Raw genomic sequence first — 57671 nt, 5'->3', positions numbered from 1 at the left:
AAGTAGCGGCGATACGATACGTGCACCAAAGGCGCCACCACCGATTGGGTCGGCGGGGTATCCTGCATTTCGCCTACGTAGTTGATTCCGCTCGTGCTGCTTTGCGTGGTGATGTTTAAAACGAATGGACGATACACCCCATTTTTGCCTACTGGGTACAGCATGCTGAGGGGAGCGCCGGCCACCACGGTGGCCGGGGTTTGGCGCGCCATGTAGCCGCTCACGTGGCTGGCGTTGCTGCCTCCGGTCACGGTGGCATTGGCGGCCAGGGTGAGCAGATTGCCCGAGGCGCGGTCGGTATACAGCAGGCCGGAAGTCAGCAACAGGCCACGCCGCACGGTGAAGGAACGACCAACGGTTACACCAGCCGGGTTGTTGATTTCGAAGGAGGTGTTGGCACCGAAAGCTGTCGAAGACGCCCCGCCAATGACCTGGGCTGAGGTGCCTTGGAATGATACCGTACTATTGGAGCCCTGTGCAAAATTGGCAAGACCGTCGTTGTTGAAGTTGCTGCCCAGAAATCTCACGTTCGCAACGGCGCCATTGAAAGTGAGGCTGCCCCCAGACGTCACCGCCACACTGCCGTTCAGCGTCACGTTGCCCGAAACCGTGGGGGTGTAGGAAATGGTGCTGGTTACGAGCGTAATACCGTCTACGTTCAATTCGCTAGCAGTAGCGGGGACGAAGTTGAGCGTCCCGCCCAGCGTCTGCATATTGCCGCCGATGAATACGCCGCCCGTGGCACCTGTGCCGGTTACGTTGATGTTGGTGGTGCCTGCCGAAGCCGTGAGGTCGTTGGCCACCGTAAGGCGCTGACTGCCCGCTACCGTAGTCGTTAGGTTGCCGGCAAATTCCAGATAACCATACGTTTGCCCCACGTCTGAGAACGTGCCGGCGACGTACTTGTACTTGCTGCCCGGTGCGAACGACACCACCGGCGTCGTGCCCGTGCCGAAGGGATTGGTCCCGCCTCTCTGCTCGAAAGTGGTGCCGCTGGAGAAGGTCACGGCGTTTGCCGGCACTACGTCGGAAAAGTTGGCCAGCGGGCTGTTGTTGGAACCCACCACGGTGTTGGCGCCTGTGGTGCCAAACGGGCTGCCAGTGATGCTGTACACGGTGACGTTGCTACTACCCGTGAACACCAACCCATTCGCGTCGGTGGCCAGCAGTCGAGTGAGGTTGCCCGAGTTGACAGCAATATTGCCAGCCACCAAGCCTTTGCGGCCGGAGGCTAACTTGATGTGCAGGAATCGGTTAGCGGTTTGGCCTGAAGAGACAAAGCTGATGTTCGAACCTGACTCTATAAAGAAGTCATCTCCAAGGGGGGCCTGCGGCCCGCCGCCTACGTTGATGATGCTGCCGTCGTTGCCGTTTGTGGGGCCAGCCAGGTTAATGTCGGCGCTGTTCACCACTCGCAGCTTGCCGACGGTTTGCGAGAAAGCTGAGCTGGCGCCATTGCCGTAGTTTACAATGATGGGGTTGGGGAAAGTGGCCCCAATGTTTCCTGAAAAAATCAGTATGTCATCGTCGGCCGGGGTCGCGCGGGTGGAGCCGCTGCCGTTAGTCTGGGTGTTCCAGTTCCCCGCATCGTTCCAACGGCTACTTACTGTGCCCCGCCAGTAGTAAGTGGTTTGGGCTGCCGCGCCGAGCGACCACGAGAGTAGCACCACGAAGACCAGGAGCGACTTTTTAAATGAGGCGTTCCTGTTCCACGAAGCAGTAGCCCTAAAAAAGGTGAAAGTAAAGTTTGCCATAAATAGGAGAAATTGGGTTTAAATCCCTTTGTACAGGATTTTGCGGTGGCAAGGTATAAACAAAACTTAGTATTTTATGACCTTTTTTTGTCAAATAACGTAGCGCACATCAAAAAGCTCTTTCTTCATAATGTGAAGCCATATTATGGAATTACTATTTCTAAAATTTAATCATTGCGACTTCCCATAAACGAGGTCATAGCAAAAAAATCAGGCAGCTGTTCTTCTGCAAGAGGGTATTAAGGTTTTGCACTTTGCCATGGCGCCTCCGCGATGAAGCAGAGCGGCTGTCTTATGGTTGAGCCCGGTGCCGTAGGGCATTGAGTGGAAGCGGAAGCACACGGCCCGGAGCCAGGAAGTACTTTCGTGGTTCCAATTCCCACGCTTCTTCCGGTTTTCCATTGCGTCTTCCCACCCTTATTCCGTTCCTGCTGCTGCTGGCGTGCCCGCTGTTGGGCCACGCGCAAGTGCGCTCCGGCGCTGCTAAGCCCCGGCAAACCGTGCGCCCGGCCACCAAGCCCCGGCCCAAGCCGACCAATGCCAAAGCAGCCTCCTCTAGAATTCTCAAGGCCAAGCCTGTGGCCGCCATGCCCGGCGCCAAAGGCCCGGGTTTCACGCGCTACCTGCACTCGCCCTGGGTCGACAGCCTGATGCGCGCCCTCACGCCCGACCAGCGCGCCGCGCAGCTGTTCATGGTGGCGGCCTACTCCAACCGCAAGCGCGTCGACGAAGACTCCATTTCGGCCCTCATCAAGCAATACGGCATCGGCGGGCTGATTTTCTTTCAGGGCGGCCCGGCCCGGCAGGCGCGCCTGCTCAACCGCTACCAGAGCCAGAGCCGCGTGCCGCTGCTCGTGGCCATGGACGGCGAATGGGGCGTGGGCATGCGCCTCGACAGCGTGGTGAAATTCCCCTACCAGATGAGCCTGGGCGGCGAAACCGACACCGCACTGCTGTATGACATGGGCCGCGAGGTGGCCCGGCAGTTCAAGCGCCTGGGCATGCACGTCAACTTCGCGCCGGTGGTCGACGTGAACAACAACCCCGCCAACCCGGTCATCGGCTTCAGGAGTTGGGGCGAAAACCCCGCCGCCGTGGCCCGCGACGGCCGCCAGTACATGCGCGGCATGCAGGACGCCGGCATTTTGGCCGTGGCCAAGCACTTCCCCGGCCACGGCGACGTGGATGCCGACTCGCACCTGGCCCTGCCCACCGTGCGCGTCGACCGGCGGCGGCTCGATTCGCTGGAGTTGCCGCCCTTCCGCAGCCTCATGGCCGGTGGGCTGGGCGGCGTGATGGTGGCCCACCTCAACGTGCCGGCCCTGGACACGGTGCCGGGCCCCAGCACGTTGTCGCGGCCCATCATTACCGATTTGCTGCGCACGGAGATGGGCTTTAAGGGCTTGGTGTTTACCGACGCCATGAACATGCGCGGCGTCATCAGCATGTTTGAACCGGGCGAGGCCGACGTGCGGGCCCTCATCGCCGGCAACGATATCCTGGAGTTCAGCAAGAACATTCCGCTGGCCCTGCGCATGGTGCGCGCCGCCGTGGACAGCGGCCGCCTCACCCAGCAGGAAATCGACGTGCACTGCCGCCGCGTGCTGGCCCTCAAGCAGTGGGCCGGCCTGAACCACTACCGGCCTATCGATACCCGCAACCTCTACCAGGACCTCAACGCGCCCCACGCCCAGTACCTTAGCCACCGCCTCACCGAGCTGAGCATCACGCTGCTACGCAACCAGAAAAACCTGCTGCCCCTGCAACGCCTCGACACCTTGCGCATTGCCACGCTGGTGCTGGGCGGCTCCCCGCGCGACACCACCGACTTCCAGAAAGCCGTGGCCGATTACGCGCCCGCCGCGCACTTTCACGCCTCGGCCACGCCCACGCTCGATGAGCTGATGAAGCTGCGCGCCGCCCTCAAGCCCTACAACGTGGTGCTGGTGGGCCTGCAAAGCCTGGGCCGCCTGCCCGCCACCAGCTTCGGCATCACGCCGGAAACCAACCTGCTGCTCCGCGAGCTGGTCGACCAGAAGCAAACGCTGGTGCTCAGCGTGTTCGGCTCGGCCTATGCGGTGGCCAAGGTGCGCGACCTCGACCGCGCCGCGGCCGTCATCATGGCGTATCAGGAAAGCGAGAACGCCCAGAGCCTGGCCGCCCAGGCCATTTTTGGCGGCATCGGGGCCGCCGGCAAGCTGCCCGTGACGGTGAGCGACCGGTACCCGCGCGGCTTCGGGCTGCGCACGGCCGCCGGCTTCCGCCTGCGCTACGCCAACCCCGAAGACGAGAATATGGACCCGCGTCTCGAAGCCCGCGTCGACAGCCTGGTGGGCCGGGCGCTGGCGGCACAGGCGTTTCCGGGGGCGCAGGTACTCATTGCGCGGCGTGGCACGGTGGTGCTCCGCAAAAGCTACGGCAACCAGACGTATGCCGGCTTCGGCGACGTAGTAGTTGACCCCAAGAAGAAAAATCCACGTGTAGTTGGTAACGTTCAGCCCGTGAGTGTGCCGCGCCCCGTGCGCAACGACGACCTCTACGACCTGGCGTCCATGACCAAGCTCATGGCCGCCACGCCGGCGCTGCTCAAGCTGCAGGGCGAGGGCAAGTTCAGCCCCGACAGCGCCATGGGCAATTATTTCGGCTTCCTGCGCGGCACCAATAAGACCGTCCTGAAGATGCGCGACGTGCTGGCCCACCAAGCCCGCCTCAAGGCCTGGATTCCGTTCTGGCAGGAACTGCGCAAGAAGAATGGCGAAATGCGGCGACGCTACTTCCGGGCCGATTCGTCGAAGCGGTTTCCCTTGCCGGCGGCGCAGGGCCTGTGGGCGCGCAAGAAGCTGCCGGCCCGCATCTATAAAGAAATAGGGGAGTCGCCGCTGAACGAGAAGCCCGGCTACGTGTACTCCGACCTGTCGTTTATTCTATACCCGGAGCTGGTGAAGGCCCGCACGGGGCAGACGTTTGATGCGTTTTTGCAGAAAGAAGTGTACCGGCCGCTGGGCGCCACCACGCTGGGTTTCCGGCCCACCAACCGCTTTCCGCTGGCCCGCATCGTGCCCACGGAGGTGGATTCGGCCTTCCGGCGGCAGCTGCTACACGGCACCGTGCACGACGAAGGCGCCGCGCTGCTGGGCGGCCTCTCGGGCCACGCCGGCCTCTTCGGCGATGCCAACGACGTGGCCAAGCTGGCCCAGACCTACGCCTGGGGCGGGCGCTACGGCGGCCAGCAGCTGTTCAGCAAAGACATCATGGCCGAGTGGACCCGCTGCCAGTTCTGCCCCGACAACCGCCGCGCCCTGGCCTTCGACCGCCCCGCCGCCAACCCCACGGTGAACTCGGCCAAAAGCGCTTCGCAAAGCAGTTACGGGCACACGGGCTTCACGGGCACGTACTTCTGGGTCGAGCCGGAGAAGGATTTGGTGGTCATCCTGCTCACCAACCGCGTGCACCCCACGCGGCGCAACAACAAGCTGACCGAGCTGAGCGTGCGCTCCTCGCTGCTGCAGTTGGCCATTGAGGCGGCGCGGAAGTAGGAGGGGATAGCAAGTTAGATGCCCGGCTGTTACCTTACGGGCATCTACTCATTCCCACCCCGCTTCTCATGCTAGGACTGATGATGGCCGAGCCACTGCGCGTGGCCACAATAATCGAGCACGCCGCCAAGTGGCACGCCGACACCGAAATCGTGTCGCGCCGGCCCGAGGGTGGCATCCACCGCTACACCTACGCCGCCGCCAACGCCCGCAGCAAGCAGCTGGCCAACGCGCTGCTGAAGCTGGGCATTGAAAACGGCGACCGGGTGGGCACCCTGGCCTGGAACACGCACCGGCATTTCGAGCTGTACTACGGCGTGGCGGGCATCGGCGCGGTGTGCCACACCATCAACCCACGGCTGTTTCCGGAGCAGCTCGTCTACATCATCAACCACGCCGAGGACCGGATTCTGTTTTTCGACCTCACCTTTTTGCCCTTGGTAGAGCGGCTGGCACCCGTGTGTCCCACCGTAGAAAAATGGGTGCTCATGACCGGCTCCGAACACTTGCCCGCCCACTCCGAGCTGCCCGGCCTGTGCAGCTACGAAGACCTGCTGGCCGCCGAGGCCCCGCACTACGGGTGGCCCAGCTTCGACGAAAACACGGCCTGCTCGCTGTGCTACACGTCCGGCACCACCGACCAGCCCAAGGGCGTGCTGTACTCGCACCGCTCCACGCTGCTGCACGCGCTGGGCATCTCGCTGCCCGACGCGCTGGGCTGCTCGGCCCTGGACGTCATCATGCCCGTGGTGCCCATGTTCCACGTCAACGCCTGGGGCTTGCCCTACGCGGCGCCCCTCAACGGGGCCAAGCTGGTGCTACCCGGCGCGGGCATGGACAGCGCCAGCCTGTTTGAACTCATGGAGGCCGAGGGCGTCACGTTCTCGGCCGGGGTGCCCACCATCTGGCTGGCGCTGCTGCAGTTCATGCGCGAAGGGCACCGGAAATTTAGCACCTTGCGGCGCACGGTGGTGGGTGGTTCCTCCTGCCCGCCGGCCCTGATGAAGGCGTTTGAAAACGAGCTGCACGTCACCATCACCCACGCCTGGGGCATGACCGAAACCAGTCCGCTGGGCACCGCCAGCCGCCTCAAAGCCCAGCAGCTGGAGCTGAGCACCGACGAGAAGGCCGCCGTGCTGGCCACCCAAGGCCGGGCCGTGTTCGGCGTCGACATGAAAATTGTGGGCGACGACGGCCACGCGCTGCCGCACGACGGCGTGGCCTTTGGCGACTTGCTGGTGCGCGGGCCCTGGGTGGTGCGCGACTACTTCCGCAGCCCCACGCCCGGCGAGCTCACCGCCGACGGCTGGTTCCGCACCGGCGACGTGGCCACCATCGACCCCGACGGCTTCATGCACATCACCGACCGCTCGAAGGACGTCATCAAATCGGGCGGCGAGTGGATTTCCAGCATCGACCTCGAAAACCTGGCCGTGGCCCACCCCGCCGTGGCCGAAGCGGCCGTCATCGGCGTGCCCAGTGCCCGATGGAGCGAGCGGCCGCTGCTCATCATCGTGCGCCGGCCCGGTCTCGATGTTTCTGCGCAGGAAATGCTGGATTTCTTTAAAGGCAAGGTGGCCAAATTCTGCGAGCCCGACGCCGTGGAATTTGTGGACCAGCTGCCGCACACCGCCACCGGCAAGATTCTCAAAACGCAGCTGCGCAAGGACTTTGCCGGCTATTCGGTGGCTTAGGTGTACCACCAAGCTGTGCTTGGTCTCGGTCGCAGCTGCGCGCCGGCGACCGGGACCAAGCACAGCTTGGTGGTACAGTTTAGTGATGCTTTATTTATTGCATGGAGCTGACCCATTACCAGCGTTTTCTACCGCACACGCTAGGTGTGGGGGAGTCTTACTTTATCACGTTTCGCCTGGCGGGCTCGCTGCCCCGTGAAGTGGTGCTGCGGCTAATGGAGGAGCGGGAGCTGCTTCAACGGCAGAACACGGACATCCCGGCGGACAATCAGCCGCGCAAGGGCTTCTTTAGTACGTTCGATGCCGTTCTTGACCGCTCCGGCCACGGGCCGTGCTACTTGTGCGGCACGGCCGAGGCCGCCATCGTAAAAGATTCCCTACATTATGCCGACGGGCCCAGCTATCATTTGCTGGCATACTGCGTGATGCCTAATCATGTGCATTTGGTCGTGCATTTACCGCTGGAGGCCGTCACCCCGCTGGCCCGAACCCTGCAGCGGCTTAAAAGCCACACTGCCCGCCACCTCAATCGGCTGTGGAATGATACGGGCAGAGTATGGCAGCGCGAAAGCTATGACCATCGCATCCGTAACGCGCGGGAGCTAACGGCCACTATCGCCTATACCCTCAACAATCCGGTAAAAGCCGGCTTGGTGACTGACTGGCAGCAGTGGCCCCATAACTATTGGCGCGAGGAATAGGGGCGGTGCCACCAAGCTGCGCTTAGTTTTAGTAACCGGCGCGCTGCCGCCACCAAGCACAGCTTGGTGGTACGCTCATTTGCCCAGCTCCTCGGCCCGGTCTCGCGCCGCTTTGGCGCCGGCCACCAGCCCTTCGCGCACCTGGCCCGCGCCAAAGGCTTTAAGCGCGGCTTCCGTGGTGCCGCCCTTGGAGGCCACTTTGGCAATCCAGTCCTCGCAGCTCAGGCCCGATTGCGAGTACAACTCAACGGCGCCGCGGAAGGTCTGGCTCACGAGTAGCTCGGCTTCGGCGGGGGCGAAGCCCATCTGGGCGGCCGCGTCCATGAGGGCGCTCATGCAGTAGTACACGTAGGCCGGGCCGCTGCCCGAGATGGCCGTGCTGGCGTCGATGGCGGCTTCGGTTTCCACGTACACCGTCTTGCCGGTGGTGCTGAGCAGGTTTTGCACCTGCACGAGCTCGGCGCGGGTCACTTCGTCGGTGCTGGTGAAGGCCGTCATGCCCATGCCGATTTGGGCCGGCAGGTTGGGCATGGCCCGAATGATTTTGGGCGTGCCCAGGGCCTCGCGCAGGGTGGCAATGCGCACGCCCGCCATGATGCTGAGCACCACTTGCTGCGGCTGCACCAGCCCGCGCAGCACCTCAAACAGGGCCGGCGAATCCTGCGGCTTCACGGCCAAAATGAGGAGGTCGGCGCCGGGCACGCATTCTTCGGGCGTGCCCCAGACTGTGCCCAGCTCGTGGGCTGCCAGCGCTGCTACGCGCTGGGGCGAGCGGGCCAGCAGCCGCAAATCGAGCCGCGAGGTGACGTGGGCGCGCACGAAGCTGCGGGCGTAAGTCAGGCCCATGTTGCCGCCGCCGATGATGAGGATTTTCATGAGATAAATTCAGAATTGTCCGAAAGAACGTCATGCTGAGCTTGTCGAAGCATCTCGCGAGTAAGAGTAAATGGGGTACTACCACACGCGAGATACTTCGACAAGCTCAGCATGACGTTCTTTTAACCGAATAATGCCCACAACTCACACCTTCAGCACCACGCCTTTCTTGTACATCCGGCTCAGGATGAAATACCAAATGATAATCAGCGTAATGGCCCCAGCGGCCGAAGCCATGCGCGGGTCGGCGAAGTGCGGGGCAATGCCCCACTCATAAAGCCACTCTTTTACACCGCCGGTTTTGCCGTTGGGCAGCGGCAGCGTGAACAGCCCGAACGTGCGCGAAAGCAGCGCCGACAGGCAGAACACCAGAATGGCGTTGACGCCGTACACCACGGCCGGGCGCGTCCAAGCGCGGTGGCTTTGCACGTCGCAAATCCAGTAGAGGGCCGCTAGGCTGGCCATGGCCAGCCCGCCGGTGTAGAGCACGTAGGAACTGCTCCACAAGGCTTTGTTGATGGGGAACCACGGCGCCCACACCAGGCCGGCCAGGATAATGGCGCCGCCGGCCACAAACAGCCACGCCACTTTGGCGGCCGGCTCCTGGTCTTTGCGCCGCAGCCACTGGGCCGTGAGCACGCCCAGCAGGCCGGTGCCCAACGCGGGTAGCGTGCCCAGCAGGCCCTCGGGGTCCCAGGTTTTGCTTTGCTTCCAGAGGTGGGCTTCGGTGAACACCAAGCGGTCGAGCCAGGCGCCGAGGTTGGTGCTGGGCTCCAGGTTGGCCGGGCCGAAGCCGGGCACGGGCACCAGCTGCATCAGCACCGCGTAGCCGGCGAGGAAGCCGACGACGAGCCAGACCTGCGTGCGCCAGCTGGTTTTCAAGAAGATGAAGCTGCAGCCCAGAAACACCAGCGCAATGCGCTGCAGCACCCCCATGATGCGCACCACCGGGAAATTAAACTTCGGATACAGCGACAGCAGCAGGCCCAGGCCAAACAGCACCGCCGCCCGGCGCAGCACCCGCCACAGCACCGGCCCCTGCGGCCCGCCCTGGCGCTTCACCCCATCGAGAGCATACACCAGGCTCACGCCCACGATGAACAGAAAAAAAGGGAAAATGAGGTCGGTGGGCGTGCAGCCGTTCCATTCGGCGTGCTCCAGCGGCGGGTAGATGTGACCCCAGTCGCCGGGGTTGTTCACCAGTATCATGGCCATCACGGTGAGGCCGCGGAAGACGTCGAGGCTGATGAGGCGGCCCGGCTGCGAGGCTTCGGCCAGCGGCTGCGCGCCGGTGGTTGCGAGGGCGGCTTGGGTGGTGGAGTTCATGGGTGGAAGGTCAGAAATAGACTCTTTGAGAAACTAAAAGAACGTCATGCTGAGCGCAGCCGAAGCATCTCTACTGCGATACTAACTAATTACTTGCGCAGTAGAGATGCTTCGGCTGCGCTCAGCATGACGGGCTGTGTTTATGCTGGCGCTGATGTTCTGCACCGGTACCATCACCCCGGAAACGAAACCTTGCCCATGCCCACGGCGGGCACCCGCTGCCGCCCTGCGCCAATAGCCACCGTTTGGCCCGCCACGGCCTCGTTGGCCAGCACTGCAAAGAGGATGGCTTCCTTGGCGTCGCCCGACACGCCCAGCGCATCAGTACTGGCGAAGCGGGCGGTGGGCAAATGCCGCTGCAGGGCCGCCATGAGGGCCGGATTGTGGGCCCCGCCGCCGCTGGCGTACACCGCAGTCGGGGCTGGCCGCTCGGCAAAGGCGGCTTCCACGGCCCGCGCCACGCCCACGGCGCTCAGCTCGGCCAAGGTAGCGAGGGTGTCTTCCAGGCGTAGGTTTTCGGTGGCGCTGCGCTGCTGGGCCTGGGCCAGGTATGCGGGGCTGAATAGTTCGGGGCCCGTGGTTTTGGGCAGCGGGGCGCTGAAAAACGGGTGGTCGAGCAAAGTGGTGAGCAGGCCCTGGTGCACGCGGCCGGCCAGGGCCAGACGGCCGTCTTCGTCGTAGGCCAGGCCGGGGCGGTGGGCGCGCACGGTGGCGTCGAGCAGGGTGTTGCCGGGGCCGGTGTCGGTGCTGAAAGCGGTGGTGGCGTCACCGCCGGCACGGGGCAGGTAGGTGAAATTGGCAATGCCGCCGAGGTTGAGCAGCAGCCGCTCCTCATCGGGGCTGCTGAGGAGCAAGAAGTCGCCGTAGGCCGCCAGGGGGGCGCCTTCGCCGCCGGCGGCCACGTGCTTCTGCCGGAAATCACTGAGGGTGATGATGCCGGTGCCCACGGCCACGTGGTCGCCGTCGCCGAGCTGCAGGGTGGCGTTTAGGTCGAAATCGGGGCGCTGGTGCTGGTGGTGGGGAGCGTGGTAGATGGTCTGGCCGTGGCTGGCCACCAGGTCGATTTCGGCCGGCGCAATTTGCCAGTCGCGCAGGCAATCCAGGATGGCGGCGGCGTGCAGCTGGCCCAGCCAGGGGTTGAGCAGCGTGAGAAACTCCAGACTCACCTGTTCCCGCGCAAACACTTCGCGAATGCGGGCTTGGGTGTCTTCGGCATACGGCACCGTCTGGAAGTGCTCCAGCTCCAGCTGCGTGCCGGGGCCGTGGCCGGTGAGGCGGCACAACGCCACGTCCAGCCCATCGAGCGAGGTGCCCGACATCAGCCCGATGATGCGGCGGCTGGGCTGCGTGGCAATGTGGCACAGGCGGGCGAGGTGGGAGTTCATGGTCGGGGCTGCCGGAATGACGTAATCGAGCAAATGTAAAAGAACGTCATGCTGAGCGCAGCCGAAGCAGCTCGCGTGCTGATGTAATCCTGACGATTGGTTTACTACCACACGCGAGATGCTTCGGCTGCGCTCAGCATGACGTTCTTTTGCCTCAAGAATCTTCTTTTGTCTACCTAAATCAGCGGGTCGGTGGGCGTTTGCGAGTTGTTCTCGCGCTCCACCCGGGGGTAGGGGTAGAAGTTGCGGTTGCGCTCGGCGCCGGCAGCGCCCGGGCCCGGGCGGCCAAACCGCCGGTTGTCATCGAGCCGGAAGCCCTGAAAAGCCAGCTCGATGCTGCGGTTGCGCAGAATGTCCGTCAGCACGTCGGCCTGGGTGGCGGGGCCGGAATACGCCGGCAGGCCCGCGCCCGGCAGCGTGAGCAGCAAGCCCGTGCTGGTGGCGGCGGCCGCCGCCGTGCTGGTGCGCACCCGGTTTAGCTCGGTGATGGCGTTGGGCACGTCGTTTTTGCGGGCGTAGGCCTCGGCCCGAATCAGAATCATTTCGTTGGGCAGGTACACCGGAATGGGGGCGCTGTTGGCGGTGAAGAAGCCGGTGCCCAGGTTCTGGGTGGGCAGCGGGCCCGGGCTGATGCGCAACAGCGCGGGCAGGCGCCGGTCGCCCGACTCGGGCGCCAGCGCACCGGTCAGGCCCAGGCTGGTGTTGAAGGGCTCGAACACGTTGCGGTTGCCAAAAGCCACTTCAAACAGCGGGTTCCGGGTGTTGTCGTCGAAGTTGAACACCGACCGTTTGGTGAGGTCCACGCGGCCGGCGGCGGCCAAGGCTTTGTCGTAGTCGCCGGCCTGCAGGCTGTAGCGCGCAATCAGGGCCTGAATGGTGTTGGGCAGGTCGATGCCGGGCACAATCTTGGCGTTGAAGTCGGCCGACACCGGCGCCGCGGCCAGCTGCGTGGCGGCCGTTTCGAGCTGGGCCACGGCGTTTTGCAGCAGCTGCACGCGGGGCACGAAGGCCGCATTCTCCTGCACCGCGAGCGGCGCGCTCTCAAAAAACTGCGCCAGCGTGCCCAGCGCCAGCGCCCGGAAAATGCTGGCGTAGGCCACAATGCCGCTGCGGGTGCCTGCTTCGGTGGCGTTGCCGGCGTTGGCCAGCACCAGGTCGGCGTTGGCTTTCACCAAGTTGGCCTGCGTCCAGAGGTTGCGCACCACGCCGTTGCTGTTCGTGACGCTGCCGGCGCCCAGGCTCACGTTGTATTCCTCAATGTTGCCCACGTTCAGGATGGTGAGCTCCTTGGTGCTGAGGCCGCCGGCGGCCACCGAGTTATACAGCACGCTGAGCGCGCCGCCGGTGGTGTAGCGGGCCTGCAGGCCGTTGCAGAGCGTGATGAGGCCGTCGGACGAGGTCACGACCTGCTGCTCGCTGGCCGCGCTGGGGTTCAGGTATTCTTTGTTGCAGCTGCCGAGCGACAACGCCAGCAGGGCCGCGAGGATGGTATACTTTTTCATGGCGATGGCGAAGGCTAGAACGTGGCCGAAAGCTTAATCTGGTAAGTGCGCGGAATGGGCACGTTGCCGAAGTCGATGGCGCGCAGCAGGTCGTTCGAGCCGCCGGCGCTGGTTTCGGGGTCGAAGCCGTTGTAGTTGTCCCACGAAATCAGGTTGCGGCCAATCAGCGAAAGGTTGAGCGAGCTGATGAGCTTCGTGAACGTGGGCAGCCCGTAGCTCAGCGCCGCCTCGCGCAGCTTCACGAAGGAGCCGTCGTCCACCCGAAATTCCTGGGTGTTGTAGATGGCGAAGATGTAGCCGCGGGGCAGCTCGCCGCGCAATTCCTTCTCGGCCAGGTCGCCGAGGCCCACGCCCTGGCGGGTGCGCTTGTCGGCGTTGAACACGCTGTTGCCCTGCACCGCGTCCAGCAGCAGGTGCAGCGAGAGCTTCTTGTAGGTCAGGTTGGAGCTCAGCGAGCCCGTCCATTTCGGGTTGGGGTCGCCGATGATGACGTTGGCAATGGCCGTGCCGGCGGCGTAGCTGGGCTGGCCGTCGGCCGTGCGCGAGGGCGTGAAGCCCACCGCGCCCACGGCCTGCCCGGAGGTGCGTTCGTCCTGCGGAAAGCCCTGCGGCGTGAGCAGCAGGTTGCCGTTGGCGTCGCGGGCGTAGCCCGAGCCGTAAAACACGCCCGCTGGCTGCCCGGCCAGCAGGTACACCGGCGCGCCGGCCGCGTTGTCGATGGAAATGGCCTGGGTGTTGCCGTTCGAGCCGGGCAGGTCCAGCACCTTGTTGCGGTTGCGGTTGTAGAGCGCCGTCACGTCCCAGGTGAAGTTTTCGGTTTTCACGGGCACCACCGTCAGTTGCAGCTCCAGGCCGCGGTTTTCCATGCTGCCCACGTTGTTGAAGATGGTGGCCCCGCCCGACGACGGCGCCAGGTTGCGCGAGAGCAGCAGGTCGGTGATTTTCTGGTAGTAGTACGTGGCGCCCAGGCTGATGCGGTCCTTGAGAAAGCCCAGGTCGGCACCCACTTCGGTTTCGGAGTTGCGCTCGGGCTTCACGTCGGGGTTGGCCAGTTGCGTGCTGGGCGTGAGGGTGTTGCGGCCCAGAAAGCCTACCGGGTTGAAGGCGTAGAACCGGCCGTAAGTGGGCAGAATGACCAGGTTGCCCGACTCGCCGTAGCTGGCCCGCAGCTTCAGGGTGTTGAACGCTTGGCCGTAGGTGGAATTCTGCCAGAAGCTCATGTCCGACACCACCAGCGAGCCGCTGATTTTCGGGTATATCTGGTTGGTTTGGGAGGGCGAAAACTTGCTGGCCCGGTCGCTGCGCACGGCCGCCGTGACGAAGGCCAGGTTGCGGTAGCCCAGCGTGGCCTGCCCGTAGTAGCCGCTCAGCGAGTAGCGGTCGAGGTTGTATTGTGAGGTGACGGTGGTGTTCGAGGCCCCGCTCACCGTCGTGATGAACGGCGCCAGGTTCTGGCCCTGCGTGGCCGTCAGGTCCTGCTGGCTGAACTGGTAGTTGTAGCCAGCGCGCAAACTCAGCTTCAGGGTTTCGCTGAAATCGTAGTCGTAGCCGGCGTTGATGTCGGAGTTCAGCTGCACGGCCACGTTGTTGGCGTTGGAGGCGTAGCCGAAGGGGTAGCGGGCGGCGGGCAGGCCGGCCGCGGCCTGGTAGGGGTAGGGCCGGATGTAGCCCTGGCCCGCCTGCGAAAAGGCATCCACCCCAAACACGTAATCGAGCGAAAAGCCTTTGAACGGCGTCAAATTGACTTGCACGTCGCTGATGGTGCGGTTCACGCCCTGCGTAAACTTCATGTCCTCGATGGTCGAGAGCGGGTTTACGCGGGTGGGCTCCACGGCCAGCAGGTTGCCGTTGGCGTCGCGCTGGGTGATGTCGTAGATGTTGTTGGTGATGTTGACCGAGTTAATCGGGCTGTAGAACACGTTGCCGTTGGCCTTCTCGTTTGAGAAGCTGTTGATGTAGCTCAGCCCGGCCGACAGCTTGGCCCAGCCCGTGAGGCGCTGCTCCACCCGCGCCCGCAGGTTGTAGCGCGTGAAATCGGTGCCCTTGATGATGCCCTGGTTCTTCAGGTAGTTCAGCGACACGTAGTACTGCGTGCGCTCCGAACCGCCCGATAACGACACGCCGTCGTCGGTGCCGTAGCCGGTCCGGAAAATCTGGTCGAAGTAGTTGTAGCGCGTCACGTCCACCAGGTTGCTGGCCAGCGGCGTGGCCACGTTGGCCCGCGTGATGCTGGTGGTGGTGGTGCCGGGGTTGGCCGCAATCTGGCCCGCCGAAATGCCGCCGATGGTGTAGAGCCGCAGCCCCGCGAAGCCAAACTGCTTGCCGTAAGTATTTACCGGCACCGACTTGCGCAGCTCGTTGACGGTGAAGCTGGTGAAGGCCGATACCTTCACCCCGCCGGCCGCCCCGCGCTTGGTGGTGATGAGCACCACGCCGTTGGCCGCCCGCGAGCCGTAGATGGCCGCCGCCGCCGAGCCGTTCACCACGTTGATGCTGGCAATGTCGTTGGGGTTGAGGTCGGCCAAGCGGTTCTGCCCGGCGTTGGCCACCCCGATGTCGTTGGCCAGCGCCAGCTGCGACACGTTGGTGCTGGCGTTGCTGATAATCACGCCGTCAATCACATACAGCGGGTCCGACGACCCCGCCAGCGTGTGGATGCCCCGCAGGCGCACCGACATGGACCCCGCCGGGTCGCCGGAGTTCTGCGTAATCTGCGCGCCGGGCACCTTGCCCTGCAGCGAGTTCAGCACCGCGCCGGAGCCGCTCTGCGTCAGCTCCGAGCCCTTGATGGTGCTGATGGCGTTGCCCAGCTCGCGCCGGTTCACGGTCACCGTTGAGCCCACCACCACCACTTCGTCCAGCTTTTGCTGGGCTTCGCTCAGGGCCACGTCGGTGGTCACGGTTTCGTCGGTGCCCAGCCGCAACGGGCGCGACTCCGACTTGTAGCCAATCAGCGAAATGGTGAGCGTGTAGCTGCCGGGCGGCACCGTGGCGCTCACGGAGTAGGCCCCGTCGGCGTCGGACGAGGCCCCGAAGGTGGTGCCGTTCAGCAGCACCGTGGCGCCGGGCAGTCCCAGCCCGGCGGCGTCGGTCACGCGGCCGCGCAGGGTGTAGCGCTGGCTCGCGGTTTGGGCCAGCACTGGCACGGCCAGCAGCAGGCACAGCAGCAGCCCGCCCAAATGCCGGGCCAGCTGGTCTCGATATAAGTGGTACATAAGCAGAAGAGTTTGGTGGGAAAAAGGTGAGCAAGCAAGTTTCTTAACTAAGGTATAGAAATAATTTGCTTAATATTCAGCTTCTGCTATGAATAGGTTAGGGTTTGAGAAGGTGCGCCTCACCCCCGGCCCCTCTCCCGAGGGAGAGGGGAGCCGGACGCAAGCGCAGCACCGGTGCCCCCTCTCCTTTGGGAGAGGGGGGTAGGAGGTGAGGCGAACCGCCAGAACGAAGCGGTAGAGATGCTTCGACTGCGCGGACGCCAGATGAGCATGACCGTTGTACATAACGGTCTGGGTTTAAAACGCCCAGCGCACAAAGGCCTCAATGCCTTCGTATTCGGGCAGGCCCAGCTCGTCGTAAATCTTGGCGGTGGTGCGGTTGCGGGCCTCGCTGCGCTGCCAGAACTCGCGCTGGTCGGCGCCGGGGAACAGCGGCCGGTCCTTCTGGCTTTGGTGCTTGAAGATGGCGCGGCGCTTGCGCGTGAGCTCGGACGGGGAAAGCGGTACGGCCATCTCAATCTGGTCGATGTCCCATTCCTGCCAGGCGCCGCGGTAGAGCCACACCCAGCAGTCGTCGAGCCACGGCGTGCCGGAGGCCTTCAGCCGGTGAATGGATTCAAAAATGGCCGCCAGGCACACGCGGTGCGTGCCGTGCGGGTCGCTCAGGTCGCCGGCGGCGTAAATCTGCTGGGGCTGGATGCGGTTCAGCAACTCCATGGTGAGGCGGATGTCCTCGTCGCCGAGCGGCTTTTTGCGCACGCGGCCGGTTTCGTAGAAGGGCAGGTCCTGGAAGTGGGCGCGCTCGTCGGGGTCGAGGCCGGCGTAGCGGAGGGCGCTTTTGGCCTCGCCGCGCCGGATGAGGCCCTTAATCTGCTGCACCTCGTCGGAGTCGACCTGCCCGGGCGGCTTATTCCGCAGGAAATTGGCCACGCGGTGGTACAGGTTGTCGGCCGGTTCGCCGCTGGCAAAGTGAAACGCTTGGTCGTAGTCGGCCACGAAATCCGCGAAGCGAATGGCCTCATCATCGAACACCGCAATGTTGCCCGAGGTCTGGTAGGCCACGTGCACTTCGTGGCCCTGGTCCACCAGCCGCAGCAGCGTGCCGCCCATCGAAATCACGTCGTCGTCGGGGTGCGGCGAGAAGATGAGCACGCGCTTCGGGAACGGCGCGGCGCGCTCGGGGCGGTGGGTGTCGTCGGCGTCGGGCTTGCCGCCGGGCCAGCCGGTGATGGTGTGCTGCAGCTCGTTGAAGACCCGAATGTTGATGTCGTAGGCCGGGCCCGACTGCGCCAGCAGCTCCGAGAGGCCGTTTTCGTTGTAGTCTTCCTCGGTCAGCTTCAGAATGGGCTTGCTCACGCTGCGGGCCAGCCAGGTCACGGCTTTGCGCACCAGGGCCGCGTCGTGCCAGTCGCAGGGCAGGCTCAGCAGCCAAGGCGTTTTGCGGGGCGTGAGCTCGGCGCCGGCGGCCTCGTCCAGCACCACCTGCACGGCCGGGTGGCGCTGCAGGTAGGTGGCCGGCACGGTGTCGGTTACTTCGCCTTCCACCATGCGCTTCACCACGGCGGCTTTGCCCTCGCCCCAGGCCAGCAGCACGATGTGGCGGGCTTCCAGAATGGTGCCCACGCCCATGGTGAGGGCCCGGCGCGGCACGTTTTCCTCGCCGTAGAAGTCCGAGGCTGCGTCGGTGCGCGTCACGTGGTCGAGGGTGATGAGGCGGGTGCGCGAGGCCGGCCCGGAGCCGGGCTCGTTGAAGCCGATGTGGCCGGTGCGCCCGATGCCCAGCAGCTGCAAATCGATGCCGCCGGCCTCGCGTATCTGCTCCTCGTAGCGCTGGCAAAAGGCCGGAATCTGCTCGGGCGGCACGGTGCCGTCGGGGATGTGCACGTTTTCGGGCCGGATGTCGACGTGGTCGAACAGGTACTCGCGCATGAAGCGCACGTAGCTCTGCAGCGAGCCGGGCGCCATGGGGTAGTACTCGTCGAGGTTGAAGCTGATGACGTTCTGGAAGCTCAGGCCGTCTTCGCGGTGCAGGCGCACCAGTTCCTCATACACCCGCGTGGGCGACGAGCCAGTGGCCAGGCCCAGCACGCAGGGCCGGCCGTCGGCGGCGCGCTGGCGGATGAGGTCGGCAATTTGTTGGGCCACGGCGGCGGAGGCTTGCTCCGAATCGGCGTAGAGGCTGACGGGGAGGCGGGCACCGGCCGAGGCCGGCAACGCTGCGAGGGGGGATACCATAAAAAACAAGGGCTAGGGTGGGAGGGGCCGGTAAGTTGGCGAATGCCCGGCACGAATCAAAACTTCACAAATAGCAAATAGATAATTTCTAATAAACAAGATAAAATTATTGGGACGAGCGGGGCTTCGCTGTTCGCATTTTGTTGGGAACGATTGCGGGAAAATTGCCCAATTGTTTCGCACATTTGAACCTTTCCTTTCCATTTTGAGCGACTCTGCCTGCCTGTATGAACTACAAGGCCCTGTGTTGTAAGTGCATAGCTATTTTGCCGACCTTTGGGCCGGAACCTAACGGCGCGCCGTGCCCGGGTTCCGGCTTTTTTATTGATTCCCTTTTCCCACCAATTCATTCTTTCTCATGAAAAAAAAATACTGGCTATTCCTGCTATTGCTGGGCGTGCTGCTGGCGCCGCCTAGCTGGGCCCAGACGGCGACCCGCACCGTGTCGGGCATCGTCACGTCCAGCACCGACCAAACCCCGCTGCCGGGCGTCACCGTCCTCGTGAAGGGCACCACCACGGGCAGCACCTCCGGCTCCGACGGCCGCTACTCGGTGCAGGCCGCGCCGGGCGCCACCCTCGTGTTCAGCTTCATCGGCTACGCCTCGCAGGAGCGCGCCGTGCCCGCCGAAGGCGCCGTGGACGTGGGCCTGAAGGAAAGCACCACCGGCCTCGACGAGGTGGTGGTGACCTCCTACGGCATTCCGCAGGCCAAGCGCGAGCTGGTGACGGCCGTGCAGGAAGTGAAAAGCAAAGACATCATCGACTCGCGCCAGACCAACGTGGTGAACGCCCTGCAGGGCAAGGTGGCGGGCGTCAACATCACCTCGTCGGGCGGCGCGCCGGGCGAGGGCGCCAGCATCATCATCCGGGGCGGCACCTCGCTCGACGGCGACAACCAGCCGCTGTTCGTCATCGACGGGATGATTATGGACAACGGCTCCTTTCAGGAGAGCACGGCGCCGGGCGGCGGCTCGGCCTTCAACGGCCTGCTGGGCCGCTCGGTGGGTTCCTCGAACCGCGCCGGCGACCTCAACCCCGAAGATATTGAGAGCATCACGGTGCTGAAAGGCCCGGCCGCGGCGGCCCTGTACGGCCTGCGCGCGGCGGGCGGCGCCGTGGTCATCACCACCAAAAAAGGCAAGGCCGGCACCACCACGCTCAACTACCGCACCCAGTACTCGGTGGACGAGGTGAGCCGCCTGCCCCAAATGCAGAGCCTCTACAAGCGCGGCAGCAGCGGCCTGGCCGACCCTACCACCCGCATTTCGTTCGGCCCGCGCTTTGCGCCCGGCGAGGAAGTGTACGACAACGTGGGCAACTTCTTCCGCAAAGGCAACGCCTTCCAGAACTTCCTGAACCTGTCGGGCGGCTCCGAGAAGGCCAGCTTCTTCGTGTCGGCCTCGAACCTGCAGCAGCAGGGCGTGACGCCGAGCAGCAAGTACGACAAAAGCACCGTGCGCCTCTCGGGCACGGCCGCCATCACGGAGCGCCTGAAGGTGAGCGGCTCGGCCCAGTACCTGACGTCGGGCGGCGAGCGGCCCATCCAGGGACCGGGCCTGTTTGGCTCGACCGGCGGCTTCTTGCTGAGCCTGCTGAACTGGCCGCGCGACGACGATGCCCGCAACTACCTGAACCCCGACGGCACCCGTCGGCGCCTGCTGGCGCTGGGCAACGGCACCGACGCCGACGCCGACAACCCCTACTGGACGGTGAACAACAACCCCCAGACCGACCGCACCAACCGCTTCATCGGCAACGTGCAGCTGAGCTACAAAGTGGCGCCGTGGCTCACGCTGAGCCACAACATCGGCACCGACTTGTACACCTCGCGCGTGACGTCGGTGCGCGCCGTGGGCACCTCGCAGGTGGGCAACCAGAACGGCGGCATCGCCGAAACCGTGGACCAATTCCGCCTGACCACGGCTACCACGCTGGCCACCTTCAACCACGACTTTGGCCAGAACGTGGGCACCACGCTGGTGCTGGGCAACACGCTGGAGGAAAACATGGACCAGGCCGTGGACTACATCGGCCTGATTTTCCAGAACCCCAACTTCGTGGGCCTCAACAACACGGTGAACCGCAACGCCCTGCAGCGCGACTCCAAGCGCCACCTCATCGGCAACTTTGCCCGCCTGAACCTGACGCTGTTCAACCAGCTGTTCCTCGAATTCCAGGGCCGCTACGACCAGTCGTCGACGCTGCCGCGGCCCGATGAGAACAAAATTTACGGCAAGGGCTTCCTCTACGGCTCGGCCGGCCTGGGCTACGAGTTCACCAAGGCCCTGGGCCTGGACCAGAGCAACATCCTGAACTACGGCAAAATCCGCGGCTCGGTGGCCGAGGTGGGCAAAGACACCCAGCCCTACCGCATCCTGTCGGCGCTCACGCAGAACACCTACATCGGCGGCGGCTTCCGCAACGACTTCTTCGGCTCGAACCCCAACCTGCGCCCCGAGCGCACCCGCACCTACGAAGCCGGCATCAACCTGCAGTTCTTCAAGAACCGCCTGGGGCTGGACTTCAACTACTACTACTCGCGCACCAAGGACCAGATTATTGCGCCCCGCGTGAGCCAGGCCGCTGGCTTCATCCTGCAGTACATCAACGGCGGCATCGTGACCAACGAAGGCCAGGAAATCTCGCTGACCGGCACGCCCATCAAGGCCAAGGACTTCAGCTGGGACATCATCGCCAACTTCTACCACAACACCAACCGCGTGGAGGAACTGCCCTTCCCGCTCACGGTGGTGTTCCAGTCCGATGCCTTCATCACGGACGTGCACGAGGGCGGCGCCTTCCCCGGCCGCCCCATCTCGGGCGTGGGCGCCTCGGACTTCAACCGCGTGACCGACCCCAGCAGCGAGTTCTACGGCCAGATGATTATCAACTCGACCACCGGCTACCCATCCGTCAATCCTTTGTTCACCTACGCCGGCAACCGCGCCCCGCGCTTCACCACGCAGTTCACCAACACCTTCACCTACAAGGGCCTCTCGCTGACCTCGCTGATGGATTTCCGCGTGGGCGGCGTCGTGATTAACGGCAACGACTGGTACCAGACCCGCGTGGGCACCTCGAAGCGCACCGAAGACCGGTACAAGCAGGTGGTGTTCGACGGCGTGATTCGCAACGCCGACGGCAGCTATTCGAAAAACACGCGCCCCGTGGAGCTCACCCAGACCTACTACACCAGCATTCTGGGCGCGGCGGGCACGGCCTTCATCGAAGACGGCTCGTGGGCCCGCCTGCGCTACGTGACGCTGAGCTACGCCCTGCCCACCACGCTGCTCTCGCGCACCGGCTTCATCAAGGGCGCCGAGCTGAGCGTGACGGGCCGCAACCTGGTGCTGTTCACCAAGTACACCGGCGCCGACCCCGAAACCTCGGCCGCTGGCGCCGGCGTGCGCGGCGGTGGCTCCAACGGCTTCGATTACGGCAACACGCCGGGCACTCGCGGCGTGGACATGGCGTTGCGCGTTAACTTCTAAACGACGGCTCAAGCTGTCCTTCCCGCTTTCTGATATGAACCTGAACCGCTATATAATGGGCCTCGGGCTGCTGCTTGGCGGCAGTGCCCTCACCGCGTGCGAGAAGTTTCTCGACGTGAACAATAACCCGAACAACCCCGTCGTCTCGACGCCGAACTTCCTGCTACCGGGCATCATCTCGAACGGCATCCAAGTGCAGATGTTCACGGCGCTGCGCACGCCCTACCTCTCGCAGTACGTGGTGAGCCGCACCCTCAACAGCGGCGGCAACGACCAGTACTTCCTGACCAATGCGCAAAGCACCAACACTTTCAACTTCTCCTACTTCCAGGCCGGCGGCAACATCCCGGTGATGCAGAAGGCGGCCGAGGCCGAAGGCTCGGTGTACTACGTGGGCGCGGGCAAAATCATGCAAGCCATGATTCTGGCCCACGCCACCGACATGCTCGGCGACATTCCCTACTCCGAAGCCTACCAGGGCGGCGCCAACTTCACGCCCAAGTACGACTCGCAGGAGTCCATCTACGGCGTCATCAACCAGCTCTGCGACGAAGGCGCGGTGGAAATGTCCAAGCCCGCCAGCGCCAACTTCCGCCCCCTCTACACCACGGCGCCCAGCGAAAGCGGCGACATCCTGTATAAAGGCGACCCCGCCAAGTGGGTGCGCCTGGCCTACGCCCTGAAGGCCCGCCAGGCCCAGCACCTCACCAAGAAGACCAGTTACAACCCCACGGCCGTGCTGGCCTTGTGCGACAAGGCGTTCACGTCGTCGGCCGACGACGCGCAAATCAACTTCCAGGTGGCCGTGGCGCCGCTCTCGAACACCACCAACATTTTTGGGGTGACGCGCGGCAACTTCGGCGGGGCGGCTTTCTCGTCGAATGTGGTGAAGTACCTCAACGGCACAACCTTCCCCGGCGTGGTCGACCCGCGCTTTGGCGTGCTGGTGCCCACCACCAGCACTGGCGCCGACCCCGGCCGCGGCACCACCACCAACCTCACGCCCGGCTCCACGCTCACCGATTTCTACGGCGGCTGGTACGCCCGCGACCTAGGCTACTTCGAGGCCATCACCTACCACGAAATCAAGTTCATCGAGGCCGAAGCCGCTTTCCGGGCCAACAACCTGCCCCGGGCCCTGGCCGCGCTGCGCGAAGGCATCCGGGCGCACATGCGGAAGGTGAGCACGGGCGGCACGTTCACGCCCCCCACGGTCACGTTCCCCCTCATTTCCGACGCCCAGATTAACGCCTACCTGGCCAGCGCCGCCGTGCCCCAGAACGAAGCCCAGCTCACGCTGCGCTCCATCATGGAGCAGAAGTACATCGCCATGTTCCTGAACCCGGACTCGTGGTCGGACCTGCGCCGCCTGGATTTTGACCGCAACATCTACGTCAATTTCCTGTACCCCTTCTACAATAACAACGGCACGGGCCCGCTGCAGGGCAAGTACCCCCGCCGCCTGCTGCCCGGCGCCACCGAGGTGACCGTGAACCCGAACGCCGTGGCCGGCCTCTACGCCGAATCGGGCACCGCCCTGGGCAACGACAACGAGTACGTGACCAAGCCCCTGTGGTTTGACCGCCCCTAAGGCTGCACGGACGTGCTGGTTGCCATCTATCCCCCAGATTTTAACTCCCCGTTATATGAAGCATTTCTCTCTTCGCACCCTGCTGCTGGTGCTGCCGCTGCTGGGCCTGCTGCTCGGCGGCTGCAAAAAGGCCGAGCTCGACGACTATTACACCACGGACTCTGAGCCGGGCTTTGCCGGCCTGGGCCTGCCCCGCGTGGCCCTGGCCACCCGCTACGCCCCCACCGAAGCCGTGCCGCTCTACGTGTCGTACGCCGAAGCCGACAAGCTGCGCGACGTGACCGTGTTCCAGGTCATTGGCAAAATCGACTCTACTGTGACCGGCACCTTCCCGGCCAACGGCACCTACAACACCACCGGCGGCCTGCAGGTGATGCCCGTGCCCTACACCGTGCCCGCCACCGCCCCCAACGGCACGCTGGTGCGCGTGGACGTGACGCTCAACTTCCAGAACGGCGCCAAGCGCCTGCGCCGTTTCACCTACACGGTGGCCGCGCCGGCCACGCTGGAGTTTGCCACCGTGCCGCCTGTGCCCACCTACCGCAACGGCCTCGCGGGTACGGCCCAGAGCGAGGGCGATATCATTGGTTATTCCCTGATTCTCAATAAGGGCGCCACCACCACCAGCCCGCTCGCCAAAGCCGTCGACAGCCTGACCACCTTTTACCGCATCGGCACGCAGCCGCGGGTGCGGGCTGGCGTGGTGCGCAACCCCACCACCGGCGCGGCCAACACCCGCACCGTGGACGCCACCATCCCGCGCAACAGCAACGGCCAGCCCGTCACCTTCATTTTTGAAGCTTACGCCGCCGTGCAAACGCTCACCATCACCGCGCCCGTCATCGCCGTGACCACGCCTACGCCGCTGGCCACGCTGCGCACCGGCCGCATTGCGGGCGGCCCCAGCGTCACGCTCGACTCGCTGGCCTTCAACCTGCGCACCGGCACCATTGAGCCGGCTGCTAACCCGGCCACGGCCAAAGACCTGTTCCTGAGCGGCACGGGCAGCAACGTCACCATCTCCGCCGCCAACAACACGCGCTTCTACCGGGCCACGCCCGCCCAAGTAGCGGCCGGCTTCTACACCACGCCCACCGTGAACACCGTGGCCACGGCCCTCTACCAGAACACCACCGTGGCCGACGTGGGCACCGTGGCGGCCAACGACGTGTTTGCCGTGCGCGTGCGCGGCGCCGAGGTGATGCTCCTGCGCATTCTGAGCGTGAAGCCCGGCTCGGCCGGGGCCGCCGCCCGGGTCCGGTTCGAATACCGGTCGCTGTAGCGGCTCTTTCCTGCCATCGCCGCGTGCGGCGATGGGTATTCCCACAGTGCCCACCTGGCCTACCGCATGCGGCGGGCCGGGTGGGCACTGTGCTTGCCTGGCCTGCCACGTGTGGCAATGGGCTTACCCGGTGTGCCCACATGGCCCGCCACGTGCGGCGCTGCCCCTACCCGGTGTGCCCACGGGCACCGGGACTGGTGGCGGTACTGGTTGCTACCTCACCATCAATCCTTCCCCCCAAACAGCCGCCCGAAGAAGCCCTTCTTCTTCGCCGGCTTCTCCTTGATTTTGACCTTGGTGAACGGCGCCGCTTTCTCCGGGCTCTCGGCGGTGGGCAGGGTGATGGTGGGCTGGGCCGGGCGCGAGGCCACAGGCGGCGACGTGGGCGCACCCGGGCGGGGTGCTCCGCCGGGCGCCTGGCCCACGGCCAGCTCGGGCCCGGTCTGGCCGGTGCTCACCACGCGCATGGGCCGGCCTTCGTTGTGCAGGCGGTCCACGGCGGTCACGTAGTAGGCGTAGGCCTGGCCGGGCACGGCGGTGGTGTCCACGTAGGTGGCGGGGTAGCCGGGCGCGGGGCGGGGCAATGCCAGGATGCGGCTGGGGTCGTGGGGCGTGCTGGGCTCGTTGGCCCCGAAGCGGTAGAGCACGTAGTAGGTGGCCGCGTCGCCGTCGGCGGCGGGCGGGCCGCTCTGCCAGCTCAGTGTTACTTGGGGCCCCAAGCGGCGCAGGGTGAGGTTGGCCACGGGCAGGGGCGGCAGGTCGTCTTTCCAGGGCATGGAAGGCACCAGGGCGGGGTAGCGGAACAGGTCCTGGGTGAGCGAGTCGGTGGTGTGCAGGGGGTTGCGCAGCACCGATTTGGCCGAGAAGAACACGCTGCCCACGGCCTCGCCCTCGGTGGCGCGGTTGAGGCGGATTTGGCGGGGCAGTTCGCGGGGGTTGCGCCAGGTGGTGTCGGAGCGGGTGCTTTCCAGCATGCGGTAGGTGCCGTGGCCGATGTAGAGGTGGCGGTCGAAGTGGTTTTCGGCCCACCAGTTCACCAGCACGGGGTAGGGGCAGAGGCGGAAGTTGGAGCTCCAGTACAGCTGTGGCACGATGTAGTCTATCCAGCCTTTTTCCAGCCACAGGCGCGTGTCGGCGTAAAGGTTCGAATAGGAGGGCTGGCCGGCCCGCGTGTCGGAGCCCTGCGGAAAGTCCTTCGACTTGTTCATCCACACGCCGAAGGGCGAGATGCCGAACTTCACCCAGCGCTTCGCCACCTGAATGCTGTCGTGCAGGTCCCGGATGAGGATGTTCACGTTTTCGCGGCGCCAGTCGCCCAGCGTGGCCAGGCCGGTGGGGTTGAAGTCGCGGAAGGCGGCTTCGTCGTGAAACACCTTGCCCGGGTCGGGGTAGGGATAAAAGTAGTCGTCGAAGTGTACGGCGTCGATGTCGTAGCGCCGCACCACGTCCAGTATCACGCGGGTGATGTGGGCTCGCACCGCCGGCAAGCCGGGGTTATACAGCAGCTGCCCGCCGTAGCGCAGAAACCAGTCCGGGTGCTGCCGGTAGGGGTGGGTGGGGGCCAGGCGGCGCGTCACCGAGTCCATGGTGGCGCGGTAGGGGTTGAACCAGGCGTGAAATTCCATGCCACGCCGGTGCGCCTCCACGATGAGGAAGGGCAGGGGGTCCTGGCCGTCGGCCGGGGCTTTGCCCTGCGTGCCGGTCAGCCACTTGCTCCAGGGCTCCAGGTTGGATTGGTAGAAGGCATCCGAGGCGGGCCGGATTTGCACAAACACGGCGTTGATGCCGGCGCGCTGGCCGGCGTCGAGCAGGCGGCGGTACTCGCGGCGGTACTGCTCCGGCGACTCGCCCCGCTGGTTGGGCCAATCGATGTTTTCGACGGTGGCCACCCACATGCCGCGCAGCTCGCGCTTGGGCGGCGGAATGGTGTCGGCCGCGGGATGGGCCCCGGCCCCGGGAGCAGCCCCGATTAGCAATGACAGCAGGAAAAGGAAACGGCCAGCGGCGAGGAAACGAAGCATCAACAGAAATTCAGCAACACGGAAACAGACCGCAAATTACGCTTTATGGCGTGGCCGACGGAACCTCACCCCCTGACCCCCTCTCCAAAAGAAAGGGGGCACCGGCTCCTCTCTTTGAGGAATCGTCAGGCTCCCCTCTCATGGGGAGAGGGGCTGGGGGGGAGGTTACGCCGGCCGCGCCGCAGGGTATTTCAGAATATCAGGGTGCCTCAAGAGCCCGTCAGCTCGGTATCGGTCTCGGGGTTGTCGGGGGTGTCGGGGCCGCCTTCCAGGCCGTTGGTCTGGCTGGCGTCGCCGTAGTCGCCGCGGATGCCGGCGCCGTCGCCCATGTTCTGCTGGGTGCTGCTGGGCGTGGCGCCGGGCTGGCCCGATGCGGGGGAGCCGGTAGAGTCAGGTGCCGCGTCGGGGGTGCTGTTGACGGTGGCCTCCTGCTCCGATTCCTGGTCGGGCGTGGCGGAGCTGGGGGCGAAGTCGGGCCGGGGGTCGGTGGGGTTCTGCGTGGGGTCGGGCATGAGAAAGAAGAAGGAGGATGAGAGAATGCGCGGCGGCCCGCAGGCGCCGCGGTTGGGTTTACGGCGGGGGGCGCCCACGGTTGGGCGCGGCGGTTTGCGCGGCGTTCACCATCTTAGCAGTTCCCATTCACTTTCAGCCCCGAGCCTGCCGCCGTGTCCGACGCCGCTACCGATTTCTACCACCAAAAAACCGAAGCCGAGCTGCGGTTTCTCATCGAGCACCCCGAGTATTACCAGCCCGATTTGATTGAGTCGGCCCGGCGCGAGCTGCGCCGGCGGGGCCTGCTGCAGATGGAAATGCCCGCTCTGGAACCACAAAATCTGGAAGCGCCCGCCAGCGTGGCCCGCGCCGGCCGCGGCGTCAATTTTCTCAACCTGGCCCTGGCCGCGCTGGTGCTAGGCCTGGGCTATTACTACTACGCTCGGCAGCAGCGCGGCGGGGGCGTGCAGGCCGTAGCGGCCTCGGCCAGACCCAAGCCGATGCCCCGGCTCACGGAGGTGCCTACCTCGGCCATTCCGACTTACGACGTGGCCGGCGTGGTGCGCCGGCAGCTGGCCACGGTGCCGGCCCGCGAAAAAACCAACGAAGAGCACCTGCGCCAGTTCCGGGAGCTGTGCAAGCGCTTTTGGGCGGCTGAGACGCAAACCGAATACCTCACCGGCCAGGCCCACGCGGGCAAAGCCGGGCCCATGTTTGCCGAACAAACCCTGGTGGCCCGCCAAAGCTGGCACGAGTGGAACCGCGCCGCCGTGTATCACTTCAAGTTTGGCCCCGTGATGGCCAACCAAATGGACCGCATGCGCGAGGCTGCCAGCAGCCAGCAGCACATTCTGGAGCAGTTCCCCGACCTGCTGCCCAACAAGCGCTTCCTCAAAGACCGGGAGCTAGTAGCCCGCGAAGCCGACGTGCAGGACTGGCTGAAAGACGTGCTGCCCACCTCGCCCGTCACCGGCAAGCCCTACAAGGCCACGGTGCTGACGGCGAAATTCTAAGAAAAACGGGTTTTGGCGGGTTGAATGACGCCGCTGCGCTGCGATGGTTCCCAACCAACTGGCAAAGTGGCCGGTTTGCCAAGGTGGCGCGCTCCTTGCCGCGTCCTGCGCTACATGGAAGCACCCGCCCCCGAGCCCCAGCCCGGCTCTACCGCTGCCCTCGCCGCCCAGCTCTTCGCCCAAAAGCCCGAAGCCGAGCTGCTGTACCTGGCCCAAAACGCCGCCCGCTACCCGCCGGCCGTGGGCGCCGCCGCCGTGGCCGAGCTCAAGCGCCGCGGCCTGCTGCCCGAAGCCGCGGCCCCCGCCCCGCTGCCCCCGGCCGAGGAACCCGAAACCTGGGGCCAGCTGCTGGGCCAGTTGCTGCGGGGCCTGCTCATTCCGTCGCGGCGCTTCCTGGCCACGCCGCTGCTGCTCGACGCCACGCTGCTCATGTTTGGGCTGATGGTGCTCAGCGGCGTGTCGGCCTCGGCGCCCACGGCCCACCAGTTGGTGGTGTGGGGCTCCAACGTGTCGGGGCTTACGCTGCACGGGCAGCCGTGGCGCCTGCTCACCTACCAGTTTGTGCACGCCGGCCTCTCGCACCTGCTGCTCAATATGTTTTCGCTCTGGCTACTGGGGCTGCTGGTAGAAGACCGGGTGGGCCCCTGGCGCCTGCTGCTGGTGTACCTGGCCAGCGGCGTGGGCGGCGGGCTGGCCAGCCTGTGGTGGCACACCGGCGGCATCAATTCGGTGGGGGCCAGCGGGGCCATCTTCGGGCTCTACGGCTTGTTGCTGGTGCTGCTGGTTGGCAAAAAGCTGGTGCTCGACAAGTCCGACCGCCGCGCCATGCTGGGCCTGGTGCTCTACCTCGTGCTCAGCAACTTGATTTCGGGCATCACCGGCAACATCGACAACGCCGCGCATGTGGGCGGGCTGGCCACGGGGCTGCTGGTGGCCGGCCCGCTGGCGCTAGTGGGGTTGAAAAAGCTCAATTAAGCGTGCATCCGTTTGGCATCAGTTCACCGTGGGCGGGTTCGGGTAGGGGTTGGGCTCGCCGCCGGCCAGTTGGCTCACCATGTCGTCGAGAATGGATTTGCTGTAGCCGATGCGCATGGCATATTCCTGGCACAGGCCGTACTCGCGCGCGTCGAGCTGCCCATCCTCCAGCATCATTTGCACCAAGGTTTGCAGCTCCAGGGTGCGCTGCAGGCCCTCGGCTGGCACAATGAAGCTGAGTACCCCCAGGTTGTCGGCAATGGGCATCACTTCCTCGGGCTTCAGGCCAAGTTTGTTGCCAATTTGCAGCAGGAAGTCGCCTTCTTCGGTGCTCAACTGGCCATCGGCGGCGGCCACCAGCACCAGGTTCTGAAAAAACGCGAGTTTCTTTTGGGGCGTATTCAGCACGTCTTCGAGCGAATGAGTTTCGGACATTGCGGTGGGGTTTTGTATAGGGAAGTTGCTCCGCCGGGGGCGGCCTCTTTCAACGGGGCCCTGCCCGGAAGGTTCGCGGCCCATAAGCACCCTCTACACCGCCCGCAGCCAAACCTTTTGCGGGCGTTGACATTTGTGTTGCCACCTCTTTCTATTCCCCACAGCTCTTTCATGCAAGCCCTCCAGCTCGACGCCATCCACCAGCCGGCTACCGTCCGCGACGTGCCCACGCCCACGCCGGGCCCCGGCGAAATCCTGGTCCGGCTCCACGCCGCCGCCCTCAACCACCGCGACGTCTGGATTCAGAAAGGCCAGTATGGCGGCATCAAGCTGCCCTGCACCCTGGGCGCCGACGGCGCCGGCGAAGTAGCGGCCCACGGTCCCGGTGTGCCCGCCGATGCCCCCGCCCTTGGCGCCCGCGTCCTCATCTACCCCGGCCTGCGCTGGGGCCATAATCCGAAAGCGCAGGCCAAGGATTTCGTGGTGCTCGGCATGCCCGACCCCGGCACCTTTGCCGACTACATCGCCTTGCCCGCCGAATACATCCGTCCGCTGCCGGCCCACCTCAGCTTCGAGCAGGGCGCGGCGCTGCCGCTGGGCGGCCTCACGGCCTATCGGGCCGCCTTCAGCCGCGCCCAGGTGCAGGCCGGCGAGCGGGTGCTGGTGACGGGTGTGGGCGGCGGTGTGGCGCTGCTGGCCGCGCAGTTTTGCGCCGCTCGCGGGGCCGAGGTCTGGGTCACGTCCAGCTCCGACGACAAGCTGGCCCGCGCGCAAGCCCTGGGCGTGAAAGGCGGCATCAAGTACACCGACGACAATTGGGTAAAAACGTTGGTGCAGCAGGCCGGTGGCCCGTTCGATGTCATCATCGACAGCGCCGCCGGGCCCGCGTTCAATGCCCTGCTCGACGCCGCCGCGCCGGGCGGGCGCATCGTGTTCTACGGCGGCACGCTGGGCGCCATTCCGGACCTGCCGCCGGCCAAAATATTTTGGAAGCAGCTCAGCGTGCTGGGCTCCACCATGGGCTCGCCGCAGGACTTCGAGAATATGCTGGCGCTGGTGACGGAAAAGCAGCTCGTGCCGGTGGTAGACGAGGTGTTCCCGCTGGCCGAGGGCGAGGCGGCGTTGCGCCGCATGGATGCCGGGGCCCAGTTCGGCAAAATCGTGCTGAAGATGGGGTGAGCAGGCGCCCGGCAGGACGTGTGTAAAACCTTGTAATTAGCAGCGAAAATCGGCCTTTACGGGAATGAAAACGGCGTTTTTAGGGTTACCCTATTACGCTGATATTCCGCTAAAAACCAGCCCGTTTCCACGTATGAAATCTGCCGCCGAATACCTCAAAGGTCATGTGTTTGAAGCCCGCCGCCCGCGCCGCGAGCTGCAGCCCGTGGTGGCGCACGCCGACGCCGTGCAAGCCATCGAGCAAGCCCTGGCCGACGCCGAAAAATACCGCTACCTGCTGATGCGCGCCCTGCGCCATCACGACGATGCCCAGCCCACTGCGGCGCCCGCCCGCCTGGCCGACATCCGGCCGGCCTTCCCGGCCACCGAGGCCCCGGTGCTGCCCATGTACCCGGCCCTGGCCGCTTAGGTCGGATTTAAGATTGCACCAAAAAGCCGCTTTCGTCAGGAAGCGGCTTTTTTAGGATTGCTCGTTTCGGGCCTGGGCCACGCGTCGGGCCAGGTCGGCTGCTAAGTCGGCGGCCTGCTGCCGGATTTCGGGCACGGCCGTCGACTCAAAATAGGCCGGCCGGCGGCTGGGACCCAGCGTGAAAAGGGTGGTGGACACCAGGCCGTCGGGGCCGCGCAGGGCGCCGTGGGCGTCGGTGAGCATGCCCAGGCCCAGCGGGTCGGCGGCGAGCTGGCCGGCGTCGCGCAGGCTCATCACCAGCGGGTCGGAGATGCGGCCGTAGTCGAGCAGGGGCCCGGCGCAGCACACCACGTGCCGGGCCGTGAGCCAGGAGCCGGCCGCGCCGTGGGGCCGCACGCGCACGTCGAGGTGGTCGCCGGCGGGCCGGATTTCGCGCACCGTGCCCACTTGCAGGCGCACCAGGCCGGCGGCGGTGAGGCGGGCCAGCGCCTGGGCGTTTTGGGGCGGGCTGCGGTGCCGCGTCACGGCCCACAGCCCCGCCAGGTGGCGCAGAAAACGGCGCTGCTCCACCAGCGGCCACGCGCCCCAGATGCGGCCCAAATCCGGCCGCAGCGAATCGAGGACCGGCTGCCAGCCAATGCCTTGCGCTGCCGCCATCCGCAGGTGCCGCTTGAACACGGCCAGCACGCCCGTGACCGTGGTTTCCGAAGTCAGCTCGGCGTAAAAGCTGGGATATGGGGGCGCCACGGGGCCGTGGGCGCTGGGCCAGCGGCCGTGCCGGGCCACCACGGTCACGGGCGCGCGGTGCCCGTCCTGGTGCAGGGCCAGCAGCACGTCCACGGCCGTCAGCCCGGAGCCGATGAGCAGTACGTCGTCGTCGGGGTCGATGCGGCGCAGGTTGCCCACGGCCCAGGGGTCGGTGTGGTAGCCGGGGTGGTGCAGGTAGCGGTGGTCGGGCCCGGCGGGCGGCGGGGGTGGGAAGTTGCCTAAGGCCAGCACCACGTAGTCGCTGATGATTTCGGTGCCGTTGGCCAGCAGCACCTTGCGGCGGTTCGGGCCCAGCTGCCGCGCCGTCACGGCCCGGGAGTTGTGCCACAGCACGCGCGGCGCGGTGGCCGTGGGCGCCAGGGCCGCGCTCAGCTCCTGGTGCAGGTAGCGGCCGTAGGCGGCGCGGGGCGCAAAGTCGGGCACGCCAGCGGCACTTTCGGGCTGGGTGCTCAGCCAGTTGGCAAAATGGGTGGGAGCGTTGGGGTAAAGACTCAGCGCCCCAGGGCGCACGTTCAGCAGATACTCGGGCCGACGGGCGCTGTAGGCCAGGCCCGGGCCGGGAATTTCGCGCGGCTCAATGAGGTGGATTTCGGCCTGCTGCAAGCCGGGCTGCTGCCGCAACTGCAGCGCCAGCGCCGTGCCCGCAAAGCCGCCGCCCACGATGGTAATGACGGGACGGGAGGAGTGGGGCACGGGCGGGATGTAGAGACGCATAATTGCGTCTTGACGTTGAAAAATAGCTGTTGAACGGCGCGGGTGCCGAGACGCAAATATGCGTCTCTACCTCCAACCACCGAGCTGCCTACATATACCGCCCGGGCACCAAGTAGTTCTGCACGTAGTCCCGAATGCCGTCTTCCAGACGAGTAAACGGCTGGTCGTAGCCGATGCTTTTGAGCTTGCTCATGTCGGCTTCGGTGAAGTACTGGTACTTGTCGCGAATGTCCTCGGGCGTGTCTTTGAACTGGATATCGGCCGTGCGGCCCAGCGCCTGGAAGGTGTTGAGGGCTAAGTCGAGGAAAGTGCGGGCCTGGCCGCTGCCGAGGTTGTAGATGCCGGAGTGCGTGCGGTGGTGCAGCAGGAAATAGCACACTTCCACCACGTCCTTCACGTACACAAAGTCGCGCATCTGCCCGCCGTCGGTGTAGTCGGGGTGGTGCGACTTGAACAGCATCATCGAGCCCGTTTGCTGAATCTGGTGGAAGGCGTGGAATATCACCGAGGCCATGCGGCCCTTGTGAAATTCGTTGGGCCCGTACACGTTGAAAAACTTGAGGCCGGCCCAGAAATAGGGTTTTTCGGGCTGGGCCAGGGCCCAGTTGTCGAAGTCGTTTTTCGAGTCGCCGTAGGGATTGAGCGGGCGGTAGAGCGGAAACAGCGCCTCGTCGGTGTCGGTGTAGCCCAGGGTGCCGTCGCCGTAGGTGGCGGCCGAGGAGGCGTACACCAGCGGCAGGTTGTATTGCACGCAGGCCTGCCACATCTGCTTGGAATAGTTCAGGTTCAGCACGTCGAACACGGCCGGGTCCATCTCGGTGGTGTCGGTGCGGGCGCCGAGGTGAAAGACGAACTCCACCTGCTCGTGGTGGGCGTCGAGCCATTCGAAGAAGGTCTCGCGGTCCACGTACTCGCGCAGCTTTTTGCCCTGGATGTTGGGCAGCTTTTTTTCAACCGAGAAATTATCCACCGCCACCACGTCGTTGAAATTGGCGGCGTTGAGGCGGGCGACTAGGCAGCTGGCAATAAAGCCGGCCGCGCCGGTGACTACTATCATAAGGTTCGGGCTTGGGGACGGAGCAAAGGTAAACCGACGCGCCGGGTAGCGCCGCTACCTTTGCCGCATGCGTTTCCTGCTCCTGCTTTTACCGCTGGCCTGGCTGGCGAGTTGCCAATCTGATTCCCGGCCGGCCGGTCCCGTGGCCGTGCGCGACGGCCTGGGCCGCGCCCTGAGCCTGCCCGCGCACCCGCGGCGCGTGCTGGCCCTGGCCCCCAGCATGACCGAAATGCTCTACGCCGTGGCCGACACGGCCACCGTCGTGGCCCGCTGCCCGCAGGACAATTACCCCGCCGCCGTGCTCCGGAAGCCCGTCGTCAACAACTACCCGCTGGACCTGGAGCGACTCGTCACGCTGAAGCCGGAAGTGGTGTTCACCGTCGAAGGCATTACGTCCGTCGACGACGCCAAGCGGCTGCAGGAGCTGGGCATTCCGGTCTATTACATGCGTTTTCGCAAGGTGGAGGACGTATTTACGGGCCTGGAGGAGCTGGGCCGCCTGCTGGGCCGTCCGGCCCAAGGGCACCGCGTGGCCGACTCGCTGCGGCGGGAGCTGAAGACGCTCGTTACCGCTCCTGCCCCCTCCCGGCCCCGCACCCCGCCCCGCGTGCTGGCCATCACCTGGCAAGACCCTATCTATTGCTACGGCCAGAATACGCTCTTCACCGACGAAATCCGGCTGGCCGGGGGCCAAAACGCCCTCACCGAAACCTTCCCGCAGCCCTACCCGGCCCTGACGCGCGAGTACATTCTTAAACTCAACCCCGACGTGTTGCTGGGCGGGCGCTTCCGGCAGCTCGACAGCACGTTTTTTGGGCGCTACCCGGAGCTGCGCCGCATGGAGGCCTATCGCACCCACCGCGTGTTCCCCATCACCGGCAACCTGATGGAACGCCCGGGGCCGCGCGTGGTAGAGTCGGTGCGGGAGCTGCAAACGCTGATACGAATTCCGCCGGCTCTTTCCTCCATCAAAGGCCCCCGCTGATGCCCGCCCGCCATCCGCTTCTGTGGCTGATAATCAGCCTGCTCCTCGTGCTGGTGCTGGTGGTGCTGGGCCTGCGCGTGGGCAGCTACGCCACGTCCTACGGCTTCATCCTGAAGACCTTCCATCACTACGACCCCACCGACCCCGCCCAGCTGGTGCTGGTGCAACTGCGGCTGCCGCGCCTGCTGCTGGCCCTGTTGGCCGGCGCCAGCCTGGCCGTGAGCGGCTACCTGCTCCAAACGCTAGTAACGAACCCCTTGGCCGACCCTTACTTGCTGGGCACGGCGTCGGGGGCTTCGCTGGGGGCCATTGCCAGCTATGTGCTGGTGCCGTCGCTCACGCTGGCGGGCGTGTACCTGCCGCCGGTGGCCGCGTTGGTGGGGGCCTTGGGGGCCACGCTGCTGGTGGTGGCGCTGGGCACGCGGCGGGGACGCATTTTGCCGGCGCCGCTGCTGCTGGCGGGCGTGGCGGTAGGTGCCTTGGCCTCGGCGGCGGGCAGCCTGCTCACGTTCTTGGCTTCGCCCGAGGGCAGCTTGCGCAGCGTGGTGTTTTGGGCGTTTGGCAGCTTTGAGCGGGCCGGTTGGAGCGTGCTGCCGTACCCGGCGGCAGCGCTGGTCCTCAGCCTGTTCGTGCTGGCTTTTCTGCAGAAAGACCTGAACCTGCTGCTGCTGGGGGAGGAGCGGGCGGCCGCCCTGGGCCTGCCGGTGGCGCGGCGGCGCTGGCTGCTGGTGGGGCTGGCGGCCGGCCTCACGGGGGGCGTGGTGGCGCTGTGCGGGCCGGTGGGCTTCGTGGGCCTGCTGGTGCCGCACCTCACGCGGGGCCTGCTGGGTGCCACGGGGCGCTACAATCTGCTGTTTTGTGCGGTGCTGGGCGGCGGCTTTCTGCTGGCCTGCGACCTGTTGGCGCGGCTGCTCTACCCGCCGGCCGGGCTGCCCGTGGGCCTCGTCACGGCCCTGTTCGGGGTACCCTTCTTCGTATATTTGCTGCGGAAAACCACGTAGTTGTCAGTTGTTAGTTGTCAGTTGTTAGGAGGGTGTTGCCTCCTATTAAGACTAACAACCGGCAACTAACAACTGACAACTAGAATGATATACATCAGCCGCCAGGAACATTTCAACGCCGCCCACAAGCTCTACAACCCCAAGTGGAGCGAGGAGCGCAACCGCGAGGTGTTCGGCCCCTGCGCCAACACCAACTGGCACGGCCACAACTACGACCTCATCGTGACGGTGAAGGGCGAGCCCGACCCCGAAACCGGCTTCGTGGTCGATTTGAAGGCCCTTTCCGACCTGCTGCGCACGCACATTACCGACCAAGTCGACCACAAAAACCTCAACCTCGACGTGCCTTTCATGGCCGGCCAGATGGCCAGCACCGAGAACCTGGCCATTGCCTTTTGGCAAATCATTGAGCGCGAGCTGCCCGCCATCACCCAAGCCCGCCTGCACTGCGTTAAACTCTACGAAACGCCGCGCAACTTCGTGGAATATTACGGCGGCTAGCCATCAGCGAACAGTTATCAGTTATCAGTTGACAGTTAGCAGTTGTCCGGAGCCGCTTCGCTTCGGATAAGCACAACGGAGACGATAACGACAAACTGCTCACTGATACCTACTAACTGATAACTGTTTTAATGAAATACTACTTGATAGCCGGCGAACGGTCGGGCGATTTTCACGCCGCTCACCTCATGCGCGAGCTGCGCCTGCAGGACGCAGACGCGCAGTTCCGCTTCTGGGGCGGCGACATGATGGAGGCCGAGGGCGGCGAGCTGGTGCGCCATTACAAAGAGCTGGCCATCATGGGCTTTGTGGAAGCGGCCACCAGCGTCCTCAAATTTCGCGGCTACCTCAAGCAGTGCCAGCAGGACATCCTCGCCTTTAAGCCCGACGTGCTGATTCTGGTGGATTACGCCGGCTTCAACCTACGCATGGCTCGCTTTGCCAAAGAGCACGGCATCAAGGTGTTCTACTACATCTCGCCCAAAATCTGGGCCTGGAACCAGGGCCGCGTCGAGAAGGTGAAGGCCTACGTGGACAAGATGTTTGCCATCCTGCCGTTTGAGCGGGAGTTCTACGCCAAGTTTGGCTACGAAATCGACTACACCGGCAACCCCACCGCCGACGCCGTGGCCGAGTTTCAGCCCACCACCGACTTCTACGAGCGCAACCGCCTCGACCCGGAACGGCCCATCATTGCGGTGCTGCCGGGCTCGCGCAAGCAAGAAATCGAGGAGATGCTGCACGAGATGATTGCCATCTTGCCCGGCTTTCAGGAGTACCAGTTTGTGGTGGCCGGCGTCACCAACCTCGACCCGAATTATTATAAGCACTTCCACCGCAACGGCATCCGCTTTGTGTTCGACCAAACCTTCGACCTGCTGGCCCATGCCAAAGCAGCGCTGGTTACGAGCGGCACGGCCACGCTGGAAACCGCCCTGTTTGGCGTGCCCCAAATTGTGTGCTACCGCACCAGCCTGCTGAGCTATACCATTGGCAAGATGGTGATTAAGGTGCCCTACATTTCGCTGGTCAACCTCATTGCCGGGCGCGAAGTGGTGAAGGAGCTGATTCAGGGCAACTTCAACGCCCGCAACCTGCTCGATGAGCTGCGCACGATGCTCACCGATGCCGACTACAAGGCCCGCATCAAGGCCGGCTACGCCGACATTCGGGAGAAGCTGGGCCAGCAGCAGGCCGCCCGCAAAACGGCCGAGCTGATGGTGAAATACCTCAAAGCCGCTTAGCGCTGCGGCCCGTCGGGGCCGCCGTGTGAGCGGGCTTATCCAACGCCGCGCCTCGGAGCTTGCTTCGGGGCGCGGCGTTTTTGTGGGCGGCGGGAGCGCCCGGAGCAGCAGCCGATTCAAAGCGCTTATTGGTCGATTTGGCCCCGCCCAACCTCGGCCACGGGCTATATTTGTCACTTCCACCCCATTCCGTTGATGTAGAATGAAGCACCGTTACCAGCCCCGGCCGGCCACCCCACAGTCACCCGCTCGCTCGTCGGCCCGCAAGGGCGCGGCGCGCGTGGGCCGGCTGCTGCTCGCGCTGTTGGGCCTCTCGGCGGCCGCCCAGGCCCAGCAACTCGATTCGCCGTTTTTCCGGGCCGATGCCGAAGCCAAAGCGGCCGCGGCCGCTTCGCCGCTGTCGGCGGCTTTGTTTCATGCCCAGCCGCTGACGCTGGACGTGGCCGGCCTGCGCACCGCCCTGGCCACCGCGCCCTCCGAAACGCAGGCCGGCGCTGCCCCGCTGGTGCTGGCGCTGCCGCTGCCCAACGGCCGCCTGGGCCGCTTTGCCGTGCGCAACGCGCCCGTGATGGTGCCCGACTTGGCCGCGCACTTCCCCGACATCGCCACTTACGCCGGCGTGGGCCTCGACGACCCGGCCGCCACCGTGCGCCTCGACCTGACGCCCGCCGGCTTCCACGCCCAGGTGCTCACCGGCAACGGCAACAGCTTTTACATCGACCCCGTGAGCCGCACCGATGCGCGGCATTACCTCGGATTTTATAAGAAAGACATGAACCGCGCCGCGGCCGGTTCGGCTCTGGTGTGCGCCTTCGACCCCAAAAAGGACGGTGCCAAGGCCAAAGCGGCCCGCTCGGTGGCCACCATTGCCCAGCGCACGGCCAGTGTGCTCTCGAGCGGCCCGCAGCTGCGCACCTACCGCCTGGCCCTGGCCTGCACCCCGGAGTATGCCGCGACCAAAGGCAACACCGTGGCCGGTGTAATGGCCGGCGAAGTCACCACCGTGAACCGCGTGGTGGGCGTGTACGAGAAAGAATTGGCCGTGCGCATGGTGCTCGTTGCCAACAATAACCAGCTGATTTTTCTGAACGGCGGCACCGCGCCGCCCGTGCCCTACACCAACAACAACGGCGGCCTGATGCTGGACCAGAACAAGACCAACATCAACGCCATCATCGGGGTGAACAACTACGACATTGGCCACGTGGTGAGCACCGGTGGGGGCGGCGTGGCCTACCTGGGCGTGGTGTGCGACAACGCCGACAAGGCGCGCGGCGTGACGGGCTCGCCCAGCCCCGTGGGCGACGCCTTCGACATCGACTACGTGGCCCACGAGATGGGCCACCAGTTTGGCGGCAACCACACCTTCAACAACGACAACGCGGGCAGCTGCGACGGCAACCGCAACGCCGGCACGGCCTACGAGCCGGGCTCGGGCTCCACCATCATGGCCTACGCGGGCATCTGCGGCTCAGCTAATAACCTGCAGCCGAACTCGGACGCCATTTTTCATACGGCCAATTACCAGGAGATGCGCGCCTTCATCGACGGCACCACCTGCAGCGTGAACGCGGCCACCGGCAACACCGCCCCCGTGGTGACGGCCGTGCCCGCCAGCGGCAAGGTGCTGCCCATCGGCACGCCCTTTAAGCTCACGGCCAGTGCCACCGATGCCGAAAACGACGTGTTGACCTACATGTGGGAAGAGCTGGACCTGGGCCCTTCGGGCTCGCCCAATGCCGCCCAGGTGCCCGGCCAGACCATTCCGCTGTTTCGCTCCTTCGTGCCCAGCACCGACCCCACGCGCTACTTCCCGCGCCTGCCCAGCCTCCTGAACAACGCCACGGTGATAGGCGAGCGCCTGCCCACCGTGACGCGCCCGCTCAACTTCCGGGTGACCGTGCGCGACCAGCACAGCGGCCCGGTGGGCGTCATTGGCGGCGTGAACTATAGCAGCACCGTCAGCCTGAGCAGCAGCGCCGCGGCCGGCCCCTTCGTGGTGCAGTATCCCAACACGGCCGTGACCTGGACCGGCGGCGCCGCCCAAACCGTGACTTGGGACGTGGCCGGCACCAACCTGGCCCCGGTGAGTTGCGCCGTGGTCAACATTCGCCTCAGCCTCGACGGCGGCCTGACTTACCCCACGGTGCTGGCCCAAAACGTGCCCAATAACGGCTCGGCCGTGGTGGTGGCGCCCAGCCCCACCACGGCGCAGGCGCAGGCCCGCCTCATGGTGGAGGCCGCCGACAACTACTTCTTCGACATCTCGGACACCAACTTTACCATTTCGCCCCCCGCGGTGGGGCCCACCATCACCAGCTTCACGCCCACGGGCGGCCTGGCGGGCACGGTGGTCACGGTGCTGGGCTCCAATTTCACGGGCGCCACGGCCGTGGCCTTCAACGGGACGCCGGCGGCCAGCTTCACGGTGGTGTCGGCCACGCAGCTCACGGCCACGGTGGCGGCGGGCACCACCACGGGCCCCCTCGCCGTGACGGCGCCCACGGGCACGGGCACCTCGGCCACGCCGTTTGTGGTGGGCGCGCCGCCCACCATCACCAGCTTCACGCCCACTAGCGGCACCGTTGGCACGCCGGTGGTCATCACGGGTACTAACTTCACGGGCGCCACGGAGGTGCGTTTCAACAACGTAGCGGCCGTGGCGTTCACCGTAAACTCGGCCACGCAAATTACGGCCACGGTACCGACGGGTGCCACCACGGGCCCCCTCGCCGTGACCACGCCGGTGAACACGGCCGTTTCGGCCAGCCCGTTCACGGTCATTCTGCCGCCCACCATCACCTCGTTCTCGCCGTCGGCGGGACAGCCGGGCACGGTGGTGGTGGTCACGGGCACCGGCTTCACGGGTGCCACGCAGGTCACGTTCAACGGCACCGTGGCGCCGGTATTCACCGTGAACTCGGCCACCCAGATTACGGTGACGGTGCCCGCCGGTGCCACCACCGGCCCCGTGGCCATCACGGCCACGGGCGGCACGGGCACGTCGTCGTTCAACTTCAACGTGCAGCCCGCCAACGACGCCTGCGCTAGCGCCATTGCCCTCACTTGTGGCCAGACGGTGACCGGCACCACCGTAAACGCGAGTGACGTAGGCGACCCCACCGGCACCTGCGTGGAAGACATTGACGCGGGCGGCGTGTTCTACACCATTGTGGGCACGGGCACCAACATCACCGTGTCGACCTGCAACGCCGGTACCGACTTCGATACCAAGCTGTTTGTGTACGAAGGGGCTTGCGGCGCTTACGTGTGCGTGGCCGGCAACGACGACGGCCCGAACTGCAACCTCAACGGGGGCGTGTCGTCGGAGCTCACCTTTACGGCGGCTACGGGCACCACGTACCGCATTTTCGTGACCGGCTTCAACGGCGATGAAGGCACGTTTGTGCTGAGCGCCATCTGTTCTGCGCCGGCGCCCACCATCGCGCAGCTCTCGCCCAATAGCGGCTCGGTGGGCACCACCGTCACCATCACCGGCACCGATTTCACGGGCGCCACGGCGGTGCGTTTCAACGGCCTGCGGGCCACCTACACCGTGAACTCGGCCACCCAGATTACGGCCACGGTGCCCACCGGCGCCACCACCGGCGACGTGTTTGTGGCCACGCCCAACGGCGTCAGCAACGGCAGCCTCTTCACCGTAACGGCCATTTCGGCCACGGCCAATGCCAGCAAGAGCGAGTTCAGCGTGTGGCCCAACCCCATTGCGGCCAAAGGCACCTTGCACCTCACGCTGGCCTTGCCCGCCAAGTCGGCCAGCCTCACGCTGCGCAACGTGCTGGGCCAGCTCGTGAGCACCCGCACGTTCAGCGGCAGCACCGCTGAGCTGTCCACGGCCGGCCTGGCCGCCGGCACCTACCTGCTCACCGTGCACACGGAAGGCCGCGCGCCCAGCGTGCAGCGCTTGGTGGTGGAATAATGTCAAGTAAGAAGTAAAAATGCCCGCCTGAATCGTCAGGCGGGCATTTTTACTTCTTAATTGTTAATTCAACTAAGCCGCCCGCATGTGGCGCAGCGTCGACTTCTCGAACTTGCTGCGGCAATAGCTCAGGTTGATTTGCAGCTTGTCGGCGCCTTCTTCGGAGGGCATCTCGAACATGGCGTCGGTCATGATGCTCTCGCAGATGGAGCGCAGGCCGCGCGCGCCGAGGCGGTACTCATCGGCTTTTTCCACGATGTATTCCAGCGCGTCTTCGGTGAAGTCGAGCTCGATGTTTTCCATGCCGAACAGGCGCTTGTACTGGCGCACGAGCGAGTTTTTGGGCTCGGTCAGAATCATGCGCAGCGTGGTGCGGTCCAGGGGGTTGAGGTGGGTGAGCACGGGCAGGCGGCCGATGAGCTCGGGGATGAGGCCGAAGCTCTTGATGTCCTGGGCCGACACGTAGCGCAGGAAATTCTCGGTGTCTACCTGCTCTTCTAGGTTAGTCTTGGCAAAGCCCAGCGGCTTGGTGTTCAGGCGGCTCTTGATGATGCGGTCGAGGCCCGAGAAGGCGCCGCCGCAGATGAAGAGGATGTTCTCGGTGTTCACCGAAATCATCTTTTGCTCGGGGTGCTTGCGCCCGCCCTGGGGCGGCACGTTGATGTTGGTGCCCTCCAGGAGCTTCAGCAACGCCTGCTGCACGCCTTCGCCGCTCACGTCGCGCGTGATGCTGGGGTTGTCGCTCTTGCGGGCAATCTTGTCGATTTCGTCGATGTACACGATGCCGCGCTCTGCGGCTTCGAGGTTGTAATCAGCGGCTTGCAGCAGGCGGGTGAGGATGCTTTCCACGTCTTCGCCCACGTAGCCGGCCTCCGTCAGCACGGTGGCGTCGGCAATGCAGAAGGGCACTTGCAGAATCTTGGCCAGCATGCGGGCCAGGAAAGTTTTGCCGGTGCCGGTTTCGCCCACCATGATGATGTTGGACTTCTCAATCTGCACCTCGTCCTCGCTGGGCTTCTGCATCAGGCGCTTGTAGTGGTTGTACACGGCCACGCTCATCACGCGCTTGGCTTCGTCCTGGCCCACCACGTACTGGTCGAGGTGGTCCTTGATGGCTTTGGGCTTGATGAGGTTGAACTTGGGCTGCTTGCTGGCGTCCTGGGCCTTGGCCTCCTCGTCGAGGATGTGCTGGGCCTGGCCCACGCATTTCTCGCAGATGTGGGCGTTGATGCCCGAAATCATGACGGCGACTTCGCGCTTGCTCTTATTGCAAAAGGAACAGGATATTTCGGCCACGGAAAGAGGTATAGAAGGGTGTAGAGAGCAAGTTTTTGGACAAGCGGGCTCAAAGGTACGACATGCCCAACGCCTTCGACGAGAAAAATGGTGCCCTTGCGGAAAGACTAAGATAGTGCGCTCTGTAGATATTTTGTAGTTTTAAAGCCTGAGGCATCAGCGCAAGCAGGTTGCGTTGCAGGCAATTATCAGGTGGTCGAACCCCGGTTCGCTATGTTGAGCAGACGATTAAGGACGCCTTTTTTTCGCCAAAGGTGGCACGGCCTGCTGGCCGTGCTACGGTTGTGCTTAGGGCTGCTGGGCGCCTGCCTGCTCGCGGGCCCGCCGGCCGCCCAGGGCCAAACGCTGCCCTCGCGCCGCTTCGGCCTGAGCGAAGGCCTGCCCGAAACCAGCGTGAGCGACCTGGCCCAGGACGGCCAGGGCCGGCTCTGGCTGGTGTCGGAAGTGGGCGCCGCCTGGTACGACGGCCACGAGTTTCATTCCCTCACCACCCGCTCGGGCCTGCCCAACACCCGCGTCACCACCCTGGCCGCCGACCCCGGCCCCGGCGCCAACTTGTGGCTGGGCATGCGCGACGGCTCCATTTGCTACTACAACGCGGCCACGGGCCGGGCCCGGCGCATCACGCCGCGCCGCGCGCAGGGCCGTTTTGCCCAGGTGCTCACCCTGCTGCCCCAAGGCACCGGCACCAGCCGCCGCCTGTGGGTGGGCACGGCCGGGGGGGCCCTCTACTGCCTGCGCTGGCCCGATGCGCCCATGCCCGGCGACAGCCTGGCCATGCCCGTTGCCCAACAGGTGCAGGCCCGCGCCGGCTCCGACGACAAGCCCAAGGCCGTGAGTGCCCTGCTGCCCGCCCCGGCCGGTGGCCTGTGGGTGGGCTCCGACGAAGGCCTGCGCCTGCTCGACGCCGCCACCGGCCAGCCGCGCCCGCTGCCGGCCGCCCTGCCCGAAGAGCTCCGCACCGGGGCCGTGGTGGGCCTGAGCGCCGCCCCCGACGGCCGCCTGTGGTGCAGCACGCCCACGGCGGGCCTGTTTGTGCTCGACCCGCCCGCGGCGGGCGGGCGGGTGCGGCGCTACACCGCCGCCCAGGGCCTGTGCTCCGACCGCGTGCTGCGCGTGGTGGCCGAGCCCGGCCGCGCGGGCCGCGTGTGGGCCCTCACCGGCAACGGCCTGTGCTACCTGCCCACGCCCACTGCCTCGGCGGCCCGCTGCTTGCCCGGCACCGGCCTGATTTCGCACAGCTACCGCCGCGGCGACCTGCTGCTCGACCGCGAAGGCAACCTGTGGTCCACGTCGGCCAACGGCCTGACTCAATACCTGCCCGATGCCCGGTTTGCGTTGTTTGACGCGGCCGACGGCCTGCCGGGTACCAAAGTGTATGCCTTGGCGCCGGCCCAGGGCGCGCCCGGCAGCTACTGGGTAGGCACCAACGACGGCTTGGCTTTATTCAGCCCGGGGGCCGCGGGCGGCACGCGCTGCCAGGTGCTGCCCCGCCGCGAGCCCGACCTGCACAACATTGTGCGGGCGGTGCTGCCCCGCGCCAACGGCGACGTGTGGGTGGGCACCATTCAGGGAGGCTCGGCGGTGTGGGAGGCCGGCAACCGCCGCTGGCGCTTGCTCAGTCCGGAGATTCCGGCCCTGGCCGAAACCACGGTGGCCAGCATGGTGGAGGATGCCCACGGCCGCATCTGGCTGGCCACCGAAACCAACGGCCTCGTCATCTACGACCCCGCCACGGCCCGCATCGAGCAATACGTGGGCCCGGCGCTGGCCGGGGCTCGCCGCGTGATGAAAGTGCTGCGCAGCCGCGCCGGCACCATGTGGCTGGGCACCGAAAACGCGGGCCTGCTGCAGGCCGAAGAAACGCCGCGGCCCGGCGGCGCGCCCGGCTTGCGCTTCCGGATGGTGGCGCCCCGGCCGGCCGGGGCCGAGCCGCTGTCCATTTTTTCCATCAGCGAAAACCAGCGGGGGGCGTTGTGGATGAGCAGCTTCGGCGAAGGCATCTTCACCTACGACCCCGCCCACGCGGCCCGCGGCCTGCGCCGGGTGCCCCTGCGCGAAGAGCCCGGCGCCCACCTCGACAACCCGTATTTTGTGCAGTGCGACGCCCGCGGCGACGTGTGGCTGGGCACCACCCGCGGCCTGCTGCGCTACGAGCCCGGCCCCGGCCGCCAAACTTTTTTTGGCCGCGAAGAGGGCTTTATGGGCCAGGAAACCGGCATCAACGCCGTACTGGCCGAGCCCAACGGGACGCTCTGGGCCGGCACCGTGGCGGGCCTGATGCGCTACACGCCCGCCGGGGCCCGCCCCAACCGCGTGGCGCCCTACCCGCGCCTCACGGGCCTGCGCCTGTTCCGGCGCGACACGGCCCTGCGGCCCGGCGCCAGCCTGCCCCATTTCCTCAATCACCTCACCTTCGACTACAGCGCCAATAGCCTCACCAACCCCGGCCGCGTGCGCTATCAGTACCGCCTGCGGGGATTTGACGACGACTGGACCCGGCCCCTGGCCGCCCGCTCGGCTGCCTATACCAACCTCCCCCCCGGCGACTACCGCTTCGAGCTGCGCGCCGCCAACGAGGCCGGCGTGTGGAGCCCCGTGGCGGCCACGTATTCGTTCAGCATCCGGCCGCCGTGGTGGCGCACGTGGTGGGCCTATGCGCTGTACGCCCTGGGCTTTGGCCTGACCATTTATTGGGTGCGGGCCTACACGCGCCGCCGCGAGCGGGAGCGGGCCGACCGCCAACTGGAACGCCAGGCCCTGGAGCACCTGCAGGAGATGGACCGGGTGAAAAACGATTTCTTTACCGACATCAGCCACGAGTTCCGCACGCCGCTCACCCTCATTCTGGGGCCCGCCGAAACCCTGGCCGCCGAAGCGCCCGACCTCACCACTCGCCACATGGGCAACCTGGTGCTGCGCAACGCCCGCAAGCTGCTGACCCTCATCAACCAGGTGCTTGATTTGAGTAAGCTCGAAGCCGGCGCCCTCCGCCTGCAGCCCACGCCCGGCGATGCCGCTGCTGCCGTACGGCACTTAGTGGCCTCGTTTGACTCTCTGGCCGAAAGCCGCCGCATTGCCCTGCATTGCGAAGCCCCAGCCACGGCCGTACCGCTGGTGTTCGACGCCGCCAAGCTGGAAGAAATAGTGACCAACCTGCTGGCCAACGCGCTGCGGTTCACGCCCGCGGGCGGCACCGTCACCGTCAGCGTGGCCGAGCTGCCGGCCACGGCCGCCGCGCCGGCGGGCCGTGTCACGATTGCCGTGCGCGACACCGGCCCCGGCATTGCCGCCGCCGACCTGCCGTTTCTGTTCGACCGGTACTACCAGGCCCACAGCGTGCCCGGCAAGCCGCGCACCGGCACGGGCATCGGGCTGGCGCTGGTGCGCGAGCTCACGGTGCTGCACGGCGGCACCGTGGCCGTGGCCAGCGAACCGGGGGTGGGCGCTACGTTCACGGTGGAGCTGCCGCGCGGGCTGCGCTCGGTTGCCGAAACACCGCCGCCATCTGCCGCCCCCGCGCCCGCGACGCCGGCGGCTGGGGCCGAGGACGATGCAAGCCCGGCCGAATTGGCACTGCCCCATGCGCCGCTGGTGCTCATCATCGAAGACAACGAGGAGGTGCGCAGCTTTGTGCACGACGCGCTGGCCCCGGACGGCTACCGCCTGCTGCTGGCCGCCGACGGCACTTCTGGTCTGGACCGGGCCCGGACCGAAGTGCCCGACGTGGTGGTGAGCGACGTGATGATGCCCGGCCTGGACGGCTACCAGGTGTGCGCCGCTCTCAAAACCGACCCCGCCACCAGCCACATTCCCGTCATCCTGCTCACCGCCAAATCGGGCCCCGCCGACAAGCTCGAAGGCCTCGAAACCGGAGCCGACAGCTTCCTGGCCAAGCCTTTTAACCCGCGCGAGCTACGGGCGCAGGTGCGCAACCTGCTGGTGCTGGGCCAGCGCGTGCGCGCCCGCTTCGGGGCCGAACATGCCCCGCCGGCCCTGGCCGATGGCGAGCCGGCCAGCCGCCTGGCGGCCCACGCCGAAGCCGTGGCCGGCCTGCCTTCTCTTGACCAGGAATTTCTCCGGCGCGTCAACGAGTCGGTGCTCGCGCACCTGAGCGACGAAACCTTTGGCGTTGATGAACTCGGGGCCGACATCGGCATGAGCCGCACCCAGGTGCACCGCAAGCTGAAGGCCCTCACCGGACAGTCGCCGGGCGAGTGCATTCGGAGCGCGCGCCTCTACCGGGCCCTGGCCCTGCTGCAGGCCCAGGTGGGCACGGTGGCCGAAGTGGCGTACCAGGTTGGCTTTGGGAGTCCGGCGGCGTTTTCCACGGCGTTTTCGCGGCAGTTTGGCTACCCGCCCAGCGCCACGGTGCGCCACCACAAAGCCGGCCGCAGCGAAGCCTGACTCCCACCGCCCGCATGGCCAGAGTGCAACCCTTTGCCGGCCGGAGCGCGCAACCGCTACGGGTAAATGCGCGGTGAGGTGGCGCGCCCAAGGTCGCTTTGCTACAAACGCCAATGCATTTGCAACCGACGCGAAAGCCGCGCAACAAGCAAAAACGCATTGGCAACGGGAACGAATTGCAGAACGGAACGCAGGCAGTTGTTTTGGCTATCTGCCATCGCCCCGATTTCCTGTCTGCCACGCTTCATGAAAAAATGCTACCCGCAACCCTGCCCTGCCCGCCTCAAGTCCCGGGGCGGGCCGCGGGTATCGCCCCGTTGTTCTGCCCAGCCTGCCGCCCTCTTCGTCCACGTCATCTTCAACGGTTTGATAGTATGGTCACGAACTTGCCCGCGCGCCGCTTGGAGCCCGCCGATTTGAGTTGGGCCACGGCCTTTCTGGAGTCGGCCTGCGCCGAGAACCCTGTACTGAACTACTGCTGCACCGGCCCGGATGCCAATGAGCAGCGCCTCTGGCTGCTGGAACAGGTGCTGCGCTTCGGCCTGCGCTACGGCCGCGTGTACACCAACGCCGAAGGCAACGCCCTGGCCGTGTGGATTGGGCCCGAACATCCGGCGGCTACGCTGCGGCGCTTCCTGCGCACCGCCCTGCTGCCGGCCGCGCTCTGGCGCTTGGAATGGGCCGGATTTCAGCGGCTGCGGCATTTCTTGGTGGCCACCACGTGGCTGCGGCGCCACAGTTTCACGGCTCGTCAGCAACACTACCTGTTGGCCCTGGCCGTGCGCCCCGCCGACCGGGGCCGGGGCTTGGGCCAGCGCCTGCTGCGCGTGACGCTGGCCGCCATGCAGGCCGCCCACAGGCCCTGCTATCTCGACACGCAGCAACCCACGCTGTTGGGCTTTTTTCAACGGCTCGGGTTTCGGCTGATGGGGGAGTGCGCCACCGGCCAGACTCCCGACGCCCCCATCAACTGGGGCCTGGTGCGCGAAGGCCACGCCTGAAATCTCTCTGCACATCCCACGCCGCTGCTACCATTCACACCTGGAACATTCTTCACGCTATTCTCACCACGCACTCATGGAACCTCACGTACCTCATCTGCAATTAGTTTTCCTGTCGTCCACCGTTACGTCGGCCTGGTCCACCGGGTGGTCTTTCACCGCCACCACGACCCCGGAGCCGCGTCCAGCTGCCGCCAACGTCATTCCCGCGCGCATGCGGCTGGCCGTAATCACTGCGTAGCAAACGGTTGTCGTCCGGCACACCCACTCACTACAACTTAGCGGAACTGGCTGCGCTGAATGTCTGCTGGCTAAGGTGTTCTAAATGCTGTCCATTCATGCTGCCACTGCTACCCGCTGCATCTCGAATGACCTGATGTAACGGGTTGGAGTCTGTGCTCTGGCGTTATTGGCGGCACTAGCCGCGGTTTGCACGTGCTCAGCCTGTTGCCCAATAGCCGCGGTAGCACGTGGGTGGCACGCTGGGCGAAGGCGTCCGCCGCTACAGCCGCTGGGAAACCTATGGCGGCACCGTGGAAGTAAGCAGTAGCCTCAGCCAGGGCGCTTGCTGTGTGGTGTGCCTGCTCAAGGTCGTGCTAGCGGCTGAAGCAGCAGGGCCAGCAAAGCAATGGCTAGCACCCCAGTTGCGCTTGCTGACCCGGTGCTGCTCAATGCTCCGCCCTGCGCATTTGCTGCGATAGGCTGCAGACAAACCTGACTCAAAATCGGGCTCATCGCTAAGCTTTAAATGCCTGAGCTAACGCACTGCTCATTTACAAGTGCACAAAAAAGCCATTACTGATTCAGTAATGGCTTTTTTGTGTCTAAGCGAATTTGTTAAATCCGAGAAAGCTGATAGTTAAGCTTTCTTCTTCTCCAGCACTTCGTCAATCAGGCCGTATTCTTTGGCCTCGTCGGCGCGCATCCAGTAGTCGCGGTCCGAGTTGTCGTGAATTTCCTGGTAGGTTTTGCCGGTGTGCTGCGCCAGAATGTCATACAGTTCTTTCTTCAGCTTCAGGATTTCACGGGCCGTGATTTCGATGTCCGACGATTGACCCTGCGCACCACCCGAGGGCTGGTGAATCATCACGCGGGCGTGGGGGAGGGCCGAGCGTTTGTTAGCGGCACCGCCTGCCAGCAACACGGCGCCCATCGAAGCGGCCAAACCCGTGCAAATCGTGGCCACATCGGGGTTCACGTACTGCATGGTGTCGTAGATGCCGAGGCCGGCGTACACCGAGCCACCGGGCGAGTTGATGTAGAGCAGAATGTCTTTCTTGGCATCGGCCGACTCCAGGAACAGCATTTGGGCCGTCAGGATGTTGGCGATGTAGTCGTCCACGGCCGTGCCCAAGAACACAATCCGGTCCATGATGAGGCGCGAAAACACGTCGATTTCGGCAAAGCGCGTGGGGCGCTCCTCAATTACCGAGCGGGTCATGCCCGTGGGCAGGATAAGGCCGCCGCGGGTCTGGCCTTCCACGTGTTGGATGTACTGGTCAACACCCAGCCCGCTGAGGCCCTGGTGCTTAACGGCAAACTTGCGAAACTCTTGTTTATTCAGCATTTGAAGGAATTGAGGCGCCCGCCGAAGCTGGCACGGGTGAGGTTAGAAAGACGAGCGAAGTAAAGGAATGTTGTCGGAACCCCAACAAAAAAGCCCCTACGTCTCCGTAAGAGCTTTTTGAAAAAGCGGGCCGCGCAGGGTTTAGCTGTGCAGGGTCCGGAATTCTTCGGCCGTTACGGGCTTGTCCGTAACAACAACTTTGCCGCGCAGGTTTTCGAGCACTTTCTCTGCCAGAATGGCCTCGTACTCGTTCACGAAGTTCTTGCCGTTCTCCTGCTTCAGGTACTGGTCGGCGTAGCTGCGCATCGATTCGCGCATCTCGTCGGGCATGTTCGGCATGTTGAACTGGCCCATGATTTTGTCGAGGGTGCGGTTCACGATTTCGTCGTTGCTCACCTTCAGGCCGGCTTCTTCCACCACCTTGTTGCGAATCATGCTCCACTTCAGCTCCTTCTCGTAGTCGGTGTAGTGCTGCTCCACCAGTTCGGGCGTCAGTTTGCCCTCGTTGGCGCGCACCAGCCACTTCTTGAAGAACTCCGTGGGGATTTTGATGTCCACGGTGTTCACCAGCTGCTCCACGATGCTGTTGTTCAGGGCGCCTTCGGCCTCGCGGTCGTAGTTCGACTGAATGGTTTCGCGCACTTTGGCGTCGAACTCTTCCTGGCTCGAAACAGCCTCCGGGCCAAATACTTTGTCGAACAGCTCCTGGTTGAATTCCGGAGCCGCCGTGCGGTTCACCTTCTCCACGTTGAACGCGTAGTCGCCGGTGGCGTCCGTGGCCTCGGTCTTGCTCAGGCCCGAGAAGTTCGAAATCGAAGCCGCGTCGTTGTTGAAGGCCTTTTGCAGGTCGAACGTAATCACGTCGCCGCCTTTCTTGCCAATGAATTGCACCTGCTGGTCGGCGGCCACTTTGTTGATGGGCAGCAGCACGGTGCGGCCGTCGCCTTCCTCGTCGGCCTTCTTCAGCTTGCCGAAGAGGTAGTCGCCGGCTTCCGAAACCTCGGGGTTGGTGGTTTCGCCGTACTGTCGGGCAATCTGCTCGTTGGTCTGGGCCAGCGTGTCGTCGTCGATGGTCACCTTGTGCAGCTCGGCGGTCAGGCTTTCGGGCAGGGTGAAGTCGGGCAGCAGGCCCAGCTCAAACTGGAAATCGAAGTCTTTGTCGGTGTCGAAATCCACGTTGCTGGCCACGGGCAGGGGCTCGCCCAGCAGCTTGATGTTGTTCTCCTTAATATAGGAGTCCACGGCCTTGCCCAGCATTTTGTTGATTTCCTCGGCCAGAATGCCTTTCCCGTACATTTTGCGCACCATGCCCACGGGCACCATGCCGGGGCGGAAGCCCTTCACCTGGGCGCGCTTGGTGTACTCCTTGATTTGCTTGTCGACGGTGGGCGCGTAGTCGGCTTCGGTCAGGTGCACGGTCAGCAGCCCGGTCAGCTGCTCGTCGTTCTTGTCGAGGGTAATGTTCAAAACAGGGGAGCCGGCTTCCGCTGGCCAGGTTGAGTGGTTGAAAAAAAAGCCTCCAGCCTATGCGACTGAAGGCCGTATCAGAAAAAAGTGCGGATAGAGGGACTCGAACCCACACGCCTTGCGGCACCAGATCCTAAGTCTGGCACGTCTACCAATTTCGCCATATCCGCATATGGTGCCGCACGCCGACTGCTACGGGCCCGCAAAGGTACTCGGGAAAATCCTTGTGCGCAAAGCGCGGGTATAAGTAGGCCGTGGTGTCTTGTGAAGCCACCTTTTCTGCGCGTGCGTTGTTACTTTACCTATTATGCCTCCCGTTATCTCTCCCGAAGCTGAGCGCCAGGAAATCCTGCGCCATTACCGCCGCCTGCTGCGCACGGCCAAGCCGTACCTGAAGGACGGCGACCCAAAGCTGATTAAAAAGGCGTTTAATCAGAGCCTTGAGGCGCATAAGGAAATGCGTCGCAAGTCCGGCGAGCCATATATTCTGCACCCGCTGGCGGTGGCCCAGATTGCGGTGGAGGAAATTGGATTGGGAACCACGAGCATTGTGGCGGCGCTGCTGCACGACGTGGTGGAGGACACGCCCACGGAAATTTCGGACATCGAGCGCGAGTTTGGCACCAAGGTGGCCCGGATTATTGATGGGCTCACGAAGATTTCGGGCGTGTTTGAGTACGGCACGAGCGAGCAGGCCGAGAACTTCCGCAAGATGCTGCTCACGCTGAGCGAGGACGTGCGCGTGATTCTCATCAAGATTGCCGACCGCCTGCACAACATGCGGACGCTGGACTCGATGCCGCGCCACAAGCAGCTGAAAATTGCCTCGGAAACATTGTATCTGTACGCGCCGCTGGCGCACCGGCTGGGACTCTATACTATAAAGAGTGAGCTGGAGGATTTATATCTCAAGTTCACGGATACGGAGACGTACAACGACATCAAGTCGAAGGTGCGGCAGAGCCAGGCGGCGCGCAACCGCTTCATTAAGGAGTTTGTGCAGCCGATTGATGATGAACTGAAGGCGCAGGGCTTTGAGTATGAAATCAAGGGGCGCCCGAAAAGCATCTATTCCATCCTGAAGAAGATGAAGAAGCAGAACATCACCTTCGATGAGGTGTATGACCTGTTTGCCATTCGGGTGATTCTGGACGTGCCGCCGGAGCAGGAAAAAGCGGCTTGCTGGCAGGTATATTCTATTGTGACGGATTTCTACCAGCCCAATCCCGACCGCCTGCGCGACTGGGTTTCGACGCCGAAAGCCAACGGCTACGAGAGCCTGCACACCACCGTCATGTCGCGCGCGGGCCAATGGGTGGAGGTGCAAATACGCTCGCGCCGTATGGATGACATTGCCGAAAAGGGCTACGCCGCGCACTGGAAATACAAGGACACGGGCAGCATTCAGCCCGAAAGCTCGCTGGAAGGCTGGGTGAACAAAGTGCGCGAGATGTTGGAATCGAATAACTCGAGCGCGCTGGAATTCATGGATGAGTTCCGGCAGAACCTGTTCGTGAAGGAAGTATATGCCTTCACGCCCAAGGGCAAGCTGGTTATTCTGCCGGATAAGGCCACGGCGCTGGATTTTGCCTTCGACATCCACTCCCAAATCGGCCTGCACTGCCTCGGCGCCAAGGTGAACCAGAAGCTGGAGCCGCTGAGCTACCAGCTGCACAACGGCGACCAAGTCGAAATCTTGACTTCGCACAAGCAGCGGCCCACGCCGGAATGGCTCAACTACGTCATCACGACCAAGGCCCGCTCCAAAATCAAGGATTTTCTGCGCGACGACAAGCGCGCCAAAGCCGAAGATGGCCGTTTCCTGCTCGAAAAACGGATGGAAAACATCGGCGTGCCTTTCACGCAGGAAAACTTCAATCGTTTGTTGGCTTATTTCAACGTGGCCACGGCGCAGGAATTCTACTACCGCCTCGCCATCGGCCAGGTCGACGGCCGCACCATTCGGGAATCGTTGTTCACTTCGGACAAGCCGGTTCCTTCCGTGCTCGAACCTAAAACTTTCGACAACGAGGTCCAGAAAATTCGCGGCGTGCGGCCCGACATGCTGGTAGTAGGGGAGCACACCGACAAGTTCAATTACAGCATTGCGCGCTGCTGCAATCCCATTCCCGGCGACGACGTGTTCGGCTTCGAAACCGACCAGGGCCTCATCATTCACCGCACCAGCTGCCCGCGCGCCGTCGATTTGATGTCGAACTACGGCAACCGCATCGTGCGCGCCAAGTGGACCGACCAACTGGAACTGGCTTTCCTGGCCGGTATCCGCCTCAAAGGTTCCGACCGCGTGGGCCTCGTCAACGACGTGACGCGCATTATCAGCACCAGTCTCAAGGTTAACATGCGCTCCATCACCATCAACGCCGACGACGGCATTTTCGAGGGCCAGATTATGGTGTTCGTCAACGACACCGACCACCTCAACAAGCTCATTCAGCGCCTGCGCAAGGTCAACGGCGTGCTGCAGGTTGAGCGATTCGATTCGCAGCACGCATGAGTTCGGCCGCACCCATCGTTTGCCACGGCACCGGCGTCAACGAGCGCACCCAATGCGCTCATTGGCATTCGGAGCGCGACATCATTGCCATTAAGTTCAAGTGCTGCGATGAATTCTACGCCTGCTTCGACTGCCACCTCGAAACTGCGGGCCATGCCCTCGCGGTATGGCCCGCCGCTGAGTTTCAGGCCGAGGCCATCTACTGCGGCAATTGCAAAAACACCCTCAGCATCGAACGTTACCTAAGCTGTGGCAACCGCTGTCCGCACTGCCAAGCTGCCTTCAATCCCGGTTGCGCCCGGCATTATCCGCTTTATTTTGAGCCGGTAGAACCTAAAACCCTCCTTGGCGCTTAACAAGCGTAGGTTTTTCTGCCCGTCAACTACACTCCTTATATAGTGCGCACTCCCGAAACAGTTTCGCCCCTTCCTCACGCACCCGAAACTCGGGCCGCCGAAGGGCAGGGGCCCGGCGGCTCTTCCGAAACCGGCTACGCCGCCAAGCACACGCCCAGCGCCGCCTCCGAAGCCACGCTCAACACCGACAAGCTCGACGAAGTCCGCAAGCTCTTTACGGCCCACCTCGAAAACAAAGGCCTGCGCAAAACCGGCGAGCGCTACGCCATACTAGAAGAAATCTATGCCCGCTCCGGCCACTTCGACGTCGATGAGCTCTACGCCGGCATGAAGGAGCGCGGCCTGCAAGTGAGCCGTGCCACCGTTTACAATACCTTAGATTTGCTCGTCGAGCAAGGCCTTGTCAGCAAGCACCAGTTCGGCCGCAACCTGGCCCAGTATGAAAAGAGCTATGGCTACCGCCAGCACGACCACGTCATCTGCACCGAATGCCATAAAGTGGTGGAATTCTGCGACCCACGCATTCACGGTATCCAGACGATGGTCGGCGAGCTTCTGAACTTCCATATCTTGCACCATTCTTTAAATCTTTACGGCATCTGCGGCGACTGTCGCGCCCAGGCCGCCGCCCGTTCTTCCGCATCCGCTCCATCCGCATGACCACCACCAGCTCCGTTCAAAACGGCATCCTGTTCGTTCGCCTCACCGGCGACCTTATTGGCAGCCCCGATACCGACCAACTCCTGCAGTCCGTCAACACCCACCTCGGCGAAGAGCTCAACCAATGTGCCGTCGACCTTTCCGAAATCCGCTACATCAATAGTACGGGCATCGGCGTCCTCGTTTCGCTCCTCACCAAGTTCCGCAGCCGCGGCGGCGAAATGGTCCTCATCAACCCCGCCGACCACCCCAAGAAAATGCTGGCAATCACGAAGCTGAACAACATCTTCACCGTTTCGCCCGACGAAGCCACCGCCCGCCAACTCCTAACCCCGGCCGCCAATTAGGCGGCCATTTTTTTGCTTAATCGGTTCGAAAATGTCATTCTGAATGCCGCGAAAGACTTTCTGACAGCCGAGCAGTTTGCCGTAAATCAACTCCAATAACCCCCTTTTTAATAATAGACTTCCCAAGGCGCCGCCGTTCCATCTGGCTTTCCCTGTTCCAAGGCGAAATGGCCTGGAGGGGAGGCGCCCGTCAGAAGTCGAAACCCAGAACACATGCCAGTAGACGTATTAGTAGGCCTCCAGTGGGGCGATGAAGGCAAAGGCAAAATCGTAGACGTGCTTGCGCCCACCTACGACGCCGTTGCACGCTTTCAAGGCGGCCCCAACGCCGGTCACACCCTGTATTTCGACGGCGTCAAGCACGTCCTGCACCAAGTGCCCAGCGGCATTTTCCATCCGCACATCATCAACGTCGTCGGCAACGGCGTCGTGCTCGACCCGGTCGTCTTCCGCCAGGAGCTTCAAAAACTCACCGACCGCGGCATCGAATGGTCCAAAAACCTTTACATCTCCAAAAAGGCCCAACTCATTCTCCCCTCGCACCGCGCCCTCGACCGCATCAGCGAAGAAGCCCGCGGCAACACCAAAATCGGCAGCACCCTCAAAGGCATCGGCCCAACGTATTCCGACAAAATTGGCCGCGTGGGTCTACGCGTCAGTCACATTCTCCTGCCCGATTTTGAGCAGCGTTATAAAGAGGCCGTCGCCCAGCACGCCGCCATTGCCGCTCATCACAACAAGCAACTCGAAATCGAAGCCCTCGAAGACGACTTCTTCTCTGCCGTCGAATTCCTGCGCACCCTCCAGCTCACCGATACCGAATACCTGCTCAACGACCTCCTCACCCAAGGCAAGCGCATCCTCGCCGAAGGCGCCCAAGGCTCCTTATTGGATATCGACTTCGGTTCTTATCCTTACGTCACCTCTTCCAGTACCATTGCCGCCGGTGCCTGCACCGGCCTAGGCATCGCCCCGCGTCATATTGACAAGGTGTACGGCATCACCAAAGCCTATTGCACCCGCGTCGGCAGCGGTCCATTCCCCACCGAACTCCACGACGAAGTCGGTGAGCAAATCCGCCAGGCCGGCCGCGAATTCGGCTCCACCACCGGGCGCCCCCGCCGCACCGGCTGGATAGACCTGCCCGCCCTCCGCTACGCCATCATGCTCAATGGCGTCACCGAACTTCATCTCATGAAAGCCGACGTCCTCGATGCCTTCGCCGAAATCCAGGCTTGCACCCACTACCGCACCGCCACCGGCGAAAGCACCCCCCAGCTTCCCGACCCCGGCGAGCTCACCACCATCACCCCCGAGTACCAAACCCTCCCCGGCTGGAACACCGACCTCACCCAAATCACCGACGCCACCCAACTCCCCGCCAACCTCACCGCCTACTTAGAATTCCTTGAGAAGGAACTCCAGGTCCCCATCAGCATCATTAGCGTCGGCCCCGACCGCATTAGCACCCTCCATCGCTAACCAGCGAAGGCCTAACCCGAATATTAAGAACGTCAGACCAAGCACAAGAAAGACAACACTACTGAACAAAGCCCTAAGGTCATCGCCGCTCAAATAACCTCGGCAAGTCGACGGTTCTTCCACGTTCCTTTAGTCCCGCATCCCTTTCCAGCTTAAACCTGGCAAGGGAGGCGGGGCTTTTTTTAGCGAAATAGCTCAATTGGATACCTCACAGACACACTCCCGCCTCAAAATCACAAGGCACAAACAATAGGGTAGGGAGGGGTAAAGTCACTTTCCTTCACCGACGCCCCAGTATCCATGAGTGCCTTCATATAACTGTTCTGGCTCCGCCCTATAAGCACTCACGACGCCGCAATCCGCATTTAACCCAAGTTTAGAATCAGCTTCAAACCGCCATTCTAGCTCATCAGTCTAGCAGCAAATCATTTTTTTGCCGCATCAATCAATTACTTACAACTTCAAACCAACTATTTCGTTTAAGTGCCCTTGTCACTCCAGAAAGTCCCTCTACCTTTGCAGTCCCGAAACGTCAAACGGACCAACGGAAACGCCGGAGCATCTGCCCGAGCAACAAATTGAAGGGTAAGGAACGCCTGCGGAAAGAAGTTTGTCTTCCCCACCGTAGTCATTCGCAAGACTTGAAATTTATTTCTCAAATGGCTTGCATTAGCGAAAAAAGCCACCGTACCTTTGCAGCCCGCTTCAACCGGAGGTAGTCAGAGATTGAAAATCGAAACGAGAATAATTAAAAAATTTTCGTCGTAAGATTGGAAAGTCGCAAAAAAGCCTTACCTTTGCACTCCCAAAACGACAAGAGTTTGTAAGAGTCGACCCTAACAGACTGACATACAAATTAAAAGCCGCTTTAATTGAAAGCGGTTAAGTAGCAAGACTGGTTGAAAAACCTTAAATTTTTTGATTAGTAGTTGCCAAATTAAAATAAAGCTTTATCTTTGCAATCCCAAAACGGATTAAGATTTATAAAGAAAAAGCCTGGGTTGAATTAGGACCCGCACTGACGCTTCAAATGGAAGCATCATACGTTCTTTGAATGACGGAAACAGACAAATAGTAAGTGTTGTACTTGTTGCTTCTTCTTCGGAAAAAGGACTGTGCAACAAACCAAGCGAAACAAATTTGACCATAACGTCAAAATGTGAGCAAGGTCAGCACTCGACATCAGCCCGGGTTCGCCTGGGTGTAGACATTTTTACAATGGAGAGTTTGATCTTGGCTCAGGATGAAC

General features: G+C 64.0%; 37 protein-coding genes and 1 tRNA gene (1 of these 38 running past the window's edge). 22 read left to right on the top strand and 16 right to left on the bottom strand.

Features of this window, described 5'->3' with window-relative positions; translation table 11 throughout:
- A protein-coding gene (locus IC234_RS17695; RefSeq protein WP_190927268.1) for a T9SS type A sorting domain-containing protein crosses the window boundary here: on the bottom strand, positions 1–1754 show its 5' portion. Its footprint begins 814 nt before the window's first position; the window shows 1754 of its 2568 coding nt (coding positions 1–1754); it begins with the start codon at positions 1752–1754; the stop codon falls past the left edge of the window.
- A 401-nt stretch (positions 1755–2155) separates the two neighbouring features.
- On the opposite strand from IC234_RS17695, the gene IC234_RS17690 reads away from it, so the two are divergent.
- The 3 genes from IC234_RS17690 to IC234_RS17680 all read left to right on the top strand — a co-directional run bounded on the left by IC234_RS17690 (position 2156) and on the right by IC234_RS17680 (position 7685).
- On the top strand, positions 2156–5290 hold the full coding sequence (locus IC234_RS17690; RefSeq protein ID WP_190927266.1) for a glycoside hydrolase family 3 N-terminal domain-containing protein: 3135 nt from the start codon (positions 2156–2158) through the stop codon (positions 5288–5290).
- A gap of 68 nt (positions 5291–5358) precedes the next feature.
- Positions 5359–6984 (top strand): 3-(methylthio)propionyl-CoA ligase, encoded by a 1626-nt coding sequence (locus IC234_RS17685; protein ID WP_190927264.1) that lies wholly within the window; start codon positions 5359–5361, stop codon positions 6982–6984.
- A gap of 101 nt (positions 6985–7085) precedes the next feature.
- Positions 7086–7685, top strand: a complete 600-nt coding sequence (locus tag IC234_RS17680; protein ID WP_190927262.1) for an REP-associated tyrosine transposase — start codon at positions 7086–7088, stop codon at positions 7683–7685.
- Between the two features lie 75 nt (positions 7686–7760).
- On the opposite strand, the gene proC is transcribed toward IC234_RS17680, so the two are convergent.
- The 6 genes from proC to nagB form a co-directional block, all read right to left on the bottom strand.
- Entirely contained in the window at positions 7761–8561 is an 801-nt protein-coding gene (gene proC / locus IC234_RS17675; protein WP_190927260.1) for a pyrroline-5-carboxylate reductase, read from the bottom strand.
- A 144-nt stretch (positions 8562–8705) separates the two neighbouring features.
- Complete coding sequence (locus tag IC234_RS17670) at positions 8706–9887, bottom strand: acyltransferase family protein (protein WP_190927258.1); 1182 nt, start codon at positions 9885–9887, stop codon at positions 8706–8708.
- A 173-nt stretch (positions 9888–10060) separates the two neighbouring features.
- Positions 10061–11272: an anhydro-N-acetylmuramic acid kinase gene (locus IC234_RS17665; protein WP_190927256.1), complete on the bottom strand. Its 1212-nt coding sequence runs from the start codon at positions 11270–11272 to the stop codon at positions 10061–10063.
- Between the two features lie 176 nt (positions 11273–11448).
- Positions 11449–12774, bottom strand: a complete 1326-nt coding sequence (locus IC234_RS17660; protein ID WP_190927254.1) for a RagB/SusD family nutrient uptake outer membrane protein — start codon at positions 12772–12774, stop codon at positions 11449–11451.
- A 14-nt stretch (positions 12775–12788) separates the two neighbouring features.
- The gene (locus tag IC234_RS17655; RefSeq protein WP_190927252.1) at positions 12789–15989 is read right to left on the bottom strand and encodes a SusC/RagA family TonB-linked outer membrane protein; all 3201 of its coding nucleotides are present in this window, start codon (positions 15987–15989) and stop codon (positions 12789–12791) included.
- Between the two features lie 297 nt (positions 15990–16286).
- Positions 16287–18224: a glucosamine-6-phosphate deaminase gene (gene nagB, locus IC234_RS17650; RefSeq protein WP_190927250.1), complete on the bottom strand. Its 1938-nt coding sequence runs from the start codon at positions 18222–18224 to the stop codon at positions 16287–16289.
- A gap of 358 nt (positions 18225–18582) precedes the next feature.
- Between nagB and IC234_RS17645 the strand changes: the two genes are divergently transcribed.
- The 3 genes from IC234_RS17645 to IC234_RS17635 are packed head-to-tail and all read left to right on the top strand — an operon-like array spanning position 18583 to position 24590.
- Positions 18583–21717 (top strand): SusC/RagA family TonB-linked outer membrane protein, encoded by a 3135-nt coding sequence (locus tag IC234_RS17645; RefSeq protein WP_190927248.1) that lies wholly within the window; start codon positions 18583–18585, stop codon positions 21715–21717.
- A gap of 34 nt (positions 21718–21751) precedes the next feature.
- Positions 21752–23308, top strand: coding sequence for a SusD/RagB family nutrient-binding outer membrane lipoprotein (locus IC234_RS17640; protein ID WP_190927245.1), 1557 nt, complete (start codon positions 21752–21754; stop codon positions 23306–23308).
- 55 nt (positions 23309–23363) lie between these two features.
- Positions 23364–24590 carry a hypothetical protein gene (locus IC234_RS17635; RefSeq protein ID WP_190927243.1) on the top strand — a complete coding sequence of 409 codons (1227 nt, stop codon included), beginning with the start codon at positions 23364–23366 and terminating at the stop codon, positions 24588–24590.
- 224 nt (positions 24591–24814) lie between these two features.
- On the opposite strand, the gene IC234_RS22075 is transcribed toward IC234_RS17635, so the two are convergent.
- Positions 24815–26611 carry a glycoside hydrolase family 10 protein gene (locus IC234_RS22075; protein ID WP_190927241.1) on the bottom strand — a complete coding sequence of 599 codons (1797 nt, stop codon included), beginning with the start codon at positions 26609–26611 and terminating at the stop codon, positions 24815–24817.
- Positions 26612–26820: 209 nt separating this feature from the next.
- On the bottom strand, positions 26821–27123 hold the full coding sequence (locus IC234_RS17625; RefSeq protein WP_190927239.1) for a hypothetical protein: 303 nt from the start codon (positions 27121–27123) through the stop codon (positions 26821–26823).
- A gap of 153 nt (positions 27124–27276) precedes the next feature.
- On the opposite strand from IC234_RS17625, the gene IC234_RS17620 reads away from it, so the two are divergent.
- Together IC234_RS17620 and IC234_RS17615 are read left to right on the top strand one after the other, a co-directional pair.
- Positions 27277–28116 (top strand): hypothetical protein, encoded by an 840-nt coding sequence (locus IC234_RS17620; protein ID WP_190927236.1) that lies wholly within the window; start codon positions 27277–27279, stop codon positions 28114–28116.
- A gap of 114 nt (positions 28117–28230) precedes the next feature.
- Entirely contained in the window at positions 28231–29091 is an 861-nt protein-coding gene (locus tag IC234_RS17615; protein WP_190927234.1) for a rhomboid family intramembrane serine protease, read from the top strand.
- An 18-nt stretch (positions 29092–29109) separates the two neighbouring features.
- Here the strand turns inward: IC234_RS17615 and IC234_RS17610 are convergent, their stop codons facing one another.
- Positions 29110–29526 carry a TerB family tellurite resistance protein gene (locus tag IC234_RS17610; protein ID WP_190927232.1) on the bottom strand — a complete coding sequence of 139 codons (417 nt, stop codon included), beginning with the start codon at positions 29524–29526 and terminating at the stop codon, positions 29110–29112.
- Positions 29527–29697: 171 nt separating this feature from the next.
- Here IC234_RS17610 and IC234_RS17605 point away from each other — a divergent pair, with 171 nt between their 5' ends.
- Both IC234_RS17605 and IC234_RS17600 read left to right on the top strand, forming a co-directional pair.
- Positions 29698–30705, top strand: a complete 1008-nt coding sequence (locus IC234_RS17605; RefSeq protein ID WP_190927230.1) for a zinc-binding dehydrogenase — start codon at positions 29698–29700, stop codon at positions 30703–30705.
- Between the two features lie 133 nt (positions 30706–30838).
- Positions 30839–31114, top strand: coding sequence for a hypothetical protein (locus IC234_RS17600; protein ID WP_190927228.1), 276 nt, complete (start codon positions 30839–30841; stop codon positions 31112–31114).
- A gap of 51 nt (positions 31115–31165) precedes the next feature.
- Here the strand turns inward: IC234_RS17600 and IC234_RS17595 are convergent, their stop codons facing one another.
- Together IC234_RS17595 and rfaD are read right to left on the bottom strand one after the other, a co-directional pair.
- A complete protein-coding gene (locus IC234_RS17595; protein WP_190927226.1) occupies positions 31166–32596 on the bottom strand; it encodes an FAD/NAD(P)-binding protein in 1431 nt (476 codons plus the stop codon).
- 88 nt (positions 32597–32684) lie between these two features.
- Positions 32685–33653 carry an ADP-glyceromanno-heptose 6-epimerase gene (gene rfaD / locus IC234_RS17590; RefSeq protein ID WP_190927224.1) on the bottom strand — a complete coding sequence of 323 codons (969 nt, stop codon included), beginning with the start codon at positions 33651–33653 and terminating at the stop codon, positions 32685–32687.
- A gap of 67 nt (positions 33654–33720) precedes the next feature.
- On the opposite strand from rfaD, the gene IC234_RS17585 reads away from it, so the two are divergent.
- From IC234_RS17585 to IC234_RS17565, 5 genes are all read left to right on the top strand, one after another.
- Positions 33721–34638: an ABC transporter substrate-binding protein gene (locus IC234_RS17585; protein WP_190927222.1), complete on the top strand. Its 918-nt coding sequence runs from the start codon at positions 33721–33723 to the stop codon at positions 34636–34638.
- Positions 34638–35639, top strand: a complete 1002-nt coding sequence (locus IC234_RS17580; RefSeq protein ID WP_190927219.1) for a FecCD family ABC transporter permease — start codon at positions 34638–34640, stop codon at positions 35637–35639. Before IC234_RS17585 ends, IC234_RS17580 begins: the two co-directional genes overlap by 1 nt.
- An 84-nt stretch (positions 35640–35723) precedes the next feature.
- Positions 35724–36140 carry a 6-pyruvoyl trahydropterin synthase family protein gene (locus IC234_RS17575; RefSeq protein WP_190927217.1) on the top strand — a complete coding sequence of 139 codons (417 nt, stop codon included), beginning with the start codon at positions 35724–35726 and terminating at the stop codon, positions 36138–36140.
- Between the two features lie 131 nt (positions 36141–36271).
- The gene (gene lpxB / locus IC234_RS17570; protein ID WP_190927215.1) at positions 36272–37384 is read left to right on the top strand and encodes a lipid-A-disaccharide synthase; all 1113 of its coding nucleotides are present in this window, start codon (positions 36272–36274) and stop codon (positions 37382–37384) included.
- 202 nt (positions 37385–37586) lie between these two features.
- Entirely contained in the window at positions 37587–41324 is a 3738-nt protein-coding gene (locus tag IC234_RS17565; protein ID WP_190927213.1) for an IPT/TIG domain-containing protein, read from the top strand.
- Between the two features lie 72 nt (positions 41325–41396).
- On the opposite strand, the gene clpX is transcribed toward IC234_RS17565, so the two are convergent.
- Positions 41397–42620, bottom strand: coding sequence for an ATP-dependent Clp protease ATP-binding subunit ClpX (clpX, locus tag IC234_RS17560; RefSeq protein ID WP_190927210.1), 1224 nt, complete (start codon positions 42618–42620; stop codon positions 41397–41399).
- A gap of 273 nt (positions 42621–42893) precedes the next feature.
- Here clpX and IC234_RS17555 point away from each other — a divergent pair, with 273 nt between their 5' ends.
- On the top strand, positions 42894–47027 hold the full coding sequence (locus IC234_RS17555) for an ATP-binding protein (protein WP_190927208.1): 4134 nt from the start codon (positions 42894–42896) through the stop codon (positions 47025–47027).
- A gap of 374 nt (positions 47028–47401) precedes the next feature.
- A complete protein-coding gene (locus tag IC234_RS17550; RefSeq protein WP_190927206.1) occupies positions 47402–48028 on the top strand; it encodes a GNAT family N-acetyltransferase in 627 nt (208 codons plus the stop codon).
- Between the two features lie 859 nt (positions 48029–48887).
- On the opposite strand, the gene IC234_RS17545 is transcribed toward IC234_RS17550, so the two are convergent.
- The 3 genes from IC234_RS17545 to IC234_RS17535 form a co-directional block, all read right to left on the bottom strand.
- Positions 48888–49595, bottom strand: a complete 708-nt coding sequence (locus IC234_RS17545; RefSeq protein ID WP_190927204.1) for a ClpP family protease — start codon at positions 49593–49595, stop codon at positions 48888–48890.
- 141 nt (positions 49596–49736) lie between these two features.
- Positions 49737–51062: a trigger factor gene (gene tig / locus IC234_RS17540; protein ID WP_190927201.1), complete on the bottom strand. Its 1326-nt coding sequence runs from the start codon at positions 51060–51062 to the stop codon at positions 49737–49739.
- Between the two features lie 88 nt (positions 51063–51150).
- Positions 51151–51232, bottom strand: a tRNA-Leu gene (locus IC234_RS17535).
- 137 nt (positions 51233–51369) lie between these two features.
- Between IC234_RS17535 and IC234_RS17530 the strand changes: the two genes are divergently transcribed.
- The 5 genes from IC234_RS17530 to IC234_RS17510 all read left to right on the top strand — a co-directional run bounded on the left by IC234_RS17530 (position 51370) and on the right by IC234_RS17510 (position 56422).
- Complete coding sequence (locus IC234_RS17530) at positions 51370–53577, top strand: RelA/SpoT family protein (RefSeq protein WP_190927199.1); 2208 nt, start codon at positions 51370–51372, stop codon at positions 53575–53577.
- Positions 53574–53933: a CHY zinc finger protein gene (locus tag IC234_RS17525; protein WP_190927197.1), complete on the top strand. Its 360-nt coding sequence runs from the start codon at positions 53574–53576 to the stop codon at positions 53931–53933. The genes IC234_RS17530 and IC234_RS17525 overlap by 4 nt, the downstream gene beginning before the upstream one ends.
- Before the next feature lie 42 nt (positions 53934–53975).
- On the top strand, positions 53976–54593 hold the full coding sequence (locus IC234_RS17520; RefSeq protein WP_190927195.1) for a Fur family transcriptional regulator: 618 nt from the start codon (positions 53976–53978) through the stop codon (positions 54591–54593).
- Positions 54590–54940 (top strand): STAS domain-containing protein, encoded by a 351-nt coding sequence (locus IC234_RS17515; RefSeq protein WP_190927193.1) that lies wholly within the window; start codon positions 54590–54592, stop codon positions 54938–54940. Before IC234_RS17520 ends, IC234_RS17515 begins: the two co-directional genes overlap by 4 nt.
- 213 nt (positions 54941–55153) lie before the next feature.
- A complete protein-coding gene (locus IC234_RS17510) occupies positions 55154–56422 on the top strand; it encodes an adenylosuccinate synthase (protein WP_190927191.1) in 1269 nt (422 codons plus the stop codon).
- The last annotated feature ends 1249 nt before the right edge of the window (positions 56423–57671 follow it).

The sequence above is a fragment of the Hymenobacter armeniacus genome (assembly GCF_014699055.1).
In the GTDB taxonomy this organism is placed as follows: domain Bacteria; phylum Bacteroidota; class Bacteroidia; order Cytophagales; family Hymenobacteraceae; genus Hymenobacter; species Hymenobacter armeniacus.
Note: the sequence above shows the minus strand (reverse complement) of the source record. Positions and strands in the feature narration are given on the sequence as shown.

Excerpts from the sequence above, each read along its gene's own strand:
- IC234_RS17545 (WP_190927204.1), bottom strand. The coding sequence starts at position 49,595 with ATGCTGAATAAACAAGAGTTTCGCAAGTTTGCCGTTAAGCACCAGGGC.
- IC234_RS17530 (WP_190927199.1), top strand. The coding sequence starts at position 51,370 with ATGCCTCCCGTTATCTCTCCCGAAGCTGAGCGCCAGGAAATCCTGCGC.
- IC234_RS17655 (WP_190927252.1), bottom strand. The coding sequence starts at position 15,989 with ATGTACCACTTATATCGAGACCAGCTGGCCCGGCATTTGGGCGGGCTG.
- IC234_RS17680 (WP_190927262.1), top strand. The coding sequence starts at position 7,086 with ATGGAGCTGACCCATTACCAGCGTTTTCTACCGCACACGCTAGGTGTG.
- IC234_RS17525 (WP_190927197.1), top strand. The coding sequence starts at position 53,574 with ATGAGTTCGGCCGCACCCATCGTTTGCCACGGCACCGGCGTCAACGAG.
- IC234_RS17685 (WP_190927264.1), top strand. The coding sequence starts at position 5,359 with ATGCTAGGACTGATGATGGCCGAGCCACTGCGCGTGGCCACAATAATC.
- IC234_RS17550 (WP_190927206.1), top strand. The coding sequence starts at position 47,402 with ATGGTCACGAACTTGCCCGCGCGCCGCTTGGAGCCCGCCGATTTGAGT.
- IC234_RS17580 (WP_190927219.1), top strand. The coding sequence starts at position 34,638 with ATGCCCGCCCGCCATCCGCTTCTGTGGCTGATAATCAGCCTGCTCCTC.
- proC (WP_190927260.1), bottom strand. The coding sequence starts at position 8,561 with ATGAAAATCCTCATCATCGGCGGCGGCAACATGGGCCTGACTTACGCC.
- rfaD (WP_190927224.1), bottom strand. The coding sequence starts at position 33,653 with ATGATAGTAGTCACCGGCGCGGCCGGCTTTATTGCCAGCTGCCTAGTC.
- IC234_RS17575 (WP_190927217.1), top strand. The coding sequence starts at position 35,724 with ATGATATACATCAGCCGCCAGGAACATTTCAACGCCGCCCACAAGCTC.
- IC234_RS17615 (WP_190927234.1), top strand. The coding sequence starts at position 28,231 with ATGGAAGCACCCGCCCCCGAGCCCCAGCCCGGCTCTACCGCTGCCCTC.
- IC234_RS22075 (WP_190927241.1), bottom strand. The coding sequence starts at position 26,611 with ATGCTTCGTTTCCTCGCCGCTGGCCGTTTCCTTTTCCTGCTGTCATTG.
- IC234_RS17625 (WP_190927239.1), bottom strand. The coding sequence starts at position 27,123 with ATGCCCGACCCCACGCAGAACCCCACCGACCCCCGGCCCGACTTCGCC.
- IC234_RS17515 (WP_190927193.1), top strand. The coding sequence starts at position 54,590 with ATGACCACCACCAGCTCCGTTCAAAACGGCATCCTGTTCGTTCGCCTC.
- IC234_RS17610 (WP_190927232.1), bottom strand. The coding sequence starts at position 29,526 with ATGTCCGAAACTCATTCGCTCGAAGACGTGCTGAATACGCCCCAAAAG.
- IC234_RS17600 (WP_190927228.1), top strand. The coding sequence starts at position 30,839 with ATGAAATCTGCCGCCGAATACCTCAAAGGTCATGTGTTTGAAGCCCGC.
- lpxB (WP_190927215.1), top strand. The coding sequence starts at position 36,272 with ATGAAATACTACTTGATAGCCGGCGAACGGTCGGGCGATTTTCACGCC.
- IC234_RS17645 (WP_190927248.1), top strand. The coding sequence starts at position 18,583 with ATGAAAAAAAAATACTGGCTATTCCTGCTATTGCTGGGCGTGCTGCTG.
- IC234_RS17510 (WP_190927191.1), top strand. The coding sequence starts at position 55,154 with ATGCCAGTAGACGTATTAGTAGGCCTCCAGTGGGGCGATGAAGGCAAA.
- IC234_RS17605 (WP_190927230.1), top strand. The coding sequence starts at position 29,698 with ATGCAAGCCCTCCAGCTCGACGCCATCCACCAGCCGGCTACCGTCCGC.
- IC234_RS17635 (WP_190927243.1), top strand. The coding sequence starts at position 23,364 with ATGAAGCATTTCTCTCTTCGCACCCTGCTGCTGGTGCTGCCGCTGCTG.
- IC234_RS17640 (WP_190927245.1), top strand. The coding sequence starts at position 21,752 with ATGAACCTGAACCGCTATATAATGGGCCTCGGGCTGCTGCTTGGCGGC.
- IC234_RS17595 (WP_190927226.1), bottom strand. The coding sequence starts at position 32,596 with ATGCGTCTCTACATCCCGCCCGTGCCCCACTCCTCCCGTCCCGTCATT.
- IC234_RS17665 (WP_190927256.1), bottom strand. The coding sequence starts at position 11,272 with ATGAACTCCCACCTCGCCCGCCTGTGCCACATTGCCACGCAGCCCAGC.
- IC234_RS17585 (WP_190927222.1), top strand. The coding sequence starts at position 33,721 with ATGCGTTTCCTGCTCCTGCTTTTACCGCTGGCCTGGCTGGCGAGTTGC.
- IC234_RS17670 (WP_190927258.1), bottom strand. The coding sequence starts at position 9,887 with ATGAACTCCACCACCCAAGCCGCCCTCGCAACCACCGGCGCGCAGCCG.
- nagB (WP_190927250.1), bottom strand. The coding sequence starts at position 18,224 with ATGGTATCCCCCCTCGCAGCGTTGCCGGCCTCGGCCGGTGCCCGCCTC.
- IC234_RS17565 (WP_190927213.1), top strand. The coding sequence starts at position 37,587 with ATGAAGCACCGTTACCAGCCCCGGCCGGCCACCCCACAGTCACCCGCT.
- IC234_RS17660 (WP_190927254.1), bottom strand. The coding sequence starts at position 12,774 with ATGAAAAAGTATACCATCCTCGCGGCCCTGCTGGCGTTGTCGCTCGGC.